Raw genomic sequence first — 57,019 nt, 5'->3', positions numbered from 1 at the left:
CAGACCGCGCCGACGCTTGCCTACAAAGGCGGACTGAACGTGCTGTATGGCCTCGGGCTGAATTACGAGGATCAATTGAACGCCAGGATAGCCGCCATCACCCTGCAGGAGGTAAACCAGGCGGCTGCGAAATATTTTTCAGGAAACAACTTTGTTTGCGTGATTGTCAAACCGCAGGCAAAGCCTTAGATTTACAATTACTATGGCAGAAATCCGGGAAGAACCCAATTACAGTCAGGGCGAGCTGGCCCAAAAATTTGTCCAGTTCGTCATGATCCAGGCCCAGAACATCCTTTTTGTGCTGGGCAAAATTCCAACCCCGGACGGACGCAGGCACGCGCCGAACCTGGATGCGGCGAAGATGCTGATCGACCAGTTGGAAACCATCAAGGTCAAGACCAAGGGCAACCTCAACAAACAGGAGGCTGGCATCCTCGATGAAGCGCTTTCATCAGTCCAACTCGCCTTTGTCGAGGCCAGCGGGGGCACCCCCGCAAGCATGATGCCGGAGCGCGATCCCGGGCTCGACATGCCGCCCTTGGAAGAAGAGGAAGAAGATCCCGCCGAAGAACCGCCGCAGGCTGCGGCCCCGCCGCACGCCGCGCGTGAGACGGCTCCCCCGTCAAAACCTGAAGCAAAACAGGACGAGGAACCGAAGAAAAAATATTTCAAGAGCTACGGCTGATTTTCCAGGAAGACTGAGACATGCAGGCTGATATCCTGAGCAGGTTTCCCAGGCTTCGGTTGGAAATGTCCCGTCCTGTTGCGGCTTTTCTTTTCGCAATCGCGGCTTTCCTCTCCCGCTTCAAGTACATCAAAAGCAATTTGCTGGATGGGCTTGTTTATTTCGCGGACCCGGATTGCTACACGCGACTCTACAGGGTCAAACGGGTGCTGTTAGGGCACACATGGTTCCAACCCTGGCATTCCTTTGAAAATTATCCGTACGGCATCCCGGTTCATACCACCGCCCTGCTCGACTGGCTGCTTGCCCTGCTGGCGCTTGTTTTTAAGGCATTGCCCGCCACCTCGGCAGACGCGTTGGATTGGGCGGGGTTTTATATCGGGCCGCTCGTAGCCGCATGGACGGCTGTCGCCTTGTATTACCTGACTCTCGATTTCAAGCCGGCCTGGGCGCGCCTGCCGCTATTGTGGACTTACATCCTCAGCCCCATGCTGATCTGGTCAACGGCTTCCGCCCGCCCGGATCACCAATGCCTGATCGTAAGCCTGCTGATCCTCGCTTTCGCGTTCGAACTCAAGCGCTGGGAAAAACCGGAATTTCATCTCTGGGCCGGACTGGTCTGGGGACTCGCCCTTTGGACTTCGCTGTTTGAACCGTTGTTGTTTCTCATGGTGCTGCTTGCGGTCAACCTGTGCCTCCGGCGCGGCGAGGACCGCCGTTTTTGGATGCCGCTGCTTGTTGTCGCGGGCACGACGCTGCTGCTCGAAGGAATCCGCTGGCAGGCTTACCTCGGGATGGCCGAACCGCTGGCAAAAAACTGGATGACCACCATCGGCGAACTGCAACCGGAAAACCTTACATGGATGCCTCGGTATGGATATGGATTCTTTAAGTATGGATTTGCCGTTTTTCTTTTGCCGCTTTTGCTCCTTGTTTTTCGAAAACAAAAATCCTGGCGCCAGCCAGCGACACTGATGCTGCTGCTCAGCACTGCGCTTTCTTTTGTTCTGGCCATTCTCCAGGTACGTTGGGGTTACTTTTTTGCAGCCGCCTCCATGTTTTCAGTGTTCCTTGTTTTGCCCGAAAATCTGAAGAGCGGATGGAAATGGGCGTTGGCCTCCTTTTTTCTGCTCATTCATTTCGCGCCGATGCTTGATTGGAATATCAGCGAACTGGAGGATGCGGGTCGGCCATCCGACTTGGTGGAGATTCGTAAAGCGGCAAGCCAGATCAAGACCACCGAACGCTCCATCCTCGCCCCGTGGTGGTTTTCACCGGCCCTGCTTTACTACAGCGGCGCGCCGATTGTCGCCAGTTCCTCGCATGAAAGCATCGACGGCATCTCGGATTCCGCCAGATTTTTCACCACACGCAGCTTTCCCGAGGCCGAAGCGATCCTGAATAAAAGAAAAGCCGGTTGGGTTTTGCTCTATTGGCCGGAGCGGCTGTACCGCAATTCCCGGCAGATCCTGACAGGAAAAAAATTCACCGAGATCGAATCACCGGACCGCGACCGCCTGCGCATCGTTTCAGTCCGATTGTTTGAGTACATTGCCGTCCCCGCGTCGTTCCGGCTTGCCTACGCGTCCCGGAATTTTCTTTTATACCGTTACGAACAGCCTCCCGGCGGCCAGGATTTGCCATCTCGTTAACCCCATGCCTTTTCCCTGCACCATGCTCTGAAGGGCACCCTTCATTCTGCATTCATCATTTCCTCCACGTCCTTCGCGATCTTCCAGTAAGAAACGCGCTGGTTTTCATCTGTGTTAATCCGTGTCCACCTGCTCGCGACGCATGTAGGAGTCCGTGGTTCGTGTTGCCTCAAGCAAAATGGACACCGAAGGGGTTGTTTTTGGATGAATTCCTCCTTCAATTTCATCTTGCGGCGCACCTGTAATTCCCCATTCTGTTCGGACACTTGTGAAATTTCAGCCACCTGAGCCGAGACATTCCGATACGATTGGGGCCATCGGGCTCATTCTATTTTCTCTTCTATTCTTTTGCCCGGTAACCGGCAAATCAGCCGAAACGCCCGACATCCGCCAGAGTCTCGTCCGCATCACCAATACAATCCAAAACCCGGACTACCGCGCGCCTTGGAATCCCGGAAGCCTGAGCAAGGTCAGCGGCACCGGATTCATCATCGATGGCAGCCGGATCATGACCAATGCGCATGTGGTCAGCAACACCCGGTTCCTGACGGTGGAACGGGAGGGCGACCCCAAACTCTATCCCGCCCGCGTGGCGTTCGTCGCCCATGACTGCGACCTGGCCATTCTGAGCGTCGATACCCCCGATTTCCTCAAGAACCTGCTCCCGCTCGAATTTGACAAGATTCCTCAGCTTGAAACCACGGTTTCGGTCTATGGCTATCCCATTGGTGGCGACAGGATGTCGGTCACGCGCGGCGTGGTGTCGCGGGTGGACTTTCAAACCTACAGCCATTCCTCGGCTGACTCGCATCTGATCGTGCAGATTGACGCCGCCATCAATCCCGGCAACAGCGGAGGTCCGGTGCTTCAAAACGGCAAGGTCGTGGGCGTGGCGTTCCAGGGTTATTCCGGCGATGTGGCCCAAAACGTCGGCTACATCATACCGGTTCCCGTCATTCACCGCTTCCTGAAGGACATTCAGGACGGGCATTACGACCGCTATGTGGATTTGGCCATCAATTATTTTCCCCTGGTCAACCCCGGCGAGCGCAAGATCCTCGGCCTGAAGGACGATGATCGCGGGGTGCTGGTTTCTTCCGTGCTCAAACAAGGCTCGGCCGACGGAGTCCTGCAGGCGGGCGATGTGCTCCTGACAATCGACGGGCTCCCCATCGGAAGCGACGGCTTTGTAAGCCTGGAAGGCACCCGGGTTGAAATGGTGGAAATTGTGGAGCGAAAATTCACCGGCGACACCGTCAAATTCCTGGCCCTGAGAAATGGCAGGCAATTGGAACTATCCGTCCGCCTCAAGCCTTTCTGGCCCTATCTTATGGCGAGCTTCCAATATGACATCCGCCCGCGCTACGTGGTTTTCGCCGGGCTCGTCTTCCAGCCCCTGACGCGGAATTTGATGCAGTCCCTCAGCGCCAATACGCTTCGATTGCGCTATTTGTACGAGCAGTATGTCAACGAATCCATTTACATGGACCGCTCCGAAATCATTGTCTTGAGCGACGTGCTCGCCGACCCCGTCAACACCTACTTCGGCGCGGCGCGCCTGTCCGTGGTTTCCAAAGTGAACGGGAAGGCCATCCGGCGGCTGGAGGACCTTGCGGAAAGTTTTTCCAAACCCGCCGAATATTATGTCATCGAACTGGAAGGCGAGAGCCGCCCCATCGTGGTCGAAGCGTCCGCAGTCGAACCGGCCCGGGAACGCATCAGGAAATTTTACAACATTCACGAGGAACAATACCTTGGCGACGCGATTACTCCTTAACGTTATTTGTTCACTGCTGATCCTGGGTTGCCACGCCCCGGAATGGCATGCCGTACGGACGGTGAAGGGCAATCATTCCATTGTCCGGGTCACCGCCACCGGCCAGGCTTATGATTTCCACCGGCCCTGGTTGAAACGCCAGCCCGTGACGCACCGCGCCGTCGCTCCGATTCTTTCCGGGAACCGGGTTCTGGTCACGGCTGAGGTCATTGCGGACGCCACCTACATTGAAATCGAAAAAGCCGAAAGCGGCGCCAAAACCCCCGCCACAGTCGAATGGGTCGATTACGAAGCCAATCTCGCCCTGCTAAAAAGCGACGACGCGGGCTTTTTCTCCGATCTCACACCGCTCTCGCTTGCCGCACCGGCTGCCACGAATGATGAAATCGACATCTGGCAGTTGGAAAGCAATGACACACTGGCCGCAACCAAGGGCTACATCAACACCGTGGAAGTCGGGCGTTACACCGATGACGCGACCCGCCTGCTGCTGTATCGCCTCAATTTGTCGCTTCAAATCCGCGAGGGCGGCTCGGTACTCCCGGCGCTCAGCCATAGTCGTCTCGCAGGCTTGTTGTTTCGCTACGATGCCAGGACACAGAACGCAACAGTCATCCCCTCGGAGGTCATTGAGCGTTTCCTCAAGGAGGCTGGGAACGGTCAAGCCTCCAGTTTCCCTCAAACCGGATTTTCATACTCAACCCTGCGCGATCCGCAATTGCGCCGCTATGCCGGGGCGGAAAATGAGAGCGGCGGAGTTTATCTGACTCGGATCGGCCCGGAAAGCCCCGCGGCCAAGGCCGGTCTGGAGTCCGGCGATGTCTTGCTGGCTGTGGATGGCACGCCGGTTGACATGGATGGACATTATCAATGCCCGCCGTACGGAAAAGTGGGCGTCGAAAACTGGGTTGCAAGCCGCTATGCCGTGGGCGACAAGCTCAAGGTCAAAATTCTGCGGAAGGGCAAGCCGATGGAATTTGTGCTTCAGCTTGACAGGAAAAAGCCGGAAAAGTTTGTCTGCCCGCCGTATCTGTATGACCGGGCGCCCGGCTATTATGTATTGGGCGGACTGGTCTTTCTTGAACTTTCGCGCCCTTACCTGAGGGAGTGGGGCGAAAACTGGGCGACAACAGCGCCGCAAAAGCTGGTGTATCAGGATGCCTATCAAGACGAATTGTTCGGCGCTGAAAAACGGCGCCTCGTGATTTTAAGCCAGGTGCTGGCCGCGCCGAGCAACATTGGTTATGACCGGCTTCATACCCTGATCGTCACAAAGATCAATGGGAAGGAAATCCGCCGGCTTTCGGACATTGACCCCGCGCTGGAGCAATCCGGCCCGGAATTTTGCACCGTCGAATTCGAGGAAGACCCCAGGATCATCTATCTCGATATCCCGCGCCTGCGCTTGGAAGAACCGCAGCTCCAAAAGCTCTATCGCCTGAATGAGCTGAAGCGGATTCCCTGAATTTCCCGCTGCGCGGGAAATTCGTTGTCAAAAGAAATTTTTGGAGTGCGCAGACATGTCTGCGCTTTGGAAACGGGCGACATGTCGCCCGTTGTAAAAAAGCGGCGTCGTGCCGCCGCAGTACAAATTCGCCATGTGGCAATCCTCCCCCATCCAAGGATAAAACGATCTTACCGTTCTTCTGAAATAAGCCCATCAAGCTCGACAAAAGACTTCCATGATTTACAGTAAATTCATGAGCTTTGAGGAAGTTATTGATCAAGCGCTTACCCTGCCTTTGGAACAGCGTTCCAGGCTGGCCAGCGTCCTGATCAACAGTCTGGAGTGTAACGACGACGCGCCCCTCAGTCCTCAGTGGCTTCAGGAAATCAAAAAGCGTGCCCGCGAGTTGGAAAATGGATCGGTGGAAGGTCTGAGCCTCCAGGATTTCGAAAATTATGTGGAAAAGCAACTGGGGTGAAACGGCTGCTCATCCACCCCGCCGCAGCCCGCGAGGCAGCCAAAGCCGCCAAGTATTACCAGTTGCGCGAAATTAGCCTGGGACGGAGCTTTCTAATGGAAGCTTCCGTGGCCATGGAAAAGGCGCGCTGCCAACCGTTACTTTACACTTGCCTCCAAGAAGACTTCCGACGCGTGCAGCTTGCCCGCTTCCCTTACGGTGTGATTTTTCGCATGTCGGATGAAGACACCATCCATATTATAGCCGTGATGCATTTGCATAGAGAACCCGGCTATTGGCGAGATCGCGCAGATTAAAGCAGGTGATTTTCAAATTTTCTTATCTCAGCGCGTTTGCACAAAAAGCGCATAGTGCCGCCTCTTTTGTCAATGTCAGGCGTTGACCCCATTCACGTTACGGGAAACTCCATTTGGAAATTCTCAGGGCCTTGAGTGGACAAAAAGGGTTTGTGGTGCAACCTCACCGCTGGATCGTGGAACGCAGCTTCGCGTGGCTCACCAAGTGCCGACGGCTGGTCAAGGATTATGAGCGCCTTATCTCTCATAGCGCCGCCTTCATCCGCCTGGCATTCATCAATCTCATGTCTAATGTTATCGCTAACTGAATGATATTATGACTTTTTCAACACACTCTAAGCAATATTTACACGAACTGTGATTGTTTGGGGCAAATATTGTTTTAACTGAGGATACTCGTGAGCAATACCAGCAATTAAGACAGGCACTCGAAGCGCCAGAAGTCCCTTCACTTCCTGTCGCCACTCAATCATTATTCCAACGCATCGGCTTTTTACTGGACTATCGTCATATGGGCTATATCGCCATAAAGGTCCCCCACTCAGACCTGTCGGGTCAGGGGGGACAATCCTAACACCGTCCTTGGTATGTGTATTCTTCTTATCAAAACCAATTAGCAGATGTGCGGAATTCCCGAGTTTTAATTGATCAATCTTTTCTTTAGGTAGTATATTTGCGGTGTAGAGCATGCCCCTGCATTTGATTTTGCCTCCAGCATTGTAAGTGAGCCTATTCTTCGATGCAGGGAAGCCCATCGCTAAATAAATCCCCCCACTCGTTCCGGTATCATTCGGGTCAAGCATCTCGACTGACATAAAATAATCACGCCCTATGTTATCCAACAATGTGCCATTGATTTTTACAACGCCAATATCCGTGTGGTCTTGTTTCCGGCTCCCAATCACCTTGCTACTCCGGAACGAATCGCCGACGAGTTCCTCCAACTTTCCAGAGACATGTCCTTGAATATATAAGGTATTTCCGTCGTCGTTATCATCAAGTACATGAGCTGCCGTAACTAAAAAGTAGTGATCATCAACCTTGATGCGCGTCGCAGTTGCAAATTGCTCTGGCTCCATATTTTTGTCAGGTCGATAGACAGCACATATGTAAGCTTGTAAAGCTTTCGCCTCTTTTTGGGCATTACTCAGCACCTCATGAGCAACATGACGAGCTAATAAATCGATCTGTTTTTTACATTTTATCATATTTCGTACAGACTCTTTACACTAAACACCACAAGGCATGCTTTATAGAATAAAACCCTCATGTTTCTTCCCGGTCTAATCCCAACACAATAACTCCTATAGCACGCAAAACTTTCGGATCACAAAGAAATTTCAGGGTGTTTTTTTAAAAACAAAGCCTCAAGGCTGGTGAAGGAGATGAGTGTCGCTGGCGGGACGCCTGCGACTGCGGGCGGGACGCCCGCGCTCCTGTTAAACACCAAAGCAAACCCGTTTTTCCTTTGCGCGCGCGATATCCGTGAGAAATCCAAGGAAATCAACACACCCCGAAGCGGTCGCTGTGGCGACCTTTCTGCCCCTCTTGATAGAGGGGACTTTAAACGGCTACAGATTAAACCGCGGCCCGAGGTAGAGCTCGCGCGCAATCGGGTCGTTGATCAAAAAGTCGCTGGTCCCTTCGCTCTCGACGCGGCCTTCGCAGATCAGGTACGCGCGGTCCACGACGGACAACGTTTCCCTGACATTGTGGTCGGTGATCAACACACCCATGCCCTTGGCGCGGATGGAAAGGATGATCTGTTGAATGTCATAAACCGCCAGCGGATCCACCCCGCTGAAGGGTTCGTCCAGCAGAAAAATGGCCGGGTCCGTGCAGAGACATCTCGCTATCGCCAACCTCCGCTTCTCGCCGCCCGACAGCATGTACGCCCGGCTCTTGCGGACGTGTTCGATGCCCAGCTCGGCCAGCAGGTCGTTCATCCGCTCCATTTGTTCTTCCGGCGGGATCGGAAGCGTTTCGAGAATGGCCAGCAGATTTTGCTCAACCGTCAATTTCCGAAAGATGGATTCCTCCTGCGGCAGGTAACCGATCCCGCGCCGCGCGCGCCGGTACATGGGCATGTCCGCCACATCCTCGCCGTTCAAATAGATCTCGCCGCTGGTCGGACGCACCAAGCCGACGACCATGTTGAACGTGGTGGTTTTCCCGGCGCCATTCGGGCCCAGCAGGCCGACCACTTCGTTTGCAAAGATATTGAGGCTGACGCCATTGACCACGTTGCGTTCCCCGTAGGTCTTGACCAGCCCTGCGGCTCTGATGATCGGTTCAGGCATTCGGCGTGGGCAGGTGGATTATTGGAGGAAAAACTGGATTTTGGTGTGTCCATCCACATCCATGCGGTCGGAGTCCGGATAAATGGTGATCACCGTTCCGGTCACCCGGTTCCCGCCCTGCAACACAACCGGGTCGCCGGTGAGCTTGATTTTTTTATCCGCCACGGTGTATTCGGCTTCGCGGCTGGTGGAACTGTGGCCCTGAGCCTGGCGGATTTTGACATTGCCCCGCGCCACGAGCCGTTCCATTTGATTGTCCTTGTTGAAATAAACCACCAGTTCCTCCGATTCCAAATCAAACTTGGGGTCCTTGACCGTCACGCTGCCCGTGAACGTGCCCTCCTTTTTTCCCATATCGAGGCGGAAGGTGTTGCTGTTGACGATGGTTTCCTTGACATCGGATTTCGAGGCATCGGCCGGCGCCGGATCCTCGGCCCCGAGCGGGAGACACAAAAACCCAAGGAGCGCGGCTGAAATGATGGTTGTATGGATTCTTTTCATGGTGTTACAAGTGCGGCGTTTCGTTGCGTAATCACTACCAGGACATTTTCCTTAAAAATTCCACGCGATCCCTGGAGGTCCCAATCCATGTTTTTTGCGGTCAACACGAAGCTGGGTTGCACGACCTTCACGCCGTTGTTGGAGGTCAGGCGCTTTTCCTCGCTCCAGTAATCGCATTCGTCGGATGTCATCTTTGTGCCCGCCTTCCCGCCGCTGTAAATATCAATGCTGAGGCCGTGCACCTGGATTCGGTTCTTGCTCATGACCGTGGCTTCCTTGCCGAAAATCTTCAACTGCAGGTTGCCCTGCTTGTCCCGCTGCGGCAGCTCAAATCCCTTGATGATGGAACCCACCGCAAAATCCGTTTGCCCAAAAGCCAGCCCTGCGCCGATGGCGCCCAGGACAAGGATGAAGGCCGGAAATAGCTTAAATAACTTCATGTATCTTCGCCAGTTGTCTCAAAACCGAGGGCATTTGGGCAAGAGGAATCATATTAGGGCCATCCGAGGGTGAGCGCGATGGATTCGGATGGGTCTCGATAAACAGTCCGTCCACACCCGCGGCCACTGCCGCCCGCGCCAGCACCGGCGCCAGTTTCCCGTCCCCGCCCGTCGCCCCGCCCAGGCTGCCGGGCCGTTGCACGGAATGGGTGGCGTCAAAAATCACCCGGTGCCCCTTTTCCCGCATCCAGGCCAGTCCTCGCATATCGACCACCAGATTATGATAGCCGAAGGAAGTACCGCGTTCGGTTATAAAATAATCGCGGCAGCCGGCGCTTTTCAATTTTTCCGCAATCGCATCCACATCATCCGGCGCGAGGAACTGTCCCTTTTTGACATTCACCTGCACTCCGGATTCTCCTGCGGCCAGGATCAGGTCCGTTTGCCTGCAAAGAAACGCCGGTATCTGCACCGCATCGACGAAGAAGGACGCTTGATGCACTTCCTCGACGCTATGCACATCCGTCAGCACCGGGACATCCAGCTTTTCGCGTATGCGGGCCAGGATCGCCAAACCCATGTCAATTCCGGGGCCGCGCTGTGAACGGATGGAGGTGCGATTGGCCTTGTCATAGGAAGCCTTGAAAATATAGCGCCAGCCGATGTCACGGCAGATATCGCGCACGGTGCGCCCGATTTTCAGCGCCTGCGCTTCACTCTCCAAAACGCAGGGGCCGGAGATGAGGACAAACGGGTTAGTTTTTGTTTTGGGCGGCATGGGAAAGGGACGCATTCACAAACTCGCGGAATAGCGGGTGCGGTTTGTTGGGCTTGGACTGAAACTCGGGGTGGAACTGGCAGGCGACAAACCAGGGATGCGCGGGGATCTCCACAATCTCGACCAGATTCTGCGCGCTGAAAAGGCCGGAAACCTTCAATCCCTTCGCCTCCATCTGCGCCCGATACTGGCTGTTGAACTCGTAGCGATGGCGGTGGCGCTCGTTGATGCTGCCCTGTCCGTAGGCGGCGAGGGCCTTTGTGCCCTTTTCCAAATGGCAAACAAAACTTCCCAGTCGCATCGTGCCGCCCTTGGTTGTGACTTTTTGCTGGGCATCGAGCAGCGAGATCACCGGATGAGGTGTGTCCACGTCAAATTCCATGCTGTGCGCCCCCGCGAGGCCGCAGACATTGCGCGCGAACTCGATGACGGCAACCTGCATCCCGAGGCATAATCCATAGTACGGAATGCCGTTCTCGCGCGCAAAACGGACCGCCTGGATTTTGCCCTCGATGCCGCGATTGCCAAATCCCCCGGGCACCAGCACCCCGTCCACGCCGGAGAGAAATTTTTCCGCCCCCTCGCCTTCGATGTCCTCTGCATCCACGCGCAAAAGATTGATTCCGGTATCGGTCGCGGCGCCGGCATGGGTGAGCGCCTCGTAAATGCTTTTGTAGGCGTCCTGGTGCTCAATATACTTGCCCACCACCGCGATGTTCACGCGATGCGTGGGGGCGATGATGCGGTTGACCATGATCTGCCAGTCCTTCATGTCCGCGGGAGGCAGTTCCAGGCGCAGATAACGGCAAACCAGATCGTCCATATGCTCGCGTTGCAGCATGAGCGGCACTTCGTAAATCGTATAGGCCACATCCTGCTCCTCGATCACAGCTTCGGTCGGCACATTGCAGAACAGTGAAATCTTCTGGCGCGTTTCCTTGTCAACCGGATATTCCGTCCGGCAGACCAGAATCTGGGGCTGGATGCCGATCTCGCGGAGCTTGGCCACGCTTTGCTGGGTGGGCTTCGATTTTAATTCGCCCGCCGCCTTGATATACGGCAGCAAAGTCACATGGATGAAAATCGCGTTCTCATGTCCGACCTCCAGCGCGAATTGCCGCAACGCCTCCAAAAACGGCAAGCCCTCGATGTCCCCGGTGGTGCCTCCGATTTCGGTGATGACGACGTCGCATTCGTGGAACTGGCTGATTTTTTTGATGCGCGACTTGATTTCGTCGGTGACGTGCGGAATGACCTGCACGGTCTTGCCCAGATAATCGCCCCGGCGCTCCTTGCGGAGGACCTCCTCGTAAATCTGGCCGGTCGTGAGATTGTTCCGGCGGCTGAGCTTGGAGTTGGTGAAGCGCTCATAATGCCCGAGGTCCAGGTCGGTCTCGGCCCCGTCCTCGAGAACATACACTTCACCGTGTTGATAGGGGCTCATGGTTCCGGGATCGACGTTCAGGTACGGGTCGAATTTTTGCAGCAGGACGCGCAGGCCGCGGCGTTCCAGCAGCGTTCCGAGGGACGCGGCCGTCAACCCCTTTCCCAGGGAACTCACCACACCGCCTGTTACAAAAATATATTTCATCCAAAAAACAACGTTGATTGTTCAAAATCCGGGGCGCTTCCCCTACTACACACGCTAAAAATAACGCAACACGCGTTTCAAATCCTCGGGGGTATCAACTCCGATGCTTTCCAAGTTAGTGGGCAGAACTTGAATCGCAATCCCATTCTGCAAGGCGCGCAACTGTTCGAGCTTTTCGGCCTGTTCCAGCGGAGACGGCGGCAATTTGACCAGTTTTTGAAGCACTTCCGGGCGATACGCGTAAATCCCGAGGTGCTGCCAGTGCTCCACCGCGCCGCCCGGTTCCCTGGGATACGGGATCTGCGAGCGTGAAAAATACAGCGCCTTCCCGGCAAAATCCGACACCACCTTGACGACATTCGGGTTGAGAACATCCTCCGGGTCCGTGATTTTCCGGGCCAGCGTGGCCATCGGGAAATCCCCCAACGCGCCGATAAATTGATCCAAAATTTCGCCCCGCATCATCGGTTCATCGCCCTGGACATTCACAATCCAATCCGCCCCGCATCCAGCCGTCACTGCAGCCACGCGGTCCGTGCCGCTGGAAAGTTCCGGCGAGGTCATGAGGACTTCAGCTCCAAAACCGCGGGCCGCATTGAAAATATCCTCGTGATCCGTCGCAATCAATATCCGGGAAACGGAACGCGCGGCGCCGACAGCCTCCCAGACACGGCGGATCAGGGGCTTGCCCTTGATGTCCGCCAGCATTTTGCCGGGAAAGCGGGTGGAAGCGTGCCGCGCCGGAATGACCACCCAAACAGTCTTTTGAGAAGTGGCAGCGCTCATGTTTCCAGCATCCTGCTTAAAATCCAATCCACCGCCCCGCAAAAATCAGCCGCCACATGATGCGCCAGGTCCTGCGCCTGCCGCTTGTCCGCTTCCGCATCTTCATAGCCTGACAAAACCAGGACACTGCAGCAGCCCGCGTTCAAACCGCAGCGCACGTCACTCAGCCGGTCCCCCAGCATGAAGCTTTCCGCCAACTCGATATTATTTTCGTCCCGTGCGCGAAAAAGCATGGTGGGCGACGGTTTCCGTTCCCGCACGCCCTGGGGATCTTCGGGCGCGGCATAACACAAATACAAGCCTGAAAATAGACCGGCCCCGAGGCGGCGGAACATCTCTTCGTTCACCGCATGCACCTGCGCTTCCGTGATCAGTCCGCGCCCCACTCCGGATTGATTCGACACCAGGAACAACTCCAGGCCGGCTTCCTTCAATCTCGGCAGGCCTTCCCTCACCCCGGGCAGAATTTCCACCCGGGAAGGATCACCCAAATACGGAATGTTCCGGATCAGAGTGTCGTCCCGGTCAAGAAATACCGCTCGTTTTTTCATCATTGGCAATCGCTTCGATCAATTCCTCCGGCTGGAGTGTGGCCGTGCCCAGCTTGCTGACCACCACGCCGGCGGCATGGTTGGCGATCTCGGCGGCTTCGTTGCCGTTCAATCCCGCAGCCAGCGCGGCCGTAAAAAATGAGATCGCCGTATCGCCCGCGCCTGACACATCAAAAACCTCCCGCGCCCGCGTGGGCGTGTGGTGCGGCGGCAGAAACCGCTGGTACAACATCATGCCGTGCTCGCCCAGGGTGATGAGCAGATACGGCAGTTGCCAGCGTTCGAGAAGATCACGGCCCACGGCGTCAAGTTTGTCATTCTCCTCCACATCGGCAATGCCGCAGGCCGCGCAGGCTTCGAGGCGGTTCGGCTTCACCACCGTCGCCCCGGTAAAGTTCAGGGGATTGTTGGGGTTGGGGTCCACGGCGATGATCAGGTTTTTGGGTTTCGCCAGTTCCGCCACTTCGTCGTAGATTTCCTGGGTCAAAAAGCCCTTGCCGTAATCTTCCACAATCACCGCGTCATACCCTTCAATCTCCTTCTTCAAAAAGGAACGGATTTGCTCGATTTCCGACTCGCGAAATTTCAGCGGCGCTTCGCGGTCCACACGAACCACCTGTTGATGGCGCGCAATGATCCGGGTTTTGACAATCGTGGAAAAACGGTTTTCGATAAACAAGCCCTTGGTGTCCATCCTGGCTTTGCGCAGCAGGCGGGCCAGATTTTCACCCGCCGCATCCTTGCCCAACACACCGCAAACACCGACTTTGATTCCAAAATCCGCCAGGTTGCGGGCCACGTTGGCCGCGCCGCCCGGCATCGCGGTTTCCTGGGTCACATGCACGACCGGCACCGGCGCCTCGGGAGAAATGCGGGTGACCTTGCCCCATACAAATTCATCCAGCATCAGGTCGCCGATGACGAGGATGCGCAATTCCTGCATCCGCTGGACAATTTTTTTCAGGCGCGCCGGGGAAAAGGTGATTTCTGCCATAATGAACTCTTAAGACAAGGGTTAATACTCTCCGCACCCTGTTGCGGGTTCAATTCTTTTTTTCACGGAATCGCACATGGAGGTTATTGCAAAAGTGCGTCAGATGCACCTATCCTGTGCCTATGCGTTCCTTGCTGATATTGGTCTTGCTGGCATCAAGCTGTTGCGCGCAGGTGGCCCCCCTCCCCGCGTGGAACAGCCAGAGCCTGAACGCGTGGTGGGACGCCCATCCAACCCCCGAACAATGGCCCCAGGCGGTGGACGAACTCAAGGGCCAGCTCGCGGGCGCGTATGACAAAAACAAGGAACGCTGCTTCAGCGACCCGGACTTCAATGGCTGGCTCCAACATCTGCAATGGGTGATCGCCGGGCTGCAGGCTCACACCCTGCTGGAAAATCCGCAGGCGCTGCAAACCTTCATCACGCTTGGCAAATCCGAAACCGTCTCCCAACTTTTTGTAAAAAACCTGTCACCCAAGGATCACACATCGGAAGCGCTTTCCATCCTGATCCGCATCGCCCAGACGGCCCACGCCGATCTCAATGAGTTTCCCGCTCTCGCCGTGGCCTACAGCCTGGTCTTCGACCAGCCTTTTCCCAGAAACTGGCCGCACAGCCAGGTGGAGCAAAAGGCGGTCCCGCTCGGGGACCCGGACCCCGTCCAGCGCTTCAATTATTATGTACAGGCCAGCCGCAACAAAAAAACCGAATTTGACCTTTCCAAACTCGGATTTGAAGAACTGAAATATTTGGTGGATTGCCCGCTCCAATTATCGGAGCTTGATTATGGCGCCAAAAACCACATTTCCCACTCCCGGTTTGGAGAAGCGTTCTTCAGCATCAAATACGATGAGGAACGCTATAAATCCGCAACTTACAGTTGGCAACTCCCCAGCTACCGTCTGCAGGACATTGAAAAAAACGGCGGCATTTGCGTCGATCAAGCCTACTACGCTGCGATCCTCGGCAAAGCGCGCGGCATTCCAACCCTCTACTTCCATGGCGAGGGCAGCGACGGCGGCCATGCGTGGTTTGGCTACCTCGAACACCCGGGCAAATGGCAGACGGATTGCGGGCGCTACGCCAGCCAAAATTATCCCATCGGCTACGCGATTGACCCGCAAACCTGGACAACCATTAATGACAGCCAGTTGGAAAATTTGGTAAAATCGGCCAACCTCAACCCCAACTACGCCCCCGCCAAAGCGGCGCTGGTCTGGGCCAAGCTGAATGAAAATTCACCGCTCTGCCGCCAGATTTACGAAGATGCCCGCACCCTCATGCCCGCTCTCGGAGAAATCTGGCAGTCGGAAGGCGCCTGGCTTGAGGCCAACAATGCCCCGCTTGAGGACAGGAAAAAATTCTACGGTGATTGGATTCATCAGTTCCTTTACAACCGCGATTTGAAAGTCGAAGGACAGAAACAACTGGCCGCCTTGCTGAAACAATCCGGAGACCCCGAAGGCGACAAACTGGAACATGCCATCCTGGCCGAAAACCGGAGCAAGCGCTTTGACCTCGCGATCAACGCAGGGGCCGGCGCCCTTGCGGAAAAACTGGAAGCCAAGGATTGGAAAAATGCGGAGCAGGAATACAAAAAGCTGGTCCGCAAATTTGAGCAGCAGGGCGGCGGCAACCTCTTTTATGCGGTGGTCCAGCCTTATGTGAAAACCTGCATTGAAGAGGAACAGTACGATCTGGCCCAGGAAGGCCTTAAATACGCCGAAAAACGCATGCCCCTGTCGCAGGACAGCATCATCAGCCGGGAATTCGATACGCTGAGTGATGACATAAAAAAAGCCCGCGCGAAATAAGGCTGGATTTCCATCCGCGTTTTAGGCAGCTTGCGCGGCTATGCAGGAATGGATTCATACAGTCATCTACGGGATAGTCGAGGGTATCACGGAATTTTTGCCCATCTCTTCAACCGGGCATTTAATCCTGACTGAAAACATTTTACACGACCATCGCTCGGATTTCTTTCTGGTCGGCATCCAGGCCGGGGCTGTTCTGGCGGTGACCCTTATTTATTGGCAAAAGCTCTGGAACCTTTTCCGTCACTGGCAAAAACATGAAAACAGGGACTACCTCCTCAAACTCGCCGTGGCATTCCTTATAACGGTTGCGGGCGCTTTGCTCGTTGTGGACAAGATGCATTGGAAACTGACCGAAAGCATGGCGCCGGTGGCATGGGCGCTGACGATCGGGGCGATTCTCATTTTTGTATCCGAATATTCCCTGCGGCACCATTCCCCCACCTCGCTCATCAGTTGGAAGACGGCGGTCGTCGTCGGCGCGGCGCAGGTTCTGGCGGCCATGTTCCCCGGAACATCCCGTTCCGCCATAACCATCATTGCCGCCATGTTTTGCAGCGTCAGCCGCGTCGCAAGCACGGAATTTTCATTCCTTCTCAGCATTCCGACGATGTTTGCCGCCACCGGTCATGAATTTTTGAAGATCCATAGGCAGGGCGGGCTCAATCTGGATGAAATCGACCAGTTTGCGCTGGGATTTGCGGTTTCACTCGTGGTGGCCTTTATCGCCGTCAAATGGCTGTTAGGCTATATCCGGAGCCACAGCTTCATCCCGTTCGCGTGGTACCGGCTGGCTCTGGGGGTTGGACTGCTGATTTGGCTGGGTTTTAAGAATTAAGTTTAAAGTTCGCACCCGGCGAATCCGTCCTGTGACGGATTTGTAGGTTTTAAGCAGGAATTCTTAATTCTGACTTCTTAATTCCACATTCTTAATTTGCTCAGCGTCTGAGCGCCTTGGAGCGGACTGTCTTACCCGGCTCGGATTCGCCTCTGGCGGGCAGCGGCGGCGGGAGATCGGGGGACAAAGGCTGCGGTTTTTCCTCATACCAATCGATCTTGCGGGTCGCATACATGACGGCGCCGAGCGCGATAAACAACCCGATCGTGCCAACTAAAAGCGAATAGTCCTCGAGCTGCAGGATCACATAAAGGAAACTATATATACCCGCCAACCCAACACCCATGAGTAGAGTCCGGAAGCCGCTCTTCAAAAATGCCAGACTGTAAATGGAGATCATGAGTGTACAAGCGCCGGCAGCCACCGCGTAGGCGCATCCAAACCTCAGAAACTCCGAAAGGGCGATAAGCGCCAGGTAAAAAAGGCAGAGGGCCCCTCCGACCAGGATGTATTGAAACATATGGATGCGAAGTTTTCCGGTCACCTCGAACAAAAAGAAAGCCGTAAAGGTAAGCAGGACAAAAAGAATGCCGTATTTGATGGCCCGTTCGATATTACGGTAGAAATCCACCAGGTTGATGAATTTCACACCGTAGCGGGATTGGGCGACCGTGTTCTCGTTAAACTCAACTCCAGGAATGCGACTGGTCCATGACTGCGGATAGCTCCTTCCATAATAGGAAACCTGCCAGTTGGCATCAAAACCGCCTGCCGATACCTGATGTTGGGCGGGAAGGTAAGCGCCGCTGAAACTCGGGCTGGGCCAGTTGGAAGCCAGATGCGTTTCATTTTTTATGCCCAGCGGGGTGAAGTTCAGCGACGAGCTGCCGTTAAGGTCCAAATCCACAGAAAACACAATGGGAGCCCCGGGCAAAGGAGTTCCCTTCAATGGCGCATAAATTCCGGAGGAAAAACCCGGCAGCCCGGAACCGGGCTTGAATGGAATCGTTGTGCCGCCCCAGGAAGCCTGGATCTGACCCTTCGCGCCGCGCAGGTCATTGATGGCAAGGGCAAGATAGGCATCGTTCCACTGCACATCTTTGCGGTCGATTTTCAGCGCATCCCAGTCCGGTACGGCGAAGCGGCCTTTCAACGTAAGGCTCGTGCTGTAAACAATGGCCTCGTAAATCCCCCGGGCACGGCGGATGGAATCGGCCTTGCCTTCAATCGACAGCTCGGCGGGCAGAAAACAGGCGCGCGCCGTGTCCGTGCGGATGATTTCCTCTTTCTTGCCGTTATACTCTTTCCAAGTGTATTGATAGGGCACCACCAGTACCGGGCCGGTAATCGACTGGTCTTTGCCCCAGGTGGACGTGATGTCGCCAATGGCTTCGTTGCGCCGTTGTATGCGTTCGTTTAAAACCGATTCCACCATGCTGAGCGGGATGAGCAGCAGCAGGATGAGAAATCCAATGACACAAAGTTTAAGGAGTATGGAGAAACGGCGGAAAAAGGAAGCAATCAGATCGGCCAGTGTTGACATGCCGTCTAACATAGCGCGCAGCGCCTGCATGGCAAGACGGTTTTGTGGATGTCAGTTTAAAGAATTAAGTCTTAAGTTTTAAGTTTTAAGCTTAGACCGCTGTGCGCTGCAAGCGCATTGCATCTGACGTCGGAGGTTGCGTTTAAGACCTGTGTTCTCTGCGTTCTTTTGCGGCCAAAATCTGAATTCTGCATTTTCTCAGCTCTCCGAGCTTAGCGTCCGTCTGGATTTCAAATACCGGTTGATGGCTCCGACGACGATTGGAATAAACGAAACCGCAATGACCGTCAAAATGATGAGATCCAGCCTCTTCGTCAAAGGCGTCAGGCCGAGGAAATAGCCCAGGCCGACCAGGCTCCAGATCCAAATAAAGCCGCCGAAGATATTAAAAAATACAAAACGGCGGTAGGGCATTTCGGCGACGCCCGCCATGAACGGCACAAAAGTGCGGAACATGGGCAGAAACTGGGCGATCACAACCGCCTTGCCGCCATGCTTGATGTAAAACTCATGGGCCTCGTTGACATAACGCTTCTTGAAAATGCGCCCGTCGGGGCGGTTGAAAATCGCGCGTCCGGTCCTCCGTCCCAGCCAGTAGCCGGTCTGGACGCCCAGAATGGCGGCAAAAGTCAGGCCGATCAGCACCATCCAGACATTCAGTACCGGAGCCCCGTCAACGCCGATCTTTGCCGACACCACCCCTGCGGTCACCAACAGGGCATCGCCCGGCAGAAAAAATCCCAACAACAGGCCTGTTTCAGAAAACACGATGGCAACCAGAACCAAAAGGCCGCCGGAAGAGATGATCTGGGTGATGCCTTCGGTGCTGTAGAGGTTTTTTAGAAATTCAATCATGGGGCCGGAATGGATAGCAGGAAGAATCCGGCGCTGCAATGAACAAAAATCCCCTCAAATCCCCTCTATCTTCAGGGGTGCGGACATCTTGCCCGCACTGCTGCGCATCTGGAACACTTGCGATGCATATCGGAGTTGCGCGGCGGATGTTTTTCAGCATTCGCTTCGGGGTCTGCGTTCTTGGATTACATATTTACATGTCAGATAACCCTGATATTCCATAAGTTATGTGACAAAAATGTCGTGTATCCCGTGAATTTTACGAAAAACCGACAAGGGACCACCCCCAATTTAATGATTATCCGACAAAACTGCCGGCTATAGAGCTATTAATCGATACTGGATTTGTTCGACTAAAACCATGTTAGGCCACGGAGCCACATCTTATGAGTTGGAACATCAAATGCACAGATTCAGGATGCGCTCAGCAGTCATGGGTGAGCAACATCGTTGACCTTATCGCAAATCACAGGGACAGCAAAGGTTGGTTTCTTTGCCCGTGTGGGAAGCATGGCTATATTGAGAAGAGATTCGACAAGCAAGAGTTTGGCGAGGTTTGGGAGCCTTACTTGCGTGGCATTATTCCTCTCGGCGATGCTGACGATACTTACCAGCCATTCGTCTTTCTCATCAGCTACGAGCCGACCAGCCAGCCTACCGACATCTGGTTTTCTTACTACAAAGATTTACGCAGTTCCGGTGGCCGCTTGAAGCTCGGTTGTGGCCCTGGTGGGCCGCCCGTTCTCGCCAAGGCCAGATTTCTAAATTTGTTATCTCAGCTTGTAAAGACACAGAGCTTCACAAGGCAGGAGATTATTGATGCTGTCAATGAATCCGTTGACTAACAGGTATCAAGAGCCAGCGTCCAATATGACTGACATTCAGTCATGGAATGTCTTGTTTGTCGGACGTTATAACCCCCCCCTGTCCACTGACCCAAATAGTCCCGCCCGCGGCGCCCATCGGGGGTTGCCGTTTACGGTAACACAAAGCGGCGTCGCGTCCGTCGGCTGCCGGACTTGCCACCACACCAAATTCGTCATGTGGCGATCCATGCAGCATTCATCCCCCTGACATGCAATGGATAGCAGGCTGAAACATATGGGGCGACACAGCGGTCGTCCCTCCATTTGATTTTGTACTTCACCTTTTGCGTCTTTCGCGCTTTTTCGCGGCCAATCTTTTGCCGGTTTTAATCAAACAACTTCTGCAGGATGTTTTCCTTCTTTTCCTGCGTCAGGCCCCGGCGGATAAATTCCTCGGCCGCAGTCCATTCCTTCGAGCCCATGCCTTTTCTGCCGTTGGGGCCGGCAGGCACATCGCGAATTTCAATGGATGCCGATTTATTCTGCACCAGAGCCGCGCGCACCGTGCTCTCGATCCGGCAATCCGGACCGGCCAGGAACTGCGCCGGGCAGCGGATTCCATCCAACAACTCCTGCGCCGGCAGGGCGGGCGGTTCCAAAAAAACCACGGATGTCAGGCCCGAATCCTTTTTCAAGACGAATTTGGCCACATGGGAAGCCGTTCCCCCCACCGCCACCATGGCAACCTTATCCACCTTGAAACGCGGGCTGGTTTGAAAAAAGTTCACCGACGTTTTCAAGGATGCCAGCACGGACTTTTCCATCAGGTCGGCGATCATCCGGTCGGCCTGCTGCGGATTGGGTGTTACCGCGCCATTGTAAAGGTCGGCCACCAAGACAAGGTATCCCTTCCGGGAAAGGGCGTCGGCCTGCTTTTTAATTTCCGCATCAATGCCGTAACCATCCGGCACGATCACGATGCCGCACGCGGGCGGCTGCTCCGGTACGACAAGATACGCAATATCGTCCGTGCCATAATCCCGCAGGTAAATGAGCTCCCCCTTGAATTGGGGCTGGGCCGGCGGGTTCTCCTGGGCATGCAGCGTACAGTCCGCAGCCAAAACAAGCGCTGCGGCAAGATATCCGATTGATCTCGTGATTAGCATAATAGTGGCGATAATTTAAAGTTTTAGGAAGTTTTTCAACAAGCGCATGCCTTCCCGCGTCAGGATGGATTCGGGATGGAACTGCACGCCGTGAATCGGATATTCCCTGTGGCGCAGGCCCATGATTTCCTTTTCAGCCGTGCGGGCGGTGATCTCAAGACAGGCGGGCAGGCTTTCCTCACGCACAATCAGGGAATGATAACGCGTCGCGTCAAAAGGGTCCGGAAGGCCCGCAAAGACGCCCTTGCCGTCGTGGTGGATCGGCGAAGTCTTGCCGTGCATCAGGCGCGGCGCCCGCACCACTTCCCCGCCGAAAACATGCCCGATGCATTGATGCCCCAGGCAGACCCCGAAAAGCGGAATCTTTTTCCCGAATTCCCGGATGACATCATTGGAAATTCCGGCATCCAGCGGCGTGCCAGGCCCCGGCGAAATCACAATCTGTGTCGGGGCGAGTTTTCGGATTTCCTCCACCGTGATCTGATCATTGCGTTTGACCACAGGTTCCGCGCCCAGTTCCCCGAAGTACTGGACCAGGTTGTAGGTGAACGAATCGTAGTTATCAATGACCAGCAGCATAGGCTTTGTTTTCAGGCATCGGTAAATGTATTGGCCAACGCCAGGGCTTTCATGGCGGCTTTTGCCTTGTTCACACTCTCCAGATATTCGCCTTCCGGCGTCGAGTCGGCCACCAACCCGCCGCCCGCCTGGATATAGGCGGTCTTGTCCTGAACCAGGGCCGTGCGGATGGCGATGCAGGAATCCAGGTTGCCGGAAAATCCGAAATAACAGACCGCTCCGGAATAAATGCCGCGGCAGGTGGGCTCGAGTTCCGCAATGATTTGCATGGCTCGAACCTTGGGCGAGCCCGAAACGGTACCGGCCGGGAACGTCGCGCGCATGACGTCGTAGGCGGAATATTCCGGATTCAGGTCGCCCACGACATGCGAGACGATGTGCATCACATGCGAATAGCGCTCTATGGTCATGAAATCGGTCACCTGAACGGTGTTATAACGGCAGACGCGCCCGACATCGTTGCGGGCCAGGTCCACCAGCATGACATGCTCGGCCCGCTCTTTCGGGTCGGCCAGCAGTTCCTTCGACATGGCCTCGTCATCCGCGGGCGTGGATTTGCGCGGCCGGGTGCCGGCAATCGGGTGGATCTCCACCTTCCCATCCACGCAACGCACATGCGTTTCGGGAGAGGAGCCGACCAGGGCGCGGCCGCCGAATTTCAGGCAAAACATATACGGGGACGGGTTGATGAAGCGCAGGGCGCGGTAGAGCTCGATGGGATCGCGCTCAAACGGCGCCGAAAAACGCTGGGAAGGCACCACCTGGAAGATATCGCCGGCCCCGATGTATTCCTGCATGCGCGAAGTCATCCGGATGTATTCATCCTTGGTCATGTTGGTGGTGTACTTGGGAGTCGCCAGATCGCGCCGGACCCCCAGGACATTGTGACTGACATTACGTTGCAGCTTTTTTTCAAGCTCCCTGATTTTCAAGACGGCCCGGTCATAAGCCTCCCCGGCGTCCCCGCGCACATGGGCGTTCACCAGCACCTTGATACGGCGCGCCAGATGGTCGAAGATCAGGAGGGAATCGCTGACGATAAAATAAGCGTCCGGAATTTTCAGATCGTTCAACTTTGCCTGCGGCACCGTCGGCTCAAAAAACCGGACCGCCTCATAGCTCAAATACCCCACGGCTCCGCCGTAAAAGACAGGGAGTTCCCCATACGTGATGGGGCGGTAATGCGCCATCAGTTTCTGTAATTCAACCAGCGGGTCTCCGTCGATTTCATATTCCCGGACCGCTTCACCTTCCTGGATGCGCGCCTTGCTCCCATGGACGGAAAAGATCAGGCTCGGATCAGAACCGACAAAGGAATAACGCCCGAATCGTTCCCCACCCTCCGCGGATTCGAGCAAAAAGGTGTCGTCGCCCGTGTCGAGCTTGATGAAGGCCGACATGGGTGTTTCCAGGTCCGCGATGATCTCGCGGTAAACCGGTATCAAGTTCCCCTGTTTGGCCAGTTCCAGGAAAATGTCTTTGGTTGGAAAAATCATGGTTTTCTTGAATTGCTCTTATTATTTAACACCGCACCGGAATGCCTCTCTCGTGAAGATATTCCTTCACCTGCGGGATCGTCAACTGTCCAAAATGAAACAGGCTGGCGGCCAGCACCGCCTGGGCCTTCCCCTGTTCGAGAACCTCGGCAAAATGCTCCAGTTTTCCCGCTCCTCCGCTGGCAATCACCGGAAGACAAGTCGCCTCCGAGACCGCACGGGTCAAATCGATGTCATAACCGGCCTGCGTCCCATCGGCATCCATGCTGGTCAATAAAATTTCCCCCGCACCGCGTTTTTCGCCTTCCCGGACCCATTCCAGCACATCCTTCCCGGTTGGGGTACGCCCGCCGTGGGTGTAAACCTCCCAGCCTCCGCCGGCTTTCCGCTTCGCATCAATCGCCAGTACCATGCACTGGCTGCCAAAAGCCCCGGCACCCTCGCTGATCAATTCCGGGCGGTTCACGGCGCTGGTATTGACGCTGATTTTGTCCGCGCCCGCCTGCAACATGTTACGGATGTCGGCAACAGTCCGGATCCCCCCGCCCACCGTCACTGGCATGAACACATTTTCCGCCGTGCGACGCACGACATCCAGCATTGTGGCCCGGCCTTCGCTGGAAGCTGTGATATCCAGAAAAACGAGCTCATCGGCTCCCTGCCGGTCATAAGCCCTGGCAGCCTCGACAGGATCGCCGGCATCACGGATTTCCACAAAGCGGACCCCCTTGACAACCCGCCCGCCGTCCACATCGAGACAAGGTATGACACGTTTCGCAAGCATTGTTGTAAAAAACTCCAGTATGGCGTGGCAAGCGGTGGAATCCATCTTAAAATCCACCGGGCCGAGCGAATTACGTCTGGCCAACCCGCCGCAATGCCATAAGATTTGGATGTCAACTTTAATGCCTGCAATTAGAGTGGCAGCCGCAAAGTTGGCTTGTAATCTGCTCCAAATGTCTGCGCAACTTTAAAGTGAGAACACCTTTATGGCCAAACTCGAAAATACGGATGTGGTTGAAAAGACAAGGCCCGAACCCAAAGCTGGAACTGCCGGTAAAAACGGCGGCCAGACTTCCAGCGTAGAACAAAAAGCAACCCCGGCTTTAAGCAACCGCACTCCCCAGGATCCGCGCATTCGCGTTCCCCAGTCGGATTTCGACAACAGCGCCCGAAAATTTGAACTGGAACCCACTCCTTCAGTGAGCATACCGGAGCCGCAGGTTCCCGAATATGAATATCTCGGTGAATTGCCTCAAGCCTATGGCACTAAAAAATTGCACCTTGTGGCCCGCGATCCATACTGGCTTTATGCGTGCTGGGACCTGACCTTTGAGCAGATTGCCCATGCCCAGGAATCTGCGCATGACGGCAAGGTCTTTTTGCAACTCTACGCAAACGACGGCCAGCGCACTCAACAAATCCAAATCTCCCCCTGGAGCCGTGAATGGTACCTCCATGTCAATCAAGCCGACGCCCGCTTTCATGCGGAAATCGGCTATTACCGGCAGGATGGCGGCTTCGAAATCATCAGCCGCTCCGGCATCACCGCGACCCCGCGCGATACACTCTCATGGCGGACGGACGCCCAGTTTGTCACCATCCCGATGCGTTTTTCCTACAAGGATCTCTTCAGCATGATTGAGGGACATCTGCTGCCTGATGAGGATCTGGCGGAAGCACTGGCCCGCCTGCAACGCAGCGGTTTCAAGTTTCCCTTCGAAATCGGCTTTCCGCCGGAGCTCAACGAAGAAGCCCAACGTTCCCTGCTCGAATACATGGGGGGCGACTTCGTGCGCCGCATCCAGGCCGGCTCGGGGGAAATCGTGGAAATTTTCCGCCGTCGCATTCAATCGGAACTCAGCAGCGGGCAGTGGCGCAGCAGCCCCTTTGGCGCGTCTTTCGGAGCGTCCTTTGGCGCCCGCCCGAGGGAATTCTTCATGCACGTCAATGCCGAGCTGATCCTCTACGGTGGAACCGATCCGAAGGCCAAACTGCGGATCGACGGCAAGGAAATTGCCCTGGGGCCGGACGGCGCCTTTTCCTACCATTTCAATTTCAACGACGGTAAATACCACATCCCGATTGAAGCCACATCACCGGACGGCTCGGAGAAACGCTCGGCGTTGCTCTCCTTCCTCCGGCTTTCGGAATTTCAGGGGGATGTCGAAGCCTCGACCCAGACTCCCCGTCCTGAACCGTTGGGCAAGGTGGATTGAAAACGACTTGCGCCAGCCGACAACGCCCAATGCCTGACAACAGAAAAACCCAAAACCCGGGTAAAAACCCTTGCCATGCCGGCTCCCTTGCCAATAGCTTGACACAACCGGGATCCAACTGAATTCATTTATGCCGCAAGGTTACTTCGCCCTCGTACTGCACGCCCACCTTCCCTTCGTCCGCCATCCCGAGCATGACGAATTCCTGGAGGAAGACTGGCTTTATGAAGCCATCACCGAGACCTACATCCCGCTCATCAACATGATGGACGGCCTGCTGAATGACGGGGTTGATTTCCGGCTCACGATGTCGATGACCCCGCCGCTCTGCTCGATGCTGCGCGACCCCCTTCTGCAGGAGCGTTATATCCGGAGTATTGACAAATCACTGGAGCTTTCTATCAGGGAAATCGAACGCACACGCCATGACCCCGCTTTTCACGAATTGGCCTGGTTCTACCACAACCGTTTGAAGGACTGCCATCATGTGTTTTGCGACAAATACCACCGCGACCTCGTCGGCGCCTTCCGCAAATTCCAGGACGCCGGCAAGCTGGAGATCATCACCTGCGGCGCCACCCACGGCTTTTTGCCCCTCATGGCCGAGTACCCCGAGGCCGTCCGCGCGCAGATCCTCATTGCCCGCGACCACTACCGCGAATGTTTCGGACGCGATCCCCGGGGCATCTGGCTTCCCGAATGCGCCTATTACCCCGGTGTGGAGAAATTTTTGCAGGAGGCCGAGATCCGCTGGTTTATCGTCGATACGCACGGGATCATGCACGCGGAACCGCGCCCGCGTCTGGGCGTTTACGCCCCCATTTATACCCGCAGCGGACCGGCGGCATTCGGGCGGGACATGGAATCCAGCAAACAAGTCTGGAGCGCCGAGGAAGGCTACCCCGGAGATCCAAACTACCGCGACTTTTACCGGGATGTGGGATTCGACCTGGATTTCGATTACATCCGCCCCTACATCCAGCCCAACGGCCTGCGCAAATTCACGGGGTTGAAATATTACAAAATCACGGGCCGGAGCTCGCACAAGGAACCCTATCGCCCGGCAATCGCCAAGGAAAAGACTGCGGAACATGCCGGCAACTTCATGTTCAACCGCGAAAAACAGGTCGAGCACCTGGCGGGCGCCCTCGGCATTCCGCCAATCATCCTGGCCCCGTATGACGCCGAACTTTACGGGCATTGGTGGTTTGAAGGCCCCGACTTCATCAATTATTTCCTGCGCAAGGCGGCGTATGACCAGGATGTTTTCAAAACCATCACTCCGGCGGAGTACCTGGAAAAATATCCCACCCAGCAACTGGCGACTCCCTCCGCCTCGTCCTGGGGCAACAAGGGATACTGGGAAGTCTGGCTGGAGGGTTCAAATGCCTGGATTTACCAGCATCTGCATGTGGCCGCGCAACGCATGACCGAGCTGGCCCGCCAGTTTAAGGATTGTTACGGACTGACCGACCGCGCCATGAAGCAGGCCGCGCGGGAGTTGCTGTTGGCGCAGTCGAGCGACTGGGCGTTCATCATGAAAACCGGGACCATGGTGCCGTACGCGGTCAAACGCACCAAGGACCACATCCTGCGCTTCAACCGCCTCTACGAGCAGATCAAGTCAAACCAGATCGACGAACGTTTCCTCGGGAATTGCGAATGGCGGGACAACATATTCCCCAACGTCAATTGGCGGTATTATATTTAGAATTCCTTGAAGTATTTCTTCAGGTTGCGGTCGTAACGGCGGCGCCAGCGTTCCTCGGGATCCAAAAAGAAGCGTTCGTGCACCCAGGATGCGGCTTTGGCTGCAATCCAAAGGATCAACAACCCGGCGGCCACTGAAACCGCCACTAAAGCTGAAAGCCATATCTCGCTGTTGTTCATTCCTGAGTTTTCAATATAAACTTGATGCCTGCTGCGCTTACACTATCCCAAACCTCACAGGGGGTCAACCCACCCGGACTTTTATATTCTCCTGCGTGTACTCCCAAAGGCCGTCGAGCACCTTTTTTAGCTCCTCTTTGGCAGGGGGCAAATCCCCGGGCGCCTGGACTTTCGTCTTGCCGAAAAAGTAATATTTGATTTTAGGCTCGGTCCCCGATCCTCGCACGGCAATGCGGAATCCGCCCTCGAGATAAAACATGAGCATGAGTTCCTTCGGAATGGCTTTGCCATCAATGTCCTTGATGTCCTCCTCGGCAAAATTCTGGATGCGTTCCACCCGTTTGCCCGCAAAATTTTCAGGCGGACTTTGCTTGTAACTCTCGAGCAATTTCCGGATCTTGGCCGCGCCTTCAGCACCCTCGAACGTCAGGGTGCCCAGCTTTTCCGAGTAATAACCATGCTGCAGATAGAGTGCATCAAGGTATTCAAGGAGATTCATGCCTTTCGAGGCCGCATACGCCGCGGCTTCGGCAAACATCAGAACGGCCGCATTGGCATCCTTGTCCCGGACATAGTCGCCGCCGGAGTAGCCGTAACTTTCCTCCCCGCCAAAAACATAAAATGAACTCTTCTTCAGGAGGATATCCCGCCAGGAATCGGCATTGAGGCTTCCGCGCCCGCCCGCCTGCTCTTCGTAAATCTTCAGCTTTTCGCCGATGTACTTGAATCCCGTCAGGGTATCAACGCATCGTACGCCATGCTGCGCGGCTATGTCCCTCTGCAAATCGGTCGTGACAAAGGTTTTAATCACCACGGCATGGGAGGCGTTCGCCTGGGTCAGAATGCCCCTGGCAAAAAAACGTTCCAGGCGGTAGGCGGCCATAATGGAGCCTATCATATTGCCTGTAATGATTTGATACTCCCCATTCCGGTCCCGGATGACGACGCCCATGCGGTCCGCGTCCGGATCCGTACCCAGCACCAAATCAGCCCCTTCCCTCTTCGCCTGTTCCAGCCCGAGCGAAAGCGCCTCGGCATTTTCCGGGTTGGGCGACTTGACCGTCGGGAATCCTCCATCGCCCTTCGCTTGTTCCGGCACGATTGAAACATTGAACCCGAATTTTTCCAGTACACGCGGGGTGATGCGGATGCCTGTACCATGTATCGGGGTGTAAACCAGCTTCAGTTTCGATTTTTGCTCACGGATGATCCCCGGTTCCAGCGCCAGCGTGCTGACAGCTTCGATGTAGGCGTCATCCACCGAATGGTCGAGGAGCGCCACTTTGCCGGGCCGGGCGGCGGGTGTTTGGATCTTGCCTGTCTTTACTTCCAATACCCGGGAAATGATTTTAGACGCATGCGGCTCCACAATCTGGCCGCCATCCTGAAAATAAACCTTGTATCCGTTGTCATGCGGCGGGTTGTGGCTGGCCGTCACCATCACACCCGCATGGGCTTTCAAATAACGCACGGCAAACGATAATTCCGGAGTCGAACGATCCTCGGGAAACAGAAAGGCGTCCACGCCCATTTGCGAGGCCACGCTCGCAATCAATTCCGCAAACTGCCGCGAGAAATAACGGGTGTCGTGCGAGACAACGAGCCGGGGAACTTCGCCCGTAAAATATTCGAGCATGTAGCGCAGCAGCCCCTGCGTGGCCCGGCTCACATTGAAAAAATTCATCGAGTTGGTGCCTACGGCCGGGTATTGCGGTTGCGGCCCGCCTGTTTTGTTTCCCCATTCGGCTTTCGTGGCCACCTTGCCGATGCTGCGTCCGCGCAGGCCGCCGGTGCCAAAGCTCAATGTTTTATAAAAACGGTCATTCAGTTCGGTCCACTGCCCGCCCTCCACCAATTCTTCGAGGCTCCGCTTCTCCCATTCCTCCGCGCCCGCTTCCTTTAAAAAAAAGAAAATATTATCGGCGCTGGATTTTAACAGGTGGCCGGCCGTGACCGCATCCAAGACTTGGGATTCCAGGGAATTCATGTGGCACCTATTAGAAAAAGAAAAATGCGGCGACTTGTTCGGCTTTCGTCATCACTTCACAATAGCCATCGGGAAATTGGGGCTGTCGGGATTCACAGTAACGAGCAATCGGGCGGGATTGACAATCAAATCCATGTCTTCCATTGCGATAGCTCCCAAGATGACTTCGTCACCCATGATCAATGCGCCGCCAAAGCTGTTTCTGTTCTGGAAAGTCACCTGCAACGGGCCTGCGTAGGCAACGAGCTGGCGGCGTCCGTCCGCTACAGTCACCTCGCGCTTCTCAGTTTCCTTTATCTGCAGTTGAACTGCAACATGTTGCGGAACGCACATCGTAATTGCCCCGGTATCGACAAGTGCGTTCGTCTCTACGGGGGACATCTCTGGATAGCGCGGATTACTCAGAAGAATCTTGGTGCGTATTAATCCCATGCTTGAATCATGCCACGAATAGGAGGCGCATCAAGTGCCTTTATTTTTGAACGATTCCCTGAACGTCGCGTACGCTTCAAGTACCGCTTTCAAATCCTTTTGGCGGCAGGGAATGATGAGAAAACGGAGAGTCTCGCTCTTGGCCAGGTCCTCAATTTCAGCGCCATCCACCGTCTGCGAGCTGTCCACCTGGACATGTTTTTCATTGTTGAGGCAGCGGATTTTAATCCACGGCTCCGGCATGGAAGGAACTCCGTCCAACGCGCCCGCATCCTCGAGATAATCGATTTTTACAGTTTGGATTTGGGTCATCTTGCGAAGCTCGTTGATTTTCAATTCCCGCCCGATTTTCAGAATGTGTTTTCCCGGGTCGTATTGAAACACGATCTTTTCGCCCAACTTTTCAGCGGCCGGTTGCGCCACCTGCCGGAATTGTTCAAATGCAGACGACGTATCTTCCGCGTGTGCGAGCGGGCAAAAAAACAAAAAAAGGAGGGGCAATCGTTTCATTCGCAATATGGGATTTAGGCATGTTGCAGCAGATTGGTCGAGCCTTTGCTGTGGGGCACTGTCATTCTGTCAGGAAATGACTCCTGCCCTATTTTGCTCACCGTACGGAAGTCTGGTTTTTTGCGGATGTAGTGGAGGTGCATGGCCCGCTCACGATTTATCGGAGTTCACAACCCATGCAACAATATTCAGCTCAAAACGGATGTTCCGCAAAAATCCATTCAACGACGGGCTTTCCGCCGATCAAATGCTCCTCAATGATGCGGTCGATTTTTTCCGGCGTTACCCGGCTGTACCAAATGCCGTCGGGGTACACGAGCAGGATGGGCCCTTGCATGCAAATTTTGAAGCATCCGGCCTTTGTGCGCAGGAATGGCAGATTCATTTCCGCAAGCCTCTTTTTGAGATGCTCCCAGGCCTCCTGACCCAACTCCGGGGAACAACAATCCGGTCCCGGACAAAGAAAAAGATGCCGCTGCGCGGATGGAATTCCGATTTTTTTGACTATGTCAGCAAGTCGCTCCGCATCATTCATGTAACCTCCAGAAACTTTTCCACCTTCGTCAGATTTCGGATTCCGCGATCCGTAACCAAAACCAGATCCTCGATTCGCACTCCGCCGATTCCGGGATAGTACAAGCCCGGCTCCACTGTCATGATCTGGCCCGCCTTGAAAATCGTGGCGGCAAAACGGGGCGCTTCATGGATTTCCAGCCCAAGACTGTGTCCGGTGCCATGGAAAAATCCAACCCAGCGCCCCTTGTCTTGCCGGGTGGCATACCCCTTTGACACGAAAAAATCCTGCACCCCGCGCTGAAGCTTCCCGCCATCCGCTCCGGGCCGGATCGACCGCAAAACCTGCTGTTGGCCGTCCAAAACGGTTTGATGCAAATTTCTGAGCGCGTCGCTCGCGTGCCCCCTCACCACGGTGCGGGTCAAATCCCCGAAATAACCGCTTTTTTGGTCCCTCGGAAAAATATCCAAAATGATGGCGCTGCCGGCTTTCAAAGGCCCGCTGCCGCGCTCATGCGGATCGCAGGCCTGGTTGCCACCCGCGACAATCGTATTGGCCGGCAATCCCCCCGCCCGTATCACAGCCGCGTCGATCTCCCCGCGCAAAATTTCAGAAGTCAGCTTTTTGCGCGCCCAAACAAGGACGCTTCCCCGGCCCGGCTTCGATGCCCGCAAAACCTCCAACCCGCGCGCCAAGCCCGATTCAGCCTGGCGTTGCGCCCGGATGATTTGTTGCACCTCCCAGTCCGACTTCAACTCGCGTCCCGGGAAAAAAGGTTGCTCCACAGAGACGCCAATACGCTTTTTGCGCAATGCCACGGCATCGGCATGCGAAAATGAGCCGGGCACAGAAACCGAGCGTATCCTCCTGCGCGCCAACAAGTCCGCCACCAGGTCGATCAAAGCCGGCTTGCGCCGCAGTTTGACAGCCGGCTTTTTTTCAAGAAGGCTGGAATCCAGGAGCTCGTCGATTGACGCCACGCGCCGCACGCGGTCGATTTCCAGCGGGCTGAGAATCGCCGTCGTTTTCCCGTCCTGCTCCAGCCACGCAATGGGATCCGGAACAAAAAAGCGGGTGGCGTAAAGCATATCGGCGCAGCTCTCACTGGCACCAATAATCAGGCGGGCGCATTTTTTTCTCATAAATCTTTCAAGTGGCGATATTCCAGCTATGCTGGCGTTATGTCAATTGCCACACGTACGGGTGATGAAGGCCAGACAGGGCTCATGTATGGAAAACGGGTCCCGAAAGATGATCCGCGAGTGGAAGCCTACGGCACCATCGACGAACTCAACTCGGCCCTGGGCTTGGTCAGGGCCACTGGCTCCGATCCCTGGCTCTCCAAGGAAATCATGAGCACACAAAAGGATCTTGTGGCGCTCATGGGCGAGCTTGCAGTGGCGGAAATCGACCACGAAAAATACCAAGCCTCGGACCATCCGAAAATCACCGCGCCCATGCTGGAGCGCCTCGATCTGGGAGTCGCCCGTATTGAAGCGGAAAATGTGCGCTTTGAGGGCTGGGCCACGCCGGGCGAGACGCTTCATGCCGCGGCCCTGGACTGCGCCCGGAGTGTCTGCCGCCGGGCGGAACGCCGGGTGTTCACCCTCAGTTGTGAGGCTGGGAATGTCAATCCTCTGATTCTGAAATACCTCAATCGCCTGTCGGATTTTTTATGGCTGCTCGCGCGGCGGGAAGAAAGCACCGTCAACGGAAAGGAAAAATGAAGTACTTGTATTTCAAGCTGCTGTGTTACCAGCAATTTACACTCTCAATTGGCAATAATAATGATTGTCATTTACGCAATCTATGGATAATCTAATGGCATTAAGCAAAGTGGCGGGGTTGCTTCAACTTCGGGTGTGGTGATGGAGACCAAGCGCATCACAAATTCTTCAGGCGGCGCACTTTTTCCATTTGGAGAAATGGTGCAGCACTATGGCCATACCGGCCGCACCGGAATGTTCATTGTCAATTTTGACAATCAGCAGGGCTCGATTTACCTCATGACCGGCATTGTGGCGCATGCGGAAACCAATACACTCAGCGGCGAACCCGCCGTGTGGGAGATGCTTTCACACACCAATGTCACCTATGAATGGGTCGAGTCCGAAACGCCCAAACAAATGACCATGAGCGGCCTTGTTCAGGACGTGCTGCTTAGATCCATCCAGGCTCAAAATTCCGGCGAGCTGGAAAAGCTTCGGGCTGAAGCAGCCCAGATGACCCGCACCCGCAGCATTCAGGATTCGGACGCCATCTATCTCATTTCCCTTGAAATCGCCAGCCGCGAAATCCGTCCGTTTAGTTTCGTCATTCAAAGCAAGCAGGTCCGGGTCGGCCGCCATGCCGAAAATGACATCATGTTGTCCGACAGTTCAGTCTCCCGGAAACATGCCATTCTGATCCAGAATCAGGATGCCCTGCTGGTGCGGGACCTTGGTTCCATGAACGGCATCCGGGTGGACGGCCAGCCGGTCATACAGGGGCTAGTGCGCAACGGACAGATTCTTCACATCGGGGAAGTCACACTCAAGGTAGCCATCAGCAAGATGGAACAAACCCCCGCCCTGGCCACAGCGAAAAAAGAAGCCACGTAGCCCGGATGCCTCACCCGCTACTAAAGTCTTTCCACTGTTGGGTAATAGCACCAACAGGTCGATCATCAAAATGAGTATGAAATATGCAGGTTAGCCTATTCGACTTTTCCCATCCTGCATCTCCACCATGCAAGGATTGCCGTTAAAATCAGCAACCCGGCCGACAATAATTGGCCCTGTGTCACACATCCCCAGTAATAGCCGATCTGCACATCAGGTTCCCTGAAACATTCCGAAATAATCCGGGCAAGCGAATAGCCGCCCAAAAAAACCAGCGCCGGAATCCCCGCTGCCGTCCTGCGTTGCCGGACAAACCACACCAGCGCGAAAAGGAGGAGCCCTTCCAGGACAGCCTCATAAAGTTGTGAAGGGTGGCGCGGGACCGGTACGCCATTCACGGACGGCGCATCGGGGAAAATAACAGCCCACGGCACATTTGACGGCCTGCCCCACAACTCGCCATTGATAAAATTTGCGATTCTTCCCAAAAAAATCCCAATCGGCGCCACGGCTGCCACATTGTCCGCAAGGCGCCAAAATTCAAATCCATGCCGCTTCGCATACCACCACGCGGCGATGATGATGCCGATAAAACCGCCATGACTGGCCATGCCTCGAAGCCCGCCTTCCCTCCAAAATGCAATGATCGAGAGCGGGTCTTCGATCGTATTTTGGAAGTCATACAAGAGGCAGTAGCCCAGCCTTCCGCCCACCAGGGTGCCCACCACCATCCAGCTCAAAAGATCCAGGACATCCTCGGGCTTTAAGGCGGAGTATCCCTTCCGGTAAAAATAAAGATGGCCGAAATAAAACGCGGCGAAGCCCATGACATACGCGAGGCTGTAATACCGGATTCCCCAGTTGCCCGACCATTGCCAAAGAAAGGGGCTGAAGTGATGGGTGAAATAAGCCAGCATACGCCCCAATTTGCCCGCCCGGGGCGCCTGCGCAAGCTCCAAATATTTTGCAGAATGAATTAGTTATACTGGAATGATATAAAACAGGCCTCGCGCCAGCACGGTAAACCTGGCGATGAGGGAAAACTTCCTACGGAGCCTTCGCCGCGGCATGGGATTCAAACGCGCGCATCAGGGCGGCGTACAACTCCTCCGGAGGAAGCAGCTTGCTGACATATCCCGTGGCGCCCAGCTTGAGCGCCCGCTGCATCTGCTCCTCCTTGTACCCAAGAGCGGTAAAAACGATCACGGGACCGTTGGAAATCAGCTCCTTGATTTTGGGTATGAACTGGAGCCCTTCCTCACCTTTCAAACGAATATCCACAACCGCGGCATTGCACTTGTTTTCACGAACCGCCCTTTCCAAATCCCTGGCATCCAGAATGGGCGTGACGGCATGCCCCTTGTGCTTGAGAAAATCGGAAAGGAAACTCAAAACAAGGCGGTCATCATCCAGAATCAAAATACTAAGCCCCGGCACTGGGTGGTGGTGTAAACTCACAAGTGCAATTACAGGCGCAAGAGCGGATGGAGTCAAATCCGATTTCGGGGCATTTGTGAACAGCCAGACGCCTGTACCGCCCACGCAGCCTGATTCCGGCGGCAAAGTGCCGTCAATCTTCCAACCCTAACATCGCCCTTCCCTCACCCGTGATCCGCGCGGGAGTCCAGGGCGGATCCCAGGTAATCTCCACATACGCCTCGACAATCCCGGGCAAGGCCAGCACCTTTCGCCGCGCGTCATCCGCAATCGACGGCCCCATGCCGCACCCCGGCGCGGTCAATGTCATTTTGACGGCAACCCGCTTGCCTCTGGAGATTTCGGAAACTTCCATGCCGTAGATAAGGCCCAAGTCCACAATATTGACCGGTATCTCCGGGTCATAACATGTTTTCAGAACTTCCCATACCTGCTCCTCGATGGGCTTCGCCGAAACAACACCGTCGGACTGCATCAGTTCAAGTCCCAAAGCACCGGCGTCATTGCCATCAATCCGAAACAAGCCCCCGTGAGCCACAGCATGTATGGTAAAACTGCCGCCCAATGACTGGGTAAGTACGACAGTCTCCCCCTTTTTTAAGGTCACAATATTCCCGTTGGGAATCTGCACTCCATTAATGTCGCGCTGGAGGATAATTGTATTTTCTGATGTCATATTCTTCGGCATATCCATGGAGGCGATAAGATGCATCAACTCCGGGGTTCAACAGCCAAAATGACAAAGTGGCTCATTAGTCCGCTTAGTCAAGGCTCCATGATTTATTCTTGTAATCCAACCCTCAAACTCCAATCTTTTAATGACGTTAAACTAGAAAAACAAATGTAACCATTTGATGATAAATCGGAAACCCTCGTTGACGACAGCCGCGCATGAAGCCAATCGCACCACTGGAATTTGAAAAGCCATTAGTTGAGCTGGAACGGATGATGGAAGAGCTACTCTCCCACTCCAGCACCCACCATGTGGATCTCAAAGACGAGATTCGCCAGCTCAAAACAAAAATCGCGCAGGCTCAAAAACAGATTTATGGAAATCTCAACCCGTGGCAGCGCGTCTTGATTGTCCGGCATCCGAGCCGCCCCTACACCCTCGATTATATCAGCCGGATTTGTTCGGACTTCACAGAACTGCATGGCGACCGGCTCTACGGCGACGACAAAGCCCTCATCGGCGGCTTGGCCATCATTGACGAACGTCCCGTCATGATTGTCGGACACCAAAAGGGCCGAAACACAAAGGAAAACCTCATGCGCAATTTTGGTTGCGCCCACCCGGAAGGATACCGCAAAGCCCTGCGCCTGATGAAAATGGCGGCAAAATTCAAACTGCCCATCATCAGCTTTATCGACACACCCGGCGCATTTCCCGGCGTTCCTTCGGAGGAGCGCCACATTGCGGAGGCCATCGCCGTCAACATCCGCGAAATGTTCAATCTCGACGTGCCGGTGCTGGCCGTGGTCATTGGCGAGGGCGGCAGCGGCGGCGCGCTCGGAATCGGCGTGGCGGACCGCATCCTCATCCTCGAAAATTCCTATTATTCTGTCATCTCCCCCGAGGGTTGCGCAGGCATTCTATGGAAAGACCGGGCTTTTGCCCCGCAGGCGGCGGCCGCATTGAAGATGTCGGCGCCAGACCTTCTGAAAATGAAATTTGTCGATGAGATTATCCCCGAGCCCATGGGCGGCGTACATCGAGACTGGGACACAGGCGCCGCAAATGTAAAAGCGGCCTTGCTAAGGTCGTTGGCGGAACTGGGAAAACAACCGGTCAAGCAGCTCATGGAAAAGCGCTACGAGCGCTACCGCAACTACGGTCCGTTTGAAACGTAGCAGTCTCTGTTTTAACCCAAAGAACGTTCTGTCTTCGTTCTTGCGCGCCTTCGCGCAATATTAGCCTGCATCCTTCACCTCAGTTTTAAAAAACCACCGCGCACCCTTTCTCACCCGCGGCAGGGAGGAATGCGCATGGGACATGTAGGCTACATGCAATTGCTCTTCCTGGCAACCTCTCCTTCCGCCAGTGCCCCCTGCCAAACCACTCCGGGATATACCGCAGAGCCGCGTCCCAGCAAACTCCCGGGATTAATCACCGCATTGCAACCGACCTCGGCCCTGTCGCCGATTATCGCGCCGAATTTTCTCAGACCCGTGGAGATTTTTTTGCCCTCATGCCGGACGGAAATTTCTTTTTTGTCCAATCTGAAATTGGAAAGAATGGCTCCGGCTCCGAGATGGGCTTGATACCCCAGGATGGAGTCCCCCACATACGAAAAATGCGGGACCTGCACGCCGTTGAACAACAGGCAATTTTTAAACTCGCAACTATTGCCGAGCACACACCCGTCGCCCACAATCACATTCTCGCGAATATACGCGCCATGCCGGATCACGGTATTCTTTCCGATCCAGGCCGGTCCGGCAATGTACGCCCCGGGTTCGACTACGGAACCTTCGCCGATAAAAACCTGGTTGCTGATGAACGGTTTCCCGATGGCCTGCGCGTGAATTGCCGGCTTGAGGCGGAATTTCAGATAAACTTCAATCTGCTTGATCGCTTCCCAGACATGCTCGGTCCCCTCAAATAACGTGACATGCTCCGTCTGGCTTAGATCGAGATAATCCTCGGCTTTGAACATCCCGGCATCTTGGCGACTTTCCGCAAAGTGGCAAGAAAAGCGGCATTGCCAAGCGGCGGTACTCTGCCATTAAACAGGGTTGTGCGTAAGACCAAAATCATCGTAACGCTCGGGCCTGCAACCGAGTCGCCCGAGATGCTTAAAAAATTGATCATCGCGGGGGTCAATGTGTTCCGGCTCAATATGTCGCATGCCTCTCATAATTGGGTGCGGCATATTGTCCCCACGATCCGCAACCTCAGCGCCGAACTAGACAAAAGCACCGCCATTCTGATGGACACCCAAGGGCCCGCCATCCGCACCGGGGATTTGCCCAACAAACTCGACCTCAAGGTGGGCGACTCGTTCACTTTTACCGTCCGCGGCCATGTTTCCGAGGAGGAGCATTCCGTGGATACCAACTACGACGAACTCCTGAGCGACATCAACGTCGGGGATGTCGTGCTGGTTGACAATGGCGTCATCCAAATGATGGTCCAGGAAAAGCGCCAGCAGGAATTGGTCTGCAAAGTCATGACCTCCGGCTCGCTCGGCAGCCGCCGCCACATCAACCTGCCCGGCATCCGGGTCAAGCTGCCCGCCCTGACGGAAAAAGACCTGGCCGACGTCAAGGTCGGCGTGGAAACCGGCGTCGATATCATCGCGCTTTCGTTTGTCCGCGAAGGGAACGACGTGGACCTGCTCCGCCAGGTGCTCGCGGCCCAAGGCGGCGGGTCCATCAAGATCGTGGCCAAAATCGAAGACCAGTCCGCCGTGCATAATGTCAGCGAAATCATCCGGGAAGCCGACTGCATCATGGTGGCCCGTGGAGATTTGGGCATTGAATGGCCGTACGAGGAGCTTCCCATTGTGCAGCGCCAGATCGTCAAAAAGTGCCTCGCGGTCGGCAAACCCGTGATTGTCGCCACCCACATGTTGGAAAGCATGATCCAGAACCCCCTGCCCACCCGCGCGGAGATCACCGATGTGGCAAACGCGGTGTTTGAGCAGGCCGACGCCATCATGCTGTCCGGCGAAACCACCGTCGGGAAATACCCCGTGAAATGCGTGGAAGTCCTGGACAAAGTGGCCGCCCGCATCGAACGCAGCGGCAGCATTGGCTTCCACAGCGACCTGGTGTTGAGGGATGAACACGACCGGATTGCCTCCTCAGCCGTACACATGGCCAACCAGTTGAAGTCCGACGCCCTGGTTGTCTTCACAAACACCGGTTATAGCGCCCGCATCTGCGCAGCCCTGCGCCCGCGCCACACGCCGATCTTTGCGTTCACGCCCGACGCTCAAATCGCCCGCCAGCTTTGCATGCATTATGCCGTCAAACCATTCGTCCTGAAGTTTTCCACAAGCCCCCTGCAAAACATCGACCTGGCCGAAGACCTTCTCCTGCAACAGCAGGTTCTTCCCAAAGGCGCGAAACTGGTGGTCATGACCGATCAGTACCACAACGGCGAACGCTATTGGTCCGTGCAATACCGCCTCCTGGGCCAGTTCCAGCCGCTCGCCTACCCGCCGGCTAATTCCCCTTCCAAGTTTTAAGTTCGCGCCCGGCGAATCCGTCCGTCGGCGGATTTTCAGTCTTCAGTTTCAAGCCCTCTGTGTCTGGGCGCAGGTGCATTGACAAATCCATCCTCGGGCGGGCCTTCCTTTCGTGACCTTCGTGTGTTTCGCGGGCAAGCTTCAGCGTTCTTCGCGATCTTCCTGTAAAAACGCGTTCTCCAGTTCATGTTAAAACTCCAGATTCAAATCGACAATTTCAGGGCTTCGGCCATGATGATTGGCCCTCTTGCCGACTTAGCTCAGTGGTAGAGCAGCTGATTTGTAATCAGCCGGTCATCGGTTCAAATCCGATAGTCGGCTCCCCCAAATCTTCTTGCGCCTTCAAAACCCTCCCGCATAACATGGCTGCATGCGTATTTTCACCTTTCTCCAGCTTATCGTCCTTTGCGTTCTCTTCTCAGGTTGCGGCAAGGAGTCGGCGATCATCACCAGTTGCAACAACCTCATGGAACAACGCAAGTACGAGGAAGCCAGCTCCATTCTGGAAAAAGCCCTCCGCGATAATCCCAAAAGCGTCAAGCTGCTCCGCCAGCGCGTGCTCTTCTTTCTGAAAGTCGAACAACCCGGCTATGCCATCGCCGCCTACCGCACCCTGCAGGATGTGAATCCCAAGGACACCATCTTGTACAAGGCCCTGGGCAATAAAGACCCCATCATCCGCGTGACCGCCGCCCGCGCACTCGGGCCGATGAAAGATCCCAATGCGTTGAATCCCCTGATCAAAGCCTCCAAAGACCCGGAAAAATCCGTCCGCCACGCCGTGGTCCAGGCCCTGGGCGATTTGAAAAATAAAAAAGCCATCCCGGTCCTGGTTGATTTCCTCAAGGACGAGGATTGGTCCGTCCGCGGCGAAGCCGCTTTTGCCCTGGGCAAAATAGGCGACGCTCAGGCGGCCGCCTCCCTTTTCCCCATCGTGAATGATCCCGACAGTTACGTGCAAAAAAATGTGCGGAACGCGCTTGAGGAACTGGCAACCGAGGAAAACAAGCAGGCGTATCTGAATGCCTTATCCAGCAATGATTTCGCAATCCAGACAATGGCCGCCATCGCCTTGAGCAACATCGGCCACACCGAAGGCCTCCGGGTGCTGCTGGCGCAATTGGATAATCCTGAGAACAAAGACCTGCGCGATATCATCCGCGCGCTTGAAAAAAGCAAGGACCCCGCCGCCCTGCCCGGCCTGCGGAGAACTGTAAACCATCCGGACCTGCGGGTTAGAATCGAGGCCATCCTGGCTTTGGGAATTTTTCAGGATAAAGACTCCGTACCGATGTTGAAAACCCTGTCTGTGGACAAGGAGCAAAACGGAAACGTGCGCACCGCCTGCCTGATCGCGCTGAATCGAATCACCGGCGGGAATTGATTTTCCCCGCTGATTTGATCCGCTGCATGCCGCAGATCGGGGAATTTCTCGCGCGAAGCCGCCAAGACGCGAAGAAAAGCATTTTTAATAAATCCAAAGAACAGTTCCAAGGATACTCAAAATTACGGCCCCGATGATCGCACAGGTGGCCCAAAATCGAATCGTTTTTTCTTCCTGCGGAGAAGTTCCAACTCTGGAATTTTCGGTGGTGCTTTTCCATGCATCATAGGGCCACCACAGGATTTGAATTAAAACTTCGATGAGATCGCCCATATCATTTCCGCTTAACAAACGAGTTGGTTGAAAATTTACCGGATACCCATTCCGATCATTTTCGTCTTTAATCTCTTCAATAAAATGCCGGCAACTATGAAGCCCAAGGAAATCAGGGGAATAAGTACGAGACGAAAGGCGCTCAGATAATCCGAAAAATATTCCATGGTCCATTCTTTTCCCCCGCTCCTACTCATCTCGCTCCATGTTTGGAAATAAAGAACAGCCAAGGACGCAGGCACATAAATCAGTCCGGCAACACCCAACGCAATCAGAATCGTGGCTGTTTTCATTGCTGTTCAGGCAGCGGTTCTTTCCGTGAAAGGCTCAGCAAGGCGGTTGGCGCCAGCGTGGAGGAGCATCAAGACGGGGTTGAGGGTGGAATTACGGAAGATCATTTCAAAGAACCTGCTGGTGGTGGTTAGGTCATTGGCTAGATGCGCTGGTTAGCGATTTCTTTTCTCGTATAAAAACAGTGTCTAAATCTGAATATGAAACCGCAACGCCACCTTTAAGAGGAAGTATAAGCATGACATGCTTGGCTTCAGTTTTATTTTGAGGGGGCTTAATATAGGTGGTTCGTCTGATAACATCTCTCAAGTAAGGAGAGTCTTCGATATATTTTTTATTCAGTATTGCCTCCATTTGATCTGGATATCCCCTGTTGTCATTTGCATAAGCAAATAAGGCAATGGACAACTGCCGAATATAGTTCAAGTCCTTCACTTCTGGAATAGGACGACCTGTTTGCGGCATGATAAACCCGACAAGAATCAACAAGACAAAAAGTGCAAGGATCAACCTTGCAAATATTTTCTTGGTCTTTGTATTCATGTCATTTGCTAACAGCATATTAGCTTGAATTCAATCTATCTGGATAGGTGGAATTCAACCTATTTCGGAAATTGAAACCGGTTTGTTTCAGAGGCGCCACGCGCATGCCACCAGCATGCATGAATTTGGACCATGGACAACCTCCACGTTTCTCCACTTGACGCCAAACACAAATTAGGACATTTTGTCCTTACGCATGCAAGTCATTAAGCCGGCGGCCGTGCATCTGTGGGCACGCAAACATCCCACAGCCGCATCGTCACTGTCGGCATGGCTCGCACTCGTTAAGGCGGCAAGATTTAAAAACTTTGCAGCGCTGAGACAAGTGTACCGGTCGGCAGATCTGGTTCAGGTAGGCAGTGGACGGAATGTGGTCGTTTTTAACATTTCGGGCAATAATTACCGCCTCATCGCCGCCGTGCATTTTAACACGCAACGGGTTTTTACTCTCCACTTTATGACACATTCGGAATACAGTAAGAACCAGTGGAAAGGAGCCCTATGAAAAAAAACGGCAAGCAACTTCACTTCGCGGATTTTCCGAAAGAGTATCGCCAGCTTTGCACCCTCTGCCTGCCACGCCCGATCCACGACAAAGTAGGTTATGAAAATGCGCTCGAAATCGCAGAGGCAATGGCCGGTTTTGAACAACAATTCACCCGGGATCAGAACGACTACTTTGAGCTTTTGACCGACTTGATTCTCGCCTACGAGGCGGAACACGAAAAGAATCTTTCATTGAGGAAATTAACACTCCCTGAGCGCCTGCAATCACTTCTGGACTCGGCGAACTGGAACCCTTCCGATCTGGGGCGATTCCTGGGTCTGGATGCCACGATGGGAAACAAAATCCTCCGAGAAGAACGCAACCTTACCGCGGAACATATCCGCAAACTAAGCAGTCATTTTTCTCTAAATGCTGAGTATTTTTTGTAACACGAAAGCATTGTAGTTTCGCGCCGAAGACTACGCGGAAGCGGATACCCTGGGTATTTTTTAAAATGATTTTCAAGCCCAACGCGGGTTGCGTCTGCTTCATCCAATTGCCGGAACCCATTCAGGGTTCGGGATGATTTTTTGGATTCATATTCCCAGGGTGGCCCCGCAAGCGGGCCAACCCCGGGCTGAAAGGCAAAACGGCGTTGCCGTTTTAGCAAAAAATGTGTGGTTCTAATCTTTTGCGTATCTTGCGCTTTTTTGCGGCTAAATTCAGATTCTGACTTTTCTCTGCGTCACCCCGCTCACGACGTAAGCCGGAGTCCGTGATTCAATCCCTTCCGCCCAGGAAGCCTATCACTATTCCCGCCAGGAAAACCAGCACCCCGCCCACAACCACCTGAAACGCCGCCGCGAGCAGCGGAGTGTCCATGAAATGATGGCGGATCCAGGAGATCGCAGCCAATTCAACGCCCACAACCGCGGCTGATATCGCCGTGGCAACGCCAAAATCCGGGATCAAATACGGCAGCGTGTGCCCAATGCCGCCCAGGGCCGTCATCAACCCGCAAACGCCGCCGCGCAGCCAGGGATGGCCGCGGCCGCTCATGGCCCCGTCGTCCGACAACGCTTCCGCAAACCCCATGCTGATGCCCGCGCCCACCGAGGCCGCCAGGCCGACAAGAAAAGCGTCCTTGCTGCTGTGCGTGGCAAAAGCCGCGGCGAACAACGGCGCCAGGGTCGATACCGAACCATCCATCAACCCCGCCAAGCCGGGTTGCACCACCTGCAAGACAAACATGCGGCGCTGGGTCGCATCCTCTTCCGCTTTCGCGCCGCTGGCCGACAATTCCGTTTCCATTTCGTCGGCCAGATGGCTGTGCTCGCTTTCAGCCTGGGCCAGGTCCCCCAAAAGTTGCCGCACGCCCGCATCATTGGCGCGCTCAATGGCCGCTTCATAATAGCGCCGTGTTTCCAATTCGATCAGCGCGACTTCGCGGCGTACTTGGGCCGGCGTCAAAACCTTGGCCAGCCAGAGCGGTTTGCGGGTGACAAACCCTTTGACATCCTGTCGGCGGATCAGCGGAATATGTTCCCCGAACCGTTGCCGGTAGCATTCGATCAATTGATGCCGGTGGCCCGCCTCCTCTTCCTGCATTCGGAGCAGTGCGCGGTGGGTGGCGGGATAAGAAGTCCGCAACCTTTCCGCAAATTCCCCGTAAATCCGGCCATCCTCCTCTTCCAAAGTAATGGCCAGGGCCAAAATTTCCGGTGCGCTTAATTCATCAAAACGTCGAGCCATAGATTATTTGCAACAGTAGCCGCTATTCAACGGCCTTCAACCCGGATTTAACCATGGTGAACACGAATGAGCCACTTACTTTTGCTCAAACTCCCTCTCCAACTCTCCGAAAATAACACATTTTTTACAGGAAGGACGCAAAGAACATGGAAGGAAATGATGATTCCTGAAGTCAGATTGCTGAAGGCTGAGCGCTGACAGCCGGGAGCTGAAAGCCCCAATAGCAGTTGCAGACACCCGACCCGCGCCTACATTGACCCCATGAAAACCCGCAAGCTCGGCAATTCGGACCTTCATATCACCCCCATCGGCTTCGGCGCATGGGCCATCGGCGGCGATTGGAAATTCGGCTGGGGCCCTCAGGATGATGCGCAGTCAATTGCCGCCATCCATCGCGCGCTCGAATTGGGAATCAACTGGATCGATACCGCCGCAGTCTATGGCCTGGGACACTCCGAGGAGGTCGTCAAAAAAGCCCTCGACTTATGGTCCGGCCCGCGGCCCCTTGTGTTCACCAAATGCGGCATGATCTGGAATGAAAAACGGGAAGTGGATTATTCCCTCAAAGCCGCCTCGCTCCGCAAGGAACTGGAAAACAGCCTGCGCCGCCTCGGCGTGGATGTGATCGATCTCTACCAAATCCACTGGCCGGCTGATGATCTCGCCGAAACCGAGGAGGGCTGGACTGAACTGGCCAAGATGCAAAAGGAAGGAAAGGTCCGATGGATCGGGACCAGTAATTTTAGCCTCGAAGAACTCCGCAAAGCGCAGAGCATCGCGCCCGTCACCTCGCTCCAACCGCCTTATTCCCTGATCCGCCGCGACATCGAGGCGGAGCTTCTGTCGCATTGCCTGCAGGAAGACATTGGAGTGATCGTGTATTCGCCGATGGCTTCAGGCCTGCTCAGCGGCGCCATGACACGCGAGCGAGTTGCCAGTCTTCCCCCAAATGATTGGCGCCCCGGGAACGCCCAATTCCAGGAGCCTCAATTGTCGGAAAACCTCAACATGGCGGAACGGCTCAAGACAATCGGGCAACGGCACGGCCTCTCGGCGGGCGAAGTCGCCATCTCATGGGCTCTCCGGCTGCCGTCCGTCACAGGCGCCATTGTGGGCGCGCGCAGCGCAAAGCAGGTGGAGGGCATTATCGGGGCTGCGGGTTTAAAACTCACTCCCGCGGAAATCATGGAGATCGAGGAGTGAGGTGCCGGGCCACCTCGATTTTCAGCGCGTGGAGCGCCATCAAAACGTCGGCGAAAAAATAAATCACCGACCCGAGCAGTGAAAATACGCTGAGGCAAAACAACGCCAACACAACAACCTCAAGCCGGACTCCGAGAAAAACCAGCAGGAACAAAAAGAGCACCATCAGGCAGGAAAAAAAGACGCTGGCCACAATCAGCGTCACGGAATTGCGCAGGAATTCGGCGCGCCGCACCAGGATCTTCAATTGTTCCGTATGATCTTCAATGAGCTCCTGCCCGGCCTCGTCCAGTTCCTTGGCCAGGGACCTGGACCGGTCAATCGTCCGGCCCAACCGGTTGGTGACGGAGAGCAGGAGCAGTCCCACGCTGGAAATCAGGACGACGGGGGAAATGGAATATTGGAGCAGCTTGGAAAAAGATTCAGGATTGATGGGGTCCATGTCGTGCTAATCTGAGGATTTTTTACCGGCCAAGTCAATCGCGTTATACAATAACCTGTTTTAACCACTTACTTTTGCTCAAACTCCATCTCCAACTCTCCGGAAACAACACCTTTTTACAGGAAGATCGCGAAGGACGTAGAGGAAGGCTTGAAACTGGTTTGAAAGCGTGCGCCCGACAGGATTCGAACCTGTGACTCCAAGTTCCGGAAACTTGTACTCTATCCAACTGAGCTACGGGCGCCTCGGAAACTTTGAGCGTAAAGCGCCCGCCCCTCAGGGCAAGTAAATTCCTAACGGCTTCAACCTTGGCGTGGCACAAGAAAGGCCAGCGGGGGATTTCCCAAGAGGACTTGGGGCCAGGCAGGCAAAGCGGCAGTAGCAAAATAAAAAATAGTTTCTCTGTCATCACAATTTCTTATTTGACTAAAATTAATAGATTAGCTTATCTTCATTATGATGATTGCCCCTATTACCTCTCCAGCATCAGCGTCTGTCACCAGCCCCACAGGCAAGCAGTCCAAGGGAAGCAAAAAGGTCACCCTTGACGGCAATGAAGCTGCCGCCTCCATCGCCTATCTGCTGAGTGAAGCCATTGCCATCTACCCCATCACCCCTTCAACGGCCATGGGCGAATCCTCGGATGAATGGGCTGCCAAAAAGAAAACCAACCTTTGGGGGCAAATCCCAACCGTCATAGAAATGCAGTCTGAAGCTGGGGTGGCCGGCACCATCCACGGCATGCTGCAAGCGGGCTCATTAGCCACCACATTTACCGCATCCCAAGGCCTTCTGCTCATGATTCCGGCCATGTACAAGATAGCCGGGGAACTCACTCCGTTCGTCCTCCACGTCGCCGCGCGCGCCCTGGCCACCAACGGCCTTTCCATCTTCGGCGATCATTCCGACGTGATGGCCGTCCGCCAGACCGGCTTCGCCATGCTCTGCGCCTCAAACGTGCAGGAAGCGCAGGATATGTCGTGCATTTCGCACCTGGCGACGCTTCAAACCCGCATTCCTTTCCTCCATTTTTTCGACGGCTTCCGCACTTCACATGAATTAAACCAGATCGACCCCCTGAGTCCCGAAGACCTCCGCAGCCTGGTCAATCAAAAGGATATTGCAGCCTTTTATGAGAGGGCCTTGACGCCCGAACGCCCTGTCATCCGTGGAACCGCCCAAAATCCGGATGTTTATTTCCAAACCCGCGAGGCCTGCAACGCCTTTTATCAAAAAACGCCCGGGGCCGTGCAAAAAATCATGGACCGTTTCGCCGCGCTGACCGGACGTGAATATCATCTCTTCAATTATCACGGGCATCCGCAGGCGGAAAATGTGCTTGTCATCATGGGATCTGGGAGCGAGACAGCCGTGGAAACACTGAGAACCCTGAACAAAAACGGAGGCCGCCATGGCGTGCTGCAAGTCAGGCTTTACCGGCCCTTTGACTGCAACGCCTTGATCGCCGCCCTGCCAAAAAGCGTCCTTCGCATCGCGGTCCTAGATCGCACAAAGGAACCCGGCTCAGCCGGTGAGCCTCTCTATCAGGATGTGATTACCGCCCTGCACGAATCCGGCGCCCAACATGGCTTGCCCGGGAACGTCCAGGTCATCGGCGGGCGTTACGGCATCGGCTCGAAGGAATTCACGCCCGCCATGGTCAAAGCCGTTTTCGACGAACTGCTTCAACCACAGCCGAAACAGCATTTTACCGTCGGCATCACCGACGACGTCACCGGGTTATCGCTAAAAGTCGATGATGAATTCGACATCGAAAGCCATGACACCATCCGGGCGCTGTTTTTCGGGCTGGGAGCCGACGGCACGGTCGGCGCGAATAAGAACACCATCAAGATCATCGGCGAGCAGACCAGCTACCATCCGCAGGGTTATTTTGTCTATGACTCCAAAAAATCCGGCGCCATCACCATCTCGCACCTGCGGTTCGGTCCGCGCCGGATCAAGGCCCCCTACCTCATCCGCCAGGCCAATTTCCTGGCCTGCCACCAGTGGCAATTCCTGGAAAAATATGAGATCACCAAATACGCCGCGCCCAACGCGGTCTTCCTGATCAACAGCCCCTATGGACCGGATGCCGTCTGGGACCATCTGCCGCTCGAGGTGCAATCCGGCATTCTGGAAAAACAGCTCCGCGTGTTTGTCATCGATGCCTATCAAGTTGCAAGAGAAGCCGGCATGGGCGGACGCATCAATACGATCATGCAAACCTGTTTCTTCGCGGTGTCCGGGGTGCTCCCGCGCGAGGAAGCCATCACCCAGATCAAGAAAGCCATTGAAAAAACCTACGCCCGCAAAGGCCCCGCCGTGGTGCAAAAAAATTGCGAGGCCGTGGACCAGACCCTCGCCAATCTTTTCGAAGTCCGCGTCCCCGACCAGGTAACGGCCCTTCACAGCCGCCATGCTGCTGTTCCCGAACAGGCGCCGGAATTTCTTCGCCGGGTCACCGCTCCGATGCTCGAGGGACGCGGCGATTCGCTCCCAGTCAGCGCCTTCCCTCCGGATGGCACCTGGCCGACAGGCAGCGCCCGCTGGGAAAAACGCAATCTCAGCCAGGAAATACCGGTCTGGGACTCCTCGCTTTGCATCCAGTGCAACAAATGCGTCATGGTCTGCCCGCATGCCAGCATTCGCGCCAAGTTTTATCCGGAAAGCAGCCTGCAAAACGCGCCGGAAACCTTCAAGTCGGCGCCCTTCCGCTCGCGCGAGCGTCCCGGAAACAGTTTCACCATCCAGATTGCGCCCGAGGATTGCACCGGCTGCCGTCTTTGCGTGACGGTGTGTCCGGCCAAGGACAAATCCAATCCCAAACACAAGGCTCTGGACATCACGCCCCAGGCGCCCCTGCTTAAAGCCGAGCGCGTCAATTGGGATTATTTCCTCAGCCTCCCCAATCCGGACCGTTCCATTCTCAAAACATCCGAAGTGAAGGATTCGCAATTCCTTGAACCGCTGTTTGAATTCTCCGGCGCCTGCGCCGGTTGCGGAGAGACTCCTTATATCAAATTGGTCAGCCAGCTTTTTGGCGACCGCGCCTTGATCGCAAATGCCACCGGCTGCTCCTCCATCTACGGAGGCAATCTGCCCACCACGCCCTATACAACCAACGCCAGCGGACGCGGCCCAGCCTGGGCCAACTCTCTGTTCGAGGACAACGCGGAGTTCGGCGCCGGTCTCCGTCTGGGCGCGGACCAAAAGAAAGGCCAGGCCATTCTCCTGCTCCAGGCTTTGCATGGCGCCGTCGGCGACGATCTGGTCACCGCGCTCATCCAATCGCCTCAAAGCAATGAAATTGAAATTGCCGCACAGCGCGAACGCGTCACGGCGCTCAAACAAAAACTCGCCGCCAAGCCCGATCCCATCGCGCGCGAACTCGTCGTTCTGGCGGATTATCTCGTGAAAAAGAGCGTATGGATCATCGGGGGCGATGGCTGGGCTTACGACATCGGCTACGGCGGATTGGATCATGTCCTCGCCCAGGGTTTGGATGTCAATATCCTGGTCCTCGACACCGAAGTCTATTCAAACACCGGCGGCCAGGCCTCGAAATCCACTCCGATGGGCGCAGTCGCAAAATTTGCCGTCAACGGCAAGGCGCACACGAAAAAGGATCTCGGCCTCATTGCAATGAGCTACGGCAGCGTCTATGTGGCGCGTGTGGCCTTTGGCGCCAAAGACTCGCAAACCGTCAAAACGTTTGCCGAAGCGGAAGCCTATCCGGGAACTTCGCTCATCCTCGCGTACAGCCATTGCATTGCGCACGGCTACTCAATGGAGATTGGCCTCGATCAGCAAAAGCTCGCCGTTGAAAGCGCTTGCTGGCCGCTGTATCGCTTCGACCCTCGGCGCGCCGAAGCCGGGCAGGCGGCCATGCAACTGGATTCCAGCGAACCGAAGATCCCCCTGGAACGCTACACGGAAAACGAAGCCCGTTACCGGATTTTAAAGCAGAACGATCCCGAACGATCCCAGGCCCTGGGCGCAATAGCGCAGGAGGAACTGAAAAGAAAATTTGCGCAATACCGCCATCTTGAACACATGACAAATTCAAACCCGGCCGGAGAACCTGCGTCATGACAGCCAAACTCGAAACCTGTTACCACGGCCTGACGCTGAAAAACCCCGTCATTGCGGGAGCCTCACCGTTGGCTGACAGAATGGACACAGCGCGGCAGCTCGAAGATTCCGGGGCCGCCGCCATCATTCTGCATTCGCTTTTTGAGGAGCAAATCACGGCCGATGACATGGCCACGGACTATCACACCCAGATTCATGGCGATTCCTTTTCTGAGGCGCTGAGTTTTTTCCCGGAAAACGAAGATTACGCGCACGGCCCGCAGGAATACCTCGAGCACATCGCCAAACTCAAGGAGGCGCTGGGAATACCCGTGATCGCCTCGCTCAACGGGGTCACGCCAGGCGGCTGGACCCATTATGCGGAACTGATCCAAAAGGCGGGCGCTGACGCGCTGGAGTTGAATCTGTATCAGGTGTCGGCAAACCCAAAAGAAACTTCCATGGAGATCGAGACGCGCCTGCTCGAAACAGTCTCGCAGGTGTCAGGCCGGGTTTCCCTGCCCTTGGCCGTAAAGATTTCACCTTTCTTCACAGCGCCGCTTCACTTTGTAAGCAAGCTGGAGCAGTCCGGCGCCGATGCGGCCGTGCTTTTCAACCGCTTCTACCAGCCTGACATTGATGTAGAGCTTCTTGAAGCGGTTCCGCGCCTTCACCTTTCCGATTCCTCGGAATTGTTGCTGCGGCTGCGCTGGCTGGCGGCCCTGCACGGGCTTTGCGGCCTGGACCTCGCCCTGTCCGGCGGCGTGAACCGCTCGCTCGATCTGGTCAAAGGACTGATGGCCGGAGCCACAACCGTGCAGGTCGTTTCCACCCTCTTAAAAAACGGGCCCGCCCATGTTGGATTTTTGCTCCGCGGCCTGGAAACATGGATGGACGAACACGAATACGAAAGCGTGGAACAACTTCGGGGTTCCATGAGTCTGAAAACCTGCCCCGATCCCGCCGCATTCGAGCGCGGGAACTACATGCGCGTCCTCCAAGGCTGGCGGATCTGAGCAACTGAGGGCAACAGCGGAAAGACTCGCGCTGGGCCTATGCAGCTTATTGCAAAACCGCCTCCAAATAAGGCAGTTCCAATTCAAAAATCAAAACAAAACACCAATTCAGGCGGTTTTGCTTGTAGCCCGGATGTCGCGGCACCCTCGGTTCCTGCCACACTTTGGAGCAGGACACTTTGCACGGGGTTTCAGAAGCATGTGAAACATCCGGGCTAGTTGTCACACAATTGTAACAGTTTTCCTGTGGGCATGAACGGGTAAACCGTTTATTTACAGAGACATCACATCTGGCAAATGTCGGATGAAGCCAGATTTCGTAAAATCGGGGCTTGGGTAAACCAATCAGCAGGAGTTCTAAAATGACCGTACAGACAGAGTCAACGAATGTTCAATTCAAGCCCGGCGACATTATTTTCAAAGAAGGCGACCCAGGCAATCTAATGTATATTGTCAAAAAAGGCGAAGTGGAGCTGTATATATCGAATCAGCTCGTGGAAACGGTCGGCAAGGACGGATTTTTCGGGGAGATGGCCTTGATTGACTCCCAAGGGCGCTCCGCCAAAGCGATGGCCAAGACGGAAGTGGAGTTGTCGCCCCTTACGGAAAAGCAGTTTATTTTTATGGTACAACAAACCCCGTTTTTCTCCCTGCGCGTTCTGCGCACGATGGTTCAGCGCATCCGGGCGATGGACCGTTTCATCAAGCCCTAACCCGGATGTTTCACCCGTTCCTGAAAACCCCTGCAAAGTGTCCTGCTCCAAAATGTGGCAGGAACAGGGGTGCAGGGACATCCGGGTTACAAGCAAAACCGCCTGAATGAGATTTTTTTGAATTGGAAACGCCTTATTATTTCTTGCTGCAATTATCCCGCGCTTTGGCACACTGCCCCTTGTGATTAAAAAAATCATCGGCAAGGGCAAGCAAAGCGATCCTTTGACCCGAATCCTCAAACTGCGGCGGAATGCAAAGGCCATTTTCGGCCCCGACCTCTGGAAAACGAATGAACGGCGCACCCGACTTCGAAAAACTTTTGGCCCTGCTGGTCGGACATCAGGTTAAGTTTCTCGTCTGCGGTGGGGTGGCCGTCGGCCTCAATGGCTTTGTCCGGACAACGGAGGATCTTGATATTCTTGTCAGTGTTGAACGCCAAAATATCCAAAATCTGGCTGAAACGCTGAAGGAATTCGGCCAGGGTTACGGCGGTGATCTAACGCCTGAAGATTTGCCGCTTGAGCCCGGCGCAGTCCGAATTATGGAAGACGACTGTCCCCTCGATATTTTCACGCTGCTGAATGACAAGTCTTACGAGCAGTTATTTGTGCAAAGCGTGGAAACGCGGGTTGGAAATCCGCTTTTTCCCGTGCGCCATCTCAACCGCAAAGCCCTGTGGGAGTTGAAAAAAGACTCATGGCGGGACAAAGACCGGATCGATGCCGCGGAAATGATTAGACGAGACGAGGAAAATCCTCCCCAATAATGGATCAAACCTCCCGATAAGGGCAGCAAGGCTATCCAACCTTTGCTTTGCGTTAAGCCGATTTTGCGTATTGTTTTGATCTTTCAATTTTTTCCTTTGGAGTTGCTCATTTATGTCCGTACTGTCATCCGTTGGGTCAAGGCCCGCAACCGGCAACCCCGCCATCGAGCGCGAGGTCGCGCGGCGGCGCACTTTTGCGATCATCTCCCACCCCGATGCCGGTAAAACCACCCTGACCGAAAAATTCCTGCTCTATGGCGGGGCCGTTCAACTGGCGGGAAGCGTCACCGCCCGGAAAAACCAGCGCGCCACCACCAGCGACTGGATGGAGCTTGAAAAGCAACGCGGGATATCAGTGTCCTCAACCGTATTGCAATTTGAATACAAGGACTGCGTCGTCAACCTGCTCGACACACCCGGGCACAAGGATTTTTCCGAAGACACCTACCGCGTGCTTACGGCCGTGGACGCCGCCGTCATGGTCATCGACGCCGGCAAAGGCATCGAGACCCAGACCCGCAAACTGTTTGAGGTCTGCCGCCAGCGCGGCGTGCCGATCTTTACCTTCATCAACAAGCTGGACCGGCCCGCGCGTCCGCCGCTGGAACTTTGCGATGAACTGGAAAATGTGCTGGGCATCCATGCCTGCCCGTTGAACTGGCCCTTGGGCGATGGCCCGGAATTCAAGGGCATCTTCGACCGCAAAACCCGGCAGGTGCATTTGTTTGAACGCGTCGCAGGCGGGGCGTTTTGCGCTCCTGTCAGCGTCCGGGATATACACGATGCCGCGGTTCGGGACGTGCTGGCGCCTGATGTGTACCAGCGTGTTTGCCATGAACTGGAACTTCTGGACGGCGCAGGCTCGGACTTTGATCTGGACCGTGTCCGGAGCGGCGGGCTGACTCCGGTATTCTTCGGCAGTGCGGCCAACAATTTTGGCGTCCAACTTTTACTCGACCAGTTTTTGGAACTGGCGCCCCCGCCCGCCGCGCGCAAAACCGGTTCCGAAACCCTGGAACCTAACAATCCCTCCTTCTCAGGGTTTGTTTTCAAAATCCAGGCCAATATGAATCCCAAACACCGGGACAGGGTTGCCTTCATCCGCATCGTTTCCGGCGTGTTCCAACGTGACATGAATGTCTTTCACAGCCGCACGGGAAAGCAAATCCGCCTGTCCTACTCGCAACGGCTTTTCGCCCAGGAACGGGAAACCGTCGATGAAGCATGGGCGGGCGACGTGGTCGGCATTGTCGGCAACCACGATTTCCAGATCGGTGACACACTCTCGGAAAAAGCAGGCGTCGTATTTGATGAAATCCCGCGCTTTGCGCCCGAATGTTTCGCCTATCTCCACAATACCAGCCCGGCAAAATTCAAGCGTTTCCGGGAAGGTCTGGACCAGCTTCTGAAGGAAGGCCTGGCACAGGCCTTTGAACAACCCGAGTCCTATCAACGCATTCCGTTGCTGGGGGCCGTGGGGCCCCTGCAATTCGACGTGCTTAAATACCGCCTCGAGTCCGAATACGGAGCGGAATGCCGCATGGAAATGTCCGCCTGGAAACTGGCCCGTTGGATCAGGCCCATCAGGGAATCTCCCGACAATCAAACGGAAAAACCCGCTGATCCGGTCCTGGCGAATGACGCCGCGCTGGTTCGCGACTCCTTTGGCGAGCGCGTCGTATTGCTCCCCACCGCCTGGGCGGCCAAATATCTGGCGGAAAAAAATCCGGACTGGGAAATCTCGCAGGCCCCCTTCCCGCAGGCCTCAAAAAAATAAAACCCATGCCACGCTCCAGCCCAACCGCCCTCTTGCTGCAACGCCTGGTCCGAATCCCCCAGCGTCAACCCCGCTGACAACCCCGGCACAACACGCACCGGCGAAAAAGCCTGCGTCCTGATTTTGCGACGCCGCCGTTTTTGCGGCCTGGGGAATCCCCCCCGGTCGCGCTCGGCCGCGGCTCAATCCACAAGCCCACACCTCGAACGAGTTCATCGATTTGTCGGAGTTGGAAAAGGGCAAGGACAACTACAAGTCGATTTTACTATCGCTAATGGACTCTTGAAGCGCGCACTTGAGGGCGCATGCTGTGATTGCTTACGCCCGGAGGGAATCGAACCCTCATCCCAAGCTTGGGAAGCTCATGTTCTACCACTAAACTACGGGCGCGTAAAAGCACATCATAAGGAGGGACCTGAAAATTTCAACGCTGATTTTCCGCGTGTGTCTGCGCAGGTCACGGTGGCGACATCTGTTCCGATTTCACCTTGGAATCGCTCTCCACGGCCTTTTTATAGTCCGGATAGTATTTCCACCACTCGCGCCGCTGGCTCAAATAAGTGTACAGCGGCAGGTTGCTGTTCAACTTGGCTTCGAGCTGGGCCCTTTCGTTCAACATGTCGAGAATTTTTGAGCCATCCGGACGGCTGGCGATCGAGCCCAACACATCCGCTTTCATGGTTTCATAAAGTTGCGCATCCTGCGGAACAAGAGTCTCTTCACGCCCAAACCAAAACTCCTGGGCTTGCAACGCTTGATAGGCATCATCAAAATACTGCACAATCCCATCAATCGAACTCGTATCCAGCCGCCGCTGCTTGCTAAAAAAAGTGGAGGGCGCCTGGCTCTGCGATTGCATCCGCAGGAATCTGAATTCCTCGGGTTTGATCCCATACAATTTGACAGCCGTTTCCTCCATGATTGGATTGACGATTTTATCTATCTCGGAAATGCGCTTCGCGGCATCATCATTCTCCTTTTTAACTCTTTTAACCAGTTCACTTGCCATGACCGGGGCATCCTTTTTCGGCATAGCCGCCAGGGGAGAGGACAGAGACAACGTTGGGTCTGCGGGAGCCACACTGGGAGAGGATGCCGGCTGTTCAGCCGTTTGTCCGGAGGCGGCCCGTGCACCAAGAAAGATCAGGGGCAGGAGAGCAAGAAGGAAATAGCGGTTCATTGGTATTTGGAAAGGGCGGTTTGGTATAGTTGCAGATGTTGTTGTGCGATCCGGATAACATCCTGCACGTCCGGGTCTGATGCATGCAGTACCGAGAGCATGCCCTGCAGTTCCAGGATCGATTTGCGGATATCATCCCGGCCTTTCTGGAAGACGCCGTCCGGATCGGCCTTTTTAATTTCCTGCTGCAAATCTTCGAGCCGCCTTTGGTCCACCTTCGATATGTTAGGCTTGTGCAAAAGCGCATCTTCTTCGTCCAGCAGCTTGCGCCTCCGGTTCGCCCCGCCACCCGCGCGATAAAGTGAGGCCAGGTCCCCCGCCTTTCCTATCACAACCTCCATCATTTGCTGCGTCTCAGACTCCGGAAGGAGAGGCTCCAACAATTTCATGTTGCGCGCAAATTTCACTGAAACGTCCCCCAGATCGATTTTACGGCCTTCACTATGAAGAACATCCTGGGCTCGCAGGATGCCACCCGGCAAAAGAATCCCGCACAGCAACAAGGGCAAAAACAAAACCGCGCTGCCGTGCGAATCGCGGAGGGAGACCCTAAACGCGGAATCTTTCACAAAATGGACATGCCTTTCATTTTATCAGATGACCGTGCCATCGGGTACAACCGTGTTTTTGGGGATGATGACGATTCCGTCCCTGACATGGTAAAGCTCCGAATCGATATTCTCAACCTTTCCCTCCGCCCGGATCACCACATTGCATCCGATGCGGGCATTCTTGTCAATGATCGCCCCCTGGATCCGGCTGTTCGCCCCGATGCCGATGGCCGGACGCTTCGTACGCGCGTTTTTTTCCAGACTGGCATCCGTCTCGTAATAATCCGATCCCATGACAATCGAATCGCGGATCTGCACTCCGGACTCAATCCGGCTGCGGATTCCGATGATGGAATGCGTGATTTCCGCCTTTGAAAGCACGCAGCCGTCCGCTATAATGGAACGCTCGATCCGGCTTTCATTCACTTTTGAAGACGGCAAAAAACGCCCCCGGGTGTAAATCGGCGAATTGCTGTCAAAAAAATCAAACTTGGGCAACGGCTCAACCAGATCCAGATTGGCATCGTAAAAGGCGCGGATGGTGCCGATATCCTCCCAGTAACCCTGGTAAACATAGGAATAGATTTTTTTCTTTCCAATCAGGCCGGGAATGATGTCCTTGCCAAAATCCTGGCCGGCAGGATCGTCCAACGCTTCCTGCAGCACTCTCCGGTTGAACACATAAATCCCCATCGAGGCCAGGAACAAGTCATGATCCTCCGGTTTGCCAATTTGCGACAAAGCCTCGCGTCCAATCCGCAACGTATCGAGCAACTCGTCCTGCTTGGGTTTTTCAACAAAACGCACGATCTCGTGATGCTCGTTGATCTGCATGATCCCAAAACTGCGGGCGGGTTCCCTCGCAACCGGTATGGTGGCCACGGTCACATCCGCCCCGGTGGAAACATGCTGCGCTATGATCTTTCTAAAATCCATCCGGTAAAGCTGGTCGCCCGACAGGATCAACACCCATTCATGGTCGTGATTGTTGAAATGGGTGAGATTTTGCCGCACCGCATCGGCCGTGCCCTGATACCATCCGCTGCTATCGACCTTTTGCGTGGCCGCCATGATTTCAATAAATCCGCGCGGATGGTAGTCATCAAAACGGTAACTTTGATAAACATGGCGGTGCAGGGATGAACTTAAGTATTGCGTAAGCAGGAAGATGCGCTTAATGCCTGAGTTGATGCACAAGCTGATCGGGATATCAACCAGCCGGTATTTGCCGGCCAAAGGGACCGCGGGTTTGGCCCGTTCCTTGGTCAAAGGGAAAAGCCGCGTGCCCGCGCCGCCGCCCAAAATGACGCCGATGACACGGCCAAGATCAGGGTAATTTTTGGGCATAGGTGAGATTACATTGACGTTATAGAAAAGACGCGGGTAGAACAAGAGCTTTATGTGTGGAATT

General features: G+C 55.0%; 56 protein-coding genes, 3 tRNA genes and 1 pseudogene (1 of these 60 cut by a window edge). 26 read left to right on the top strand and 34 right to left on the bottom strand.

Features of this window, described 5'->3' with window-relative positions; translation table 11 throughout:
* The 8 genes and pseudogenes from PHD76_07670 to PHD76_07635 form a co-directional block, all read left to right on the top strand.
* On the top strand, positions 1-189 hold the 3' portion of the coding sequence (locus PHD76_07670) for a pitrilysin family protein (GenBank protein MDD5261712.1). Its footprint begins 2,385 nt before the window's first position; the window shows 189 of its 2,574 coding nt (coding positions 2,386-2,574); its start codon lies beyond the left edge, outside the window; its stop codon occupies positions 187-189.
* Between the two features lie 13 nt (positions 190-202).
* Entirely contained in the window at positions 203-685 is a 483-nt protein-coding gene (locus PHD76_07665; GenBank protein MDD5261711.1) for a DUF1844 domain-containing protein, read from the top strand.
* A gap of 20 nt (positions 686-705) precedes the next feature.
* Positions 706-2,337 (top strand): hypothetical protein, encoded by a 1,632-nt coding sequence (locus PHD76_07660; protein MDD5261710.1) that lies wholly within the window; start codon positions 706-708, stop codon positions 2,335-2,337.
* 268 nt (positions 2,338-2,605) lie between these two features.
* Positions 2,606-4,114, top strand: coding sequence for a trypsin-like peptidase domain-containing protein (locus PHD76_07655; GenBank protein ID MDD5261709.1), 1,509 nt, complete (start codon positions 2,606-2,608; stop codon positions 4,112-4,114).
* Entirely contained in the window at positions 4,092-5,579 is a 1,488-nt protein-coding gene (locus PHD76_07650; protein ID MDD5261708.1) for a PDZ domain-containing protein, read from the top strand. The genes PHD76_07655 and PHD76_07650 overlap by 23 nt, the downstream gene beginning before the upstream one ends.
* 217 nt (positions 5,580-5,796) lie before the next feature.
* A complete protein-coding gene (locus PHD76_07645) occupies positions 5,797-6,039 on the top strand; it encodes an addiction module protein (GenBank protein ID MDD5261707.1) in 243 nt (80 codons plus the stop codon).
* A complete protein-coding gene (locus PHD76_07640) occupies positions 6,036-6,335 on the top strand; it encodes a type II toxin-antitoxin system RelE/ParE family toxin (protein MDD5261706.1) in 300 nt (99 codons plus the stop codon). The genes PHD76_07645 and PHD76_07640 overlap by 4 nt, the downstream gene beginning before the upstream one ends.
* 92 nt (positions 6,336-6,427) lie before the next feature.
* A pseudogene (locus PHD76_07635) lies at positions 6,428-6,643 on the top strand (transposase).
* A gap of 27 nt (positions 6,644-6,670) precedes the next feature.
* On the opposite strand, the gene PHD76_07630 reads toward PHD76_07635, so the two are convergent.
* The 9 genes from PHD76_07630 to rfaE1 form a co-directional block, all read right to left on the bottom strand.
* Positions 6,671-7,543, bottom strand: coding sequence for a hypothetical protein (locus PHD76_07630; protein MDD5261705.1), 873 nt, complete (start codon positions 7,541-7,543; stop codon positions 6,671-6,673).
* A 363-nt stretch (positions 7,544-7,906) separates the two neighbouring features.
* Entirely contained in the window at positions 7,907-8,635 is a 729-nt protein-coding gene (gene lptB / locus PHD76_07625; protein ID MDD5261704.1) for an LPS export ABC transporter ATP-binding protein, read from the bottom strand.
* An 18-nt stretch (positions 8,636-8,653) separates the two neighbouring features.
* Positions 8,654-9,136, bottom strand: coding sequence for an LptA/OstA family protein (locus tag PHD76_07620; GenBank protein MDD5261703.1), 483 nt, complete (start codon positions 9,134-9,136; stop codon positions 8,654-8,656).
* The gene (locus PHD76_07615) at positions 9,133-9,576 is read right to left on the bottom strand and encodes a hypothetical protein (protein ID MDD5261702.1); all 444 of its coding nucleotides are present in this window, start codon (positions 9,574-9,576) and stop codon (positions 9,133-9,135) included. Before PHD76_07615 ends, PHD76_07620 begins: the two co-directional genes overlap by 4 nt.
* Positions 9,563-10,354, bottom strand: coding sequence for a 3-deoxy-8-phosphooctulonate synthase (gene kdsA / locus PHD76_07610; protein ID MDD5261701.1), 792 nt, complete (start codon positions 10,352-10,354; stop codon positions 9,563-9,565). The genes PHD76_07615 and kdsA overlap by 14 nt, the downstream gene beginning before the upstream one ends.
* Positions 10,332-11,945 carry a CTP synthase gene (locus PHD76_07605; GenBank protein MDD5261700.1) on the bottom strand — a complete coding sequence of 538 codons (1,614 nt, stop codon included), beginning with the start codon at positions 11,943-11,945 and terminating at the stop codon, positions 10,332-10,334. The genes kdsA and PHD76_07605 overlap by 23 nt, the downstream gene beginning before the upstream one ends.
* 54 nt (positions 11,946-11,999) lie before the next feature.
* Positions 12,000-12,731, bottom strand: coding sequence for a 3-deoxy-manno-octulosonate cytidylyltransferase (kdsB, locus tag PHD76_07600; protein ID MDD5261699.1), 732 nt, complete (start codon positions 12,729-12,731; stop codon positions 12,000-12,002).
* The gene (locus PHD76_07595) at positions 12,728-13,285 is read right to left on the bottom strand and encodes an HAD-IIIA family hydrolase (GenBank protein ID MDD5261698.1); all 558 of its coding nucleotides are present in this window, start codon (positions 13,283-13,285) and stop codon (positions 12,728-12,730) included. The genes kdsB and PHD76_07595 overlap by 4 nt, the downstream gene beginning before the upstream one ends.
* Positions 13,257-14,276 carry a D-glycero-beta-D-manno-heptose-7-phosphate kinase gene (gene rfaE1, locus PHD76_07590; protein ID MDD5261697.1) on the bottom strand — a complete coding sequence of 340 codons (1,020 nt, stop codon included), beginning with the start codon at positions 14,274-14,276 and terminating at the stop codon, positions 13,257-13,259. Before rfaE1 ends, PHD76_07595 begins: the two co-directional genes overlap by 29 nt.
* A gap of 122 nt (positions 14,277-14,398) precedes the next feature.
* On the opposite strand from rfaE1, the gene PHD76_07585 reads away from it, so the two are divergent.
* Positions 14,399-16,090 carry a hypothetical protein gene (locus tag PHD76_07585; protein MDD5261696.1) on the top strand — a complete coding sequence of 564 codons (1,692 nt, stop codon included), beginning with the start codon at positions 14,399-14,401 and terminating at the stop codon, positions 16,088-16,090.
* A gap of 40 nt (positions 16,091-16,130) precedes the next feature.
* The gene (locus tag PHD76_07580; protein ID MDD5261695.1) at positions 16,131-16,928 is read left to right on the top strand and encodes an undecaprenyl-diphosphate phosphatase; all 798 of its coding nucleotides are present in this window, start codon (positions 16,131-16,133) and stop codon (positions 16,926-16,928) included.
* Positions 16,929-17,028: 100 nt separating this feature from the next.
* On the opposite strand, the gene creD is transcribed toward PHD76_07580, so the two are convergent.
* Positions 17,029-18,471 carry a cell envelope integrity protein CreD gene (gene creD, locus PHD76_07575; protein ID MDD5261694.1) on the bottom strand — a complete coding sequence of 481 codons (1,443 nt, stop codon included), beginning with the start codon at positions 18,469-18,471 and terminating at the stop codon, positions 17,029-17,031.
* Between the two features lie 198 nt (positions 18,472-18,669).
* A complete protein-coding gene (locus PHD76_07570) occupies positions 18,670-19,326 on the bottom strand; it encodes a VTT domain-containing protein (GenBank protein MDD5261693.1) in 657 nt (218 codons plus the stop codon).
* A gap of 437 nt (positions 19,327-19,763) precedes the next feature.
* Here PHD76_07570 and PHD76_07565 point away from each other — a divergent pair, with 437 nt between their 5' ends.
* Positions 19,764-20,171, top strand: a complete 408-nt coding sequence (locus PHD76_07565; protein ID MDD5261692.1) for a hypothetical protein — start codon at positions 19,764-19,766, stop codon at positions 20,169-20,171.
* A gap of 347 nt (positions 20,172-20,518) precedes the next feature.
* On the opposite strand, the gene PHD76_07560 is transcribed toward PHD76_07565, so the two are convergent.
* From PHD76_07560 to hisF, 4 genes are read right to left on the bottom strand one after another with little or no spacing between them, the layout of a single operon-like run.
* Positions 20,519-21,298, bottom strand: a complete 780-nt coding sequence (locus tag PHD76_07560) for a dienelactone hydrolase family protein (protein MDD5261691.1) — start codon at positions 21,296-21,298, stop codon at positions 20,519-20,521.
* Between the two features lie 15 nt (positions 21,299-21,313).
* Entirely contained in the window at positions 21,314-21,877 is a 564-nt protein-coding gene (locus PHD76_07555) for an aminodeoxychorismate/anthranilate synthase component II (GenBank protein MDD5261690.1), read from the bottom strand.
* 11 nt (positions 21,878-21,888) lie between these two features.
* Positions 21,889-23,373 carry an anthranilate synthase component I gene (gene trpE, locus PHD76_07550; GenBank protein ID MDD5261689.1) on the bottom strand — a complete coding sequence of 495 codons (1,485 nt, stop codon included), beginning with the start codon at positions 23,371-23,373 and terminating at the stop codon, positions 21,889-21,891.
* A gap of 25 nt (positions 23,374-23,398) precedes the next feature.
* The gene (gene hisF / locus PHD76_07545; protein ID MDD5261688.1) at positions 23,399-24,202 is read right to left on the bottom strand and encodes an imidazole glycerol phosphate synthase subunit HisF; all 804 of its coding nucleotides are present in this window, start codon (positions 24,200-24,202) and stop codon (positions 23,399-23,401) included.
* A gap of 160 nt (positions 24,203-24,362) precedes the next feature.
* On the opposite strand from hisF, the gene PHD76_07540 reads away from it, so the two are divergent.
* Positions 24,363-25,592: a DUF4912 domain-containing protein gene (locus tag PHD76_07540; GenBank protein ID MDD5261687.1), complete on the top strand. Its 1,230-nt coding sequence runs from the start codon at positions 24,363-24,365 to the stop codon at positions 25,590-25,592.
* A 130-nt stretch (positions 25,593-25,722) separates the two neighbouring features.
* Positions 25,723-27,303 carry a DUF1957 domain-containing protein gene (locus tag PHD76_07535; GenBank protein MDD5261686.1) on the top strand — a complete coding sequence of 527 codons (1,581 nt, stop codon included), beginning with the start codon at positions 25,723-25,725 and terminating at the stop codon, positions 27,301-27,303.
* On the opposite strand, the gene PHD76_07530 is transcribed toward PHD76_07535, so the two are convergent.
* The 6 genes from PHD76_07530 to PHD76_07505 form a co-directional block, all read right to left on the bottom strand.
* Positions 27,300-27,482 carry a hypothetical protein gene (locus PHD76_07530; GenBank protein MDD5261685.1) on the bottom strand — a complete coding sequence of 61 codons (183 nt, stop codon included), beginning with the start codon at positions 27,480-27,482 and terminating at the stop codon, positions 27,300-27,302. The two genes, PHD76_07535 and PHD76_07530, sit on opposite strands and share 4 nt — an antisense overlap.
* Before the next feature lie 64 nt (positions 27,483-27,546).
* Positions 27,547-29,469, bottom strand: coding sequence for a phospho-sugar mutase (locus tag PHD76_07525; GenBank protein ID MDD5261684.1), 1,923 nt, complete (start codon positions 29,467-29,469; stop codon positions 27,547-27,549).
* Between the two features lie 51 nt (positions 29,470-29,520).
* Positions 29,521-29,901: a clan AA aspartic protease gene (locus PHD76_07520; GenBank protein MDD5261683.1), complete on the bottom strand. Its 381-nt coding sequence runs from the start codon at positions 29,899-29,901 to the stop codon at positions 29,521-29,523.
* 30 nt (positions 29,902-29,931) lie between these two features.
* Complete coding sequence (locus PHD76_07515; GenBank protein MDD5261682.1) at positions 29,932-30,411, bottom strand: hypothetical protein; 480 nt, start codon at positions 30,409-30,411, stop codon at positions 29,932-29,934.
* A gap of 193 nt (positions 30,412-30,604) precedes the next feature.
* Positions 30,605-30,796: a ferredoxin gene (locus tag PHD76_07510; GenBank protein MDD5261681.1), complete on the bottom strand. Its 192-nt coding sequence runs from the start codon at positions 30,794-30,796 to the stop codon at positions 30,605-30,607.
* 146 nt (positions 30,797-30,942) lie between these two features.
* The gene (locus tag PHD76_07505) at positions 30,943-32,067 is read right to left on the bottom strand and encodes a Xaa-Pro peptidase family protein (protein ID MDD5261680.1); all 1,125 of its coding nucleotides are present in this window, start codon (positions 32,065-32,067) and stop codon (positions 30,943-30,945) included.
* 39 nt (positions 32,068-32,106) lie between these two features.
* Between PHD76_07505 and PHD76_07500 the strand changes: the two genes are divergently transcribed.
* Both PHD76_07500 and PHD76_07495 read left to right on the top strand, forming a co-directional pair.
* Positions 32,107-32,652, top strand: a complete 546-nt coding sequence (locus PHD76_07500; GenBank protein ID MDD5261679.1) for a cob(I)yrinic acid a,c-diamide adenosyltransferase — start codon at positions 32,107-32,109, stop codon at positions 32,650-32,652.
* A gap of 141 nt (positions 32,653-32,793) precedes the next feature.
* The gene (locus PHD76_07495; protein MDD5261678.1) at positions 32,794-33,525 is read left to right on the top strand and encodes an FHA domain-containing protein; all 732 of its coding nucleotides are present in this window, start codon (positions 32,794-32,796) and stop codon (positions 33,523-33,525) included.
* Between the two features lie 95 nt (positions 33,526-33,620).
* Here PHD76_07495 and lgt read toward each other — a convergent pair whose 3' ends face one another.
* From lgt to PHD76_07480, 3 genes are all read right to left on the bottom strand, one after another.
* Positions 33,621-34,442, bottom strand: a complete 822-nt coding sequence (gene lgt / locus PHD76_07490) for a prolipoprotein diacylglyceryl transferase (GenBank protein ID MDD5261677.1) — start codon at positions 34,440-34,442, stop codon at positions 33,621-33,623.
* 130 nt (positions 34,443-34,572) lie between these two features.
* Positions 34,573-34,983 (bottom strand): response regulator, encoded by a 411-nt coding sequence (locus PHD76_07485; GenBank protein MDD5261676.1) that lies wholly within the window; start codon positions 34,981-34,983, stop codon positions 34,573-34,575.
* A gap of 112 nt (positions 34,984-35,095) precedes the next feature.
* Positions 35,096-35,638 (bottom strand): iron-sulfur cluster assembly protein, encoded by a 543-nt coding sequence (locus tag PHD76_07480; protein ID MDD5261675.1) that lies wholly within the window; start codon positions 35,636-35,638, stop codon positions 35,096-35,098.
* Between the two features lie 215 nt (positions 35,639-35,853).
* Between PHD76_07480 and PHD76_07475 the strand changes: the two genes are divergently transcribed.
* Complete coding sequence (locus tag PHD76_07475; GenBank protein MDD5261674.1) at positions 35,854-36,813, top strand: acetyl-CoA carboxylase carboxyltransferase subunit alpha; 960 nt, start codon at positions 35,854-35,856, stop codon at positions 36,811-36,813.
* 149 nt (positions 36,814-36,962) lie between these two features.
* Here PHD76_07475 and PHD76_07470 read toward each other — a convergent pair whose 3' ends face one another.
* Positions 36,963-37,619, bottom strand: a complete 657-nt coding sequence (locus PHD76_07470; protein ID MDD5261673.1) for a UDP-N-acetylglucosamine diphosphorylase — start codon at positions 37,617-37,619, stop codon at positions 36,963-36,965.
* Positions 37,620-37,700: 81 nt separating this feature from the next.
* Between PHD76_07470 and pyk the strand changes: the two genes are divergently transcribed.
* The 3 genes from pyk (at position 37,701) to PHD76_07455 (ending at position 40,539) form a co-directional block, all read left to right on the top strand.
* Positions 37,701-39,155, top strand: coding sequence for a pyruvate kinase (gene pyk / locus PHD76_07465; GenBank protein ID MDD5261672.1), 1,455 nt, complete (start codon positions 37,701-37,703; stop codon positions 39,153-39,155).
* Between the two features lie 249 nt (positions 39,156-39,404).
* Positions 39,405-39,476: transfer RNA gene (locus tag PHD76_07460), tRNA-Thr, on the top strand.
* 49 nt (positions 39,477-39,525) lie between these two features.
* Positions 39,526-40,539 carry a HEAT repeat domain-containing protein gene (locus PHD76_07455; protein ID MDD5261671.1) on the top strand — a complete coding sequence of 338 codons (1,014 nt, stop codon included), beginning with the start codon at positions 39,526-39,528 and terminating at the stop codon, positions 40,537-40,539.
* Between the two features lie 84 nt (positions 40,540-40,623).
* Here PHD76_07455 and PHD76_07450 read toward each other — a convergent pair whose 3' ends face one another.
* The gene (locus PHD76_07450) at positions 40,624-40,986 is read right to left on the bottom strand and encodes a hypothetical protein (protein ID MDD5261670.1); all 363 of its coding nucleotides are present in this window, start codon (positions 40,984-40,986) and stop codon (positions 40,624-40,626) included.
* Between the two features lie 252 nt (positions 40,987-41,238).
* The gene (locus tag PHD76_07445; GenBank protein MDD5261669.1) at positions 41,239-41,646 is read right to left on the bottom strand and encodes a hypothetical protein; all 408 of its coding nucleotides are present in this window, start codon (positions 41,644-41,646) and stop codon (positions 41,239-41,241) included.
* A gap of 501 nt (positions 41,647-42,147) precedes the next feature.
* Here PHD76_07445 and PHD76_07440 point away from each other — a divergent pair.
* A complete protein-coding gene (locus tag PHD76_07440; GenBank protein ID MDD5261668.1) occupies positions 42,148-42,582 on the top strand; it encodes a hypothetical protein in 435 nt (144 codons plus the stop codon).
* A 331-nt stretch (positions 42,583-42,913) separates the two neighbouring features.
* Here PHD76_07440 and PHD76_07435 read toward each other — a convergent pair whose 3' ends face one another.
* A complete protein-coding gene (locus PHD76_07435) occupies positions 42,914-43,885 on the bottom strand; it encodes a ferritin family protein (protein ID MDD5261667.1) in 972 nt (323 codons plus the stop codon).
* 261 nt (positions 43,886-44,146) lie between these two features.
* Between PHD76_07435 and PHD76_07430 the strand changes: the two genes are divergently transcribed.
* Positions 44,147-45,088, top strand: a complete 942-nt coding sequence (locus PHD76_07430; protein ID MDD5261666.1) for an aldo/keto reductase — start codon at positions 44,147-44,149, stop codon at positions 45,086-45,088.
* Here the strand turns inward: PHD76_07430 and PHD76_07425 are convergent.
* Complete coding sequence (locus PHD76_07425) at positions 45,069-45,530, bottom strand: DUF2721 domain-containing protein (GenBank protein MDD5261665.1); 462 nt, start codon at positions 45,528-45,530, stop codon at positions 45,069-45,071. The two genes, PHD76_07430 and PHD76_07425, sit on opposite strands and share 20 nt — an antisense overlap.
* A gap of 170 nt (positions 45,531-45,700) precedes the next feature.
* Positions 45,701-45,774: transfer RNA gene (locus PHD76_07420), tRNA-Arg, on the bottom strand.
* Positions 45,775-45,986: 212 nt separating this feature from the next.
* Between PHD76_07420 and nifJ the strand changes: the two genes are divergently transcribed.
* The 5 genes from nifJ to PHD76_07395 all read left to right on the top strand — a co-directional run bounded on the left by nifJ (position 45,987) and on the right by PHD76_07395 (position 53,877).
* Entirely contained in the window at positions 45,987-49,625 is a 3,639-nt protein-coding gene (gene nifJ, locus PHD76_07415) for a pyruvate:ferredoxin (flavodoxin) oxidoreductase (protein ID MDD5261664.1), read from the top strand.
* Positions 49,622-50,620, top strand: coding sequence for a dihydroorotate dehydrogenase-like protein (locus PHD76_07410; protein MDD5261663.1), 999 nt, complete (start codon positions 49,622-49,624; stop codon positions 50,618-50,620). Before nifJ ends, PHD76_07410 begins: the two co-directional genes overlap by 4 nt.
* 362 nt (positions 50,621-50,982) lie before the next feature.
* On the top strand, positions 50,983-51,333 hold the full coding sequence (locus PHD76_07405) for a cyclic nucleotide-binding domain-containing protein (protein ID MDD5261662.1): 351 nt from the start codon (positions 50,983-50,985) through the stop codon (positions 51,331-51,333).
* A 290-nt stretch (positions 51,334-51,623) separates the two neighbouring features.
* Entirely contained in the window at positions 51,624-52,100 is a 477-nt protein-coding gene (locus PHD76_07400) for a hypothetical protein (GenBank protein ID MDD5261661.1), read from the top strand.
* Positions 52,101-52,212: 112 nt separating this feature from the next.
* Positions 52,213-53,877 (top strand): peptide chain release factor 3, encoded by a 1,665-nt coding sequence (locus tag PHD76_07395; protein MDD5261660.1) that lies wholly within the window; start codon positions 52,213-52,215, stop codon positions 53,875-53,877.
* A gap of 319 nt (positions 53,878-54,196) precedes the next feature.
* Here PHD76_07395 and PHD76_07390 read toward each other — a convergent pair.
* The 4 genes from PHD76_07390 to PHD76_07375 form a co-directional block, all read right to left on the bottom strand.
* Positions 54,197-54,267 (bottom strand) — tRNA-Gly (locus PHD76_07390).
* A gap of 67 nt (positions 54,268-54,334) precedes the next feature.
* Entirely contained in the window at positions 54,335-54,886 is a 552-nt protein-coding gene (locus tag PHD76_07385; GenBank protein MDD5261659.1) for a hypothetical protein, read from the bottom strand.
* Positions 54,887-55,053: 167 nt separating this feature from the next.
* The gene (locus PHD76_07380) at positions 55,054-55,626 is read right to left on the bottom strand and encodes a hypothetical protein (GenBank protein ID MDD5261658.1); all 573 of its coding nucleotides are present in this window, start codon (positions 55,624-55,626) and stop codon (positions 55,054-55,056) included.
* A 24-nt stretch (positions 55,627-55,650) separates the two neighbouring features.
* Complete coding sequence (locus PHD76_07375) at positions 55,651-56,955, bottom strand: glucose-1-phosphate adenylyltransferase (GenBank protein MDD5261657.1); 1,305 nt, start codon at positions 56,953-56,955, stop codon at positions 55,651-55,653.
* Positions 56,956-57,019 lie beyond the last annotated feature (64 nt).

Source organism: Candidatus Methylacidiphilales bacterium, from assembly GCA_028713655.1.
GTDB lineage: Bacteria > Verrucomicrobiota > Verrucomicrobiia > Methylacidiphilales > JAAUTS01 > JAQTNW01.
The sequence above is the reverse complement of the archived record's forward strand: the minus strand, read 5'-3'. Positions and strand labels throughout refer to the sequence as shown.

Coding starts and splice junctions, on each gene's coding strand:
- PHD76_07580 (MDD5261695.1), top strand. CDS start 16,131: ATGCAGGAATGGATTCATACAGTCATCTACGGGATAGTCGAGGGTATC.
- nifJ (MDD5261664.1), top strand. CDS start 45,987: ATGATGATTGCCCCTATTACCTCTCCAGCATCAGCGTCTGTCACCAGC.
- PHD76_07665 (MDD5261711.1), top strand. CDS start 203: ATGGCAGAAATCCGGGAAGAACCCAATTACAGTCAGGGCGAGCTGGCC.
- PHD76_07440 (MDD5261668.1), top strand. CDS start 42,148: ATGAAAAAAAACGGCAAGCAACTTCACTTCGCGGATTTTCCGAAAGAG.
- PHD76_07585 (MDD5261696.1), top strand. CDS start 14,399: ATGCGTTCCTTGCTGATATTGGTCTTGCTGGCATCAAGCTGTTGCGCG.
- rfaE1 (MDD5261697.1), bottom strand. CDS start 14,276: ATGGCAGAAATCACCTTTTCCCCGGCGCGCCTGAAAAAAATTGTCCAG.
- PHD76_07630 (MDD5261705.1), bottom strand. CDS start 7,543: ATGATAAAATGTAAAAAACAGATCGATTTATTAGCTCGTCATGTTGCT.
- PHD76_07500 (MDD5261679.1), top strand. CDS start 32,107: ATGTCAATTGCCACACGTACGGGTGATGAAGGCCAGACAGGGCTCATG.
- hisF (MDD5261688.1), bottom strand. CDS start 24,202: ATGGATTCCACCGCTTGCCACGCCATACTGGAGTTTTTTACAACAATG.
- PHD76_07375 (MDD5261657.1), bottom strand. CDS start 56,955: ATGCCCAAAAATTACCCTGATCTTGGCCGTGTCATCGGCGTCATTTTG.
- PHD76_07425 (MDD5261665.1), bottom strand. CDS start 45,530: ATGGACCCCATCAATCCTGAATCTTTTTCCAAGCTGCTCCAATATTCC.
- PHD76_07495 (MDD5261678.1), top strand. CDS start 32,794: ATGGAGACCAAGCGCATCACAAATTCTTCAGGCGGCGCACTTTTTCCA.
- PHD76_07470 (MDD5261673.1), bottom strand. CDS start 37,619: ATGTTCAAAGCCGAGGATTATCTCGATCTAAGCCAGACGGAGCATGTC.
- PHD76_07430 (MDD5261666.1), top strand. CDS start 44,147: ATGAAAACCCGCAAGCTCGGCAATTCGGACCTTCATATCACCCCCATC.
- PHD76_07410 (MDD5261663.1), top strand. CDS start 49,622: ATGACAGCCAAACTCGAAACCTGTTACCACGGCCTGACGCTGAAAAAC.
- PHD76_07515 (MDD5261682.1), bottom strand. CDS start 30,411: ATGAAACGATTGCCCCTCCTTTTTTTGTTTTTTTGCCCGCTCGCACAC.
- PHD76_07540 (MDD5261687.1), top strand. CDS start 24,363: ATGGCCAAACTCGAAAATACGGATGTGGTTGAAAAGACAAGGCCCGAA.
- PHD76_07475 (MDD5261674.1), top strand. CDS start 35,854: ATGAAGCCAATCGCACCACTGGAATTTGAAAAGCCATTAGTTGAGCTG.
- creD (MDD5261694.1), bottom strand. CDS start 18,471: ATGTCAACACTGGCCGATCTGATTGCTTCCTTTTTCCGCCGTTTCTCC.
- PHD76_07510 (MDD5261681.1), bottom strand. CDS start 30,796: ATGAATCTGCCATTCCTGCGCACAAAGGCCGGATGCTTCAAAATTTGC.
- PHD76_07400 (MDD5261661.1), top strand. CDS start 51,624: ATGAACGGCGCACCCGACTTCGAAAAACTTTTGGCCCTGCTGGTCGGA.
- kdsA (MDD5261701.1), bottom strand. CDS start 10,354: ATGCCGCCCAAAACAAAAACTAACCCGTTTGTCCTCATCTCCGGCCCC.
- PHD76_07560 (MDD5261691.1), bottom strand. CDS start 21,298: ATGCTAATCACGAGATCAATCGGATATCTTGCCGCAGCGCTTGTTTTG.
- PHD76_07605 (MDD5261700.1), bottom strand. CDS start 11,945: ATGAAATATATTTTTGTAACAGGCGGTGTGGTGAGTTCCCTGGGAAAG.
- PHD76_07530 (MDD5261685.1), bottom strand. CDS start 27,482: ATGAACAACAGCGAGATATGGCTTTCAGCTTTAGTGGCGGTTTCAGTG.
- lgt (MDD5261677.1), bottom strand. CDS start 34,442: ATGCTGGCTTATTTCACCCATCACTTCAGCCCCTTTCTTTGGCAATGG.
- PHD76_07435 (MDD5261667.1), bottom strand. CDS start 43,885: ATGGCTCGACGTTTTGATGAATTAAGCGCACCGGAAATTTTGGCCCTG.
- PHD76_07520 (MDD5261683.1), bottom strand. CDS start 29,901: ATGGGATTAATACGCACCAAGATTCTTCTGAGTAATCCGCGCTATCCA.
- lptB (MDD5261704.1), bottom strand. CDS start 8,635: ATGCCTGAACCGATCATCAGAGCCGCAGGGCTGGTCAAGACCTACGGG.
- PHD76_07395 (MDD5261660.1), top strand. CDS start 52,213: ATGTCCGTACTGTCATCCGTTGGGTCAAGGCCCGCAACCGGCAACCCC.
- PHD76_07385 (MDD5261659.1), bottom strand. CDS start 54,886: ATGGCAAGTGAACTGGTTAAAAGAGTTAAAAAGGAGAATGATGATGCC.
- PHD76_07620 (MDD5261703.1), bottom strand. CDS start 9,136: ATGAAAAGAATCCATACAACCATCATTTCAGCCGCGCTCCTTGGGTTT.
- PHD76_07535 (MDD5261686.1), top strand. CDS start 25,723: ATGCCGCAAGGTTACTTCGCCCTCGTACTGCACGCCCACCTTCCCTTC.
- PHD76_07555 (MDD5261690.1), bottom strand. CDS start 21,877: ATGCTGCTGGTCATTGATAACTACGATTCGTTCACCTACAACCTGGTC.
- kdsB (MDD5261699.1), bottom strand. CDS start 12,731: ATGAGCGCTGCCACTTCTCAAAAGACTGTTTGGGTGGTCATTCCGGCG.
- PHD76_07505 (MDD5261680.1), bottom strand. CDS start 32,067: ATGAGAAAAAAATGCGCCCGCCTGATTATTGGTGCCAGTGAGAGCTGC.
- PHD76_07525 (MDD5261684.1), bottom strand. CDS start 29,469: ATGAATTCCCTGGAATCCCAAGTCTTGGATGCGGTCACGGCCGGCCAC.
- PHD76_07645 (MDD5261707.1), top strand. CDS start 5,797: ATGATTTACAGTAAATTCATGAGCTTTGAGGAAGTTATTGATCAAGCG.
- PHD76_07455 (MDD5261671.1), top strand. CDS start 39,526: ATGCGTATTTTCACCTTTCTCCAGCTTATCGTCCTTTGCGTTCTCTTC.
- PHD76_07615 (MDD5261702.1), bottom strand. CDS start 9,576: ATGAAGTTATTTAAGCTATTTCCGGCCTTCATCCTTGTCCTGGGCGCC.
- PHD76_07660 (MDD5261710.1), top strand. CDS start 706: ATGCAGGCTGATATCCTGAGCAGGTTTCCCAGGCTTCGGTTGGAAATG.
- PHD76_07480 (MDD5261675.1), bottom strand. CDS start 35,638: ATGACATCAGAAAATACAATTATCCTCCAGCGCGACATTAATGGAGTG.
- PHD76_07450 (MDD5261670.1), bottom strand. CDS start 40,986: ATGGACCATGGAATATTTTTCGGATTATCTGAGCGCCTTTCGTCTCGT.
- PHD76_07445 (MDD5261669.1), bottom strand. CDS start 41,646: ATGAATACAAAGACCAAGAAAATATTTGCAAGGTTGATCCTTGCACTT.
- PHD76_07405 (MDD5261662.1), top strand. CDS start 50,983: ATGACCGTACAGACAGAGTCAACGAATGTTCAATTCAAGCCCGGCGAC.
- trpE (MDD5261689.1), bottom strand. CDS start 23,373: ATGATTTTTCCAACCAAAGACATTTTCCTGGAACTGGCCAAACAGGGG.
- PHD76_07595 (MDD5261698.1), bottom strand. CDS start 13,285: ATGATGAAAAAACGAGCGGTATTTCTTGACCGGGACGACACTCTGATC.
- PHD76_07570 (MDD5261693.1), bottom strand. CDS start 19,326: ATGATTGAATTTCTAAAAAACCTCTACAGCACCGAAGGCATCACCCAG.